This is a genomic window from Neokomagataea anthophila, assembly GCF_018122595.1.
In the GTDB taxonomy this organism is placed as follows: domain Bacteria; phylum Pseudomonadota; class Alphaproteobacteria; order Acetobacterales; family Acetobacteraceae; genus Gluconobacter; species Gluconobacter anthophilus.
This window is the reverse complement of record NZ_JAGRQH010000002.1, coordinates 401,518-459,188: the sequence shown is the minus strand read 5'-3', so window position 1 is coordinate 459,188 and position 57,671 is coordinate 401,518. Positions and strand designations below refer to the sequence as shown.

The 57,671-nt window shown below is 53.2% G+C and carries 53 protein-coding genes (1 of these 53 running past the window's edge); 26 read left to right on the top strand and 27 right to left on the bottom strand.

Going from position 1 to position 57,671, the window contains the following annotated elements; all coding sequences use genetic code 11:
• The first annotated feature begins 167 nt into the window (after positions 1–167).
• Complete coding sequence (locus KB213_RS04965) at positions 168–1,928, top strand: glycosyltransferase family protein (protein WP_211680882.1); 1,761 nt, start codon at positions 168–170, stop codon at positions 1,926–1,928.
• Positions 1,929–2,072: 144 nt separating this feature from the next.
• Entirely contained in the window at positions 2,073–3,032 is a 960-nt protein-coding gene (locus KB213_RS04960) for a glycosyltransferase (protein ID WP_211680881.1), read from the top strand.
• A 20-nt stretch (positions 3,033–3,052) separates the two neighbouring features.
• Here KB213_RS04960 and KB213_RS04955 read toward each other — a convergent pair whose 3' ends face one another.
• The 3 genes from KB213_RS04955 to KB213_RS04945 form a co-directional block, all read right to left on the bottom strand.
• A complete protein-coding gene (locus KB213_RS04955) occupies positions 3,053–4,801 on the bottom strand; it encodes an ATP-binding protein (RefSeq protein WP_211680880.1) in 1,749 nt (582 codons plus the stop codon).
• Positions 4,802–4,806: 5 nt separating this feature from the next.
• Positions 4,807–5,532 carry a response regulator gene (locus KB213_RS04950; RefSeq protein WP_211680879.1) on the bottom strand — a complete coding sequence of 242 codons (726 nt, stop codon included), beginning with the start codon at positions 5,530–5,532 and terminating at the stop codon, positions 4,807–4,809.
• Between the two features lie 81 nt (positions 5,533–5,613).
• A complete protein-coding gene (locus tag KB213_RS04945; RefSeq protein WP_408903721.1) occupies positions 5,614–6,594 on the bottom strand; it encodes a cysteine synthase A in 981 nt (326 codons plus the stop codon).
• Positions 6,595–6,762: 168 nt separating this feature from the next.
• Here KB213_RS04945 and KB213_RS04940 point away from each other — a divergent pair, with 168 nt between their 5' ends.
• Positions 6,763–7,155 (top strand): rhodanese-like domain-containing protein, encoded by a 393-nt coding sequence (locus KB213_RS04940; protein ID WP_211680877.1) that lies wholly within the window; start codon positions 6,763–6,765, stop codon positions 7,153–7,155.
• Here the strand turns inward: KB213_RS04940 and KB213_RS04935 are convergent.
• Positions 7,131–8,075 carry a DUF2272 domain-containing protein gene (locus KB213_RS04935; protein WP_408903715.1) on the bottom strand — a complete coding sequence of 315 codons (945 nt, stop codon included), beginning with the start codon at positions 8,073–8,075 and terminating at the stop codon, positions 7,131–7,133. The genes KB213_RS04940 and KB213_RS04935 overlap by 25 nt on opposite strands.
• A 118-nt stretch (positions 8,076–8,193) precedes the next feature.
• Entirely contained in the window at positions 8,194–9,300 is a 1,107-nt protein-coding gene (gene mtnA, locus KB213_RS04930; protein ID WP_211680876.1) for an S-methyl-5-thioribose-1-phosphate isomerase, read from the bottom strand.
• A gap of 194 nt (positions 9,301–9,494) precedes the next feature.
• Between mtnA and KB213_RS04925 the strand changes: the two genes are divergently transcribed.
• Positions 9,495–10,610: a glycosyltransferase family 4 protein gene (locus tag KB213_RS04925; protein WP_211680875.1), complete on the top strand. Its 1,116-nt coding sequence runs from the start codon at positions 9,495–9,497 to the stop codon at positions 10,608–10,610.
• Positions 10,611–10,630: 20 nt separating this feature from the next.
• On the opposite strand, the gene KB213_RS04920 is transcribed toward KB213_RS04925, so the two are convergent.
• On the bottom strand, positions 10,631–11,626 hold the full coding sequence (locus tag KB213_RS04920) for an aldo/keto reductase (RefSeq protein WP_211680874.1): 996 nt from the start codon (positions 11,624–11,626) through the stop codon (positions 10,631–10,633).
• Positions 11,627–11,727: 101 nt separating this feature from the next.
• On the opposite strand from KB213_RS04920, the gene KB213_RS04915 reads away from it, so the two are divergent.
• From KB213_RS04915 to KB213_RS04905, 3 genes are read left to right on the top strand one after another with little or no spacing between them, the layout of a single operon-like run.
• A complete protein-coding gene (locus KB213_RS04915) occupies positions 11,728–13,098 on the top strand; it encodes an O-antigen ligase family protein (RefSeq protein WP_211680873.1) in 1,371 nt (456 codons plus the stop codon).
• The gene (locus KB213_RS04910) at positions 13,044–14,045 is read left to right on the top strand and encodes a CobW family GTP-binding protein (protein ID WP_211680872.1); all 1,002 of its coding nucleotides are present in this window, start codon (positions 13,044–13,046) and stop codon (positions 14,043–14,045) included. Before KB213_RS04915 ends, KB213_RS04910 begins: the two co-directional genes overlap by 55 nt.
• Entirely contained in the window at positions 14,042–15,094 is a 1,053-nt protein-coding gene (locus tag KB213_RS04905) for a WD40 repeat domain-containing protein (protein ID WP_211680871.1), read from the top strand. Before KB213_RS04910 ends, KB213_RS04905 begins: the two co-directional genes overlap by 4 nt.
• A gap of 3 nt (positions 15,095–15,097) precedes the next feature.
• On the opposite strand, the gene KB213_RS04900 is transcribed toward KB213_RS04905, so the two are convergent.
• The gene (locus tag KB213_RS04900; RefSeq protein ID WP_211680870.1) at positions 15,098–15,379 is read right to left on the bottom strand and encodes a SelT/SelW/SelH family protein; all 282 of its coding nucleotides are present in this window, start codon (positions 15,377–15,379) and stop codon (positions 15,098–15,100) included.
• Between the two features lie 97 nt (positions 15,380–15,476).
• On the opposite strand from KB213_RS04900, the gene KB213_RS04895 reads away from it, so the two are divergent.
• Together KB213_RS04895 and KB213_RS04890 are read left to right on the top strand one after the other, a co-directional pair.
• On the top strand, positions 15,477–18,083 hold the full coding sequence (locus tag KB213_RS04895) for a glycosyltransferase family protein (protein WP_211680869.1): 2,607 nt from the start codon (positions 15,477–15,479) through the stop codon (positions 18,081–18,083).
• Positions 18,084–18,221: 138 nt separating this feature from the next.
• Positions 18,222–19,022 carry an acid phosphatase gene (locus KB213_RS04890; protein WP_249110233.1) on the top strand — a complete coding sequence of 267 codons (801 nt, stop codon included), beginning with the start codon at positions 18,222–18,224 and terminating at the stop codon, positions 19,020–19,022.
• Between the two features lie 92 nt (positions 19,023–19,114).
• Here KB213_RS04890 and KB213_RS04885 read toward each other — a convergent pair whose 3' ends face one another.
• The 5 genes from KB213_RS04885 to KB213_RS04865 all read right to left on the bottom strand — a co-directional run bounded on the left by KB213_RS04885 (position 19,115) and on the right by KB213_RS04865 (position 26,212).
• Positions 19,115–19,861: a DUF4198 domain-containing protein gene (locus tag KB213_RS04885; RefSeq protein ID WP_211680868.1), complete on the bottom strand. Its 747-nt coding sequence runs from the start codon at positions 19,859–19,861 to the stop codon at positions 19,115–19,117.
• A gap of 226 nt (positions 19,862–20,087) precedes the next feature.
• Complete coding sequence (locus tag KB213_RS04880) at positions 20,088–22,451, bottom strand: TonB-dependent receptor (protein WP_249110277.1); 2,364 nt, start codon at positions 22,449–22,451, stop codon at positions 20,088–20,090.
• A 166-nt stretch (positions 22,452–22,617) separates the two neighbouring features.
• The gene (locus KB213_RS04875) at positions 22,618–24,069 is read right to left on the bottom strand and encodes a chloride channel protein (RefSeq protein WP_211680866.1); all 1,452 of its coding nucleotides are present in this window, start codon (positions 24,067–24,069) and stop codon (positions 22,618–22,620) included.
• A 170-nt stretch (positions 24,070–24,239) separates the two neighbouring features.
• On the bottom strand, positions 24,240–25,130 hold the full coding sequence (locus KB213_RS04870) for a cation diffusion facilitator family transporter (RefSeq protein WP_211680865.1): 891 nt from the start codon (positions 25,128–25,130) through the stop codon (positions 24,240–24,242).
• Entirely contained in the window at positions 25,130–26,212 is a 1,083-nt protein-coding gene (locus KB213_RS04865; protein ID WP_211680864.1) for a cation diffusion facilitator family transporter, read from the bottom strand. Before KB213_RS04865 ends, KB213_RS04870 begins: the two co-directional genes overlap by 1 nt.
• A 146-nt stretch (positions 26,213–26,358) precedes the next feature.
• Here KB213_RS04865 and KB213_RS04860 point away from each other — a divergent pair, with 146 nt between their 5' ends.
• The 3 genes from KB213_RS04860 (at position 26,359) to KB213_RS04850 (ending at position 29,224) form a co-directional block, all read left to right on the top strand.
• On the top strand, positions 26,359–26,997 hold the full coding sequence (locus KB213_RS04860; protein WP_249110232.1) for a TIGR00645 family protein: 639 nt from the start codon (positions 26,359–26,361) through the stop codon (positions 26,995–26,997).
• Entirely contained in the window at positions 26,994–28,601 is a 1,608-nt protein-coding gene (locus KB213_RS04855; RefSeq protein WP_211680863.1) for an NAD(P)/FAD-dependent oxidoreductase, read from the top strand. The genes KB213_RS04860 and KB213_RS04855 overlap by 4 nt, the downstream gene beginning before the upstream one ends.
• A gap of 161 nt (positions 28,602–28,762) precedes the next feature.
• Positions 28,763–29,224, top strand: a complete 462-nt coding sequence (locus KB213_RS04850; RefSeq protein ID WP_211680862.1) for a GNAT family N-acetyltransferase — start codon at positions 28,763–28,765, stop codon at positions 29,222–29,224.
• A gap of 38 nt (positions 29,225–29,262) precedes the next feature.
• Here the strand turns inward: KB213_RS04850 and KB213_RS04845 are convergent, their stop codons facing one another.
• Entirely contained in the window at positions 29,263–30,552 is a 1,290-nt protein-coding gene (locus tag KB213_RS04845) for an MFS transporter (protein WP_211680861.1), read from the bottom strand.
• A gap of 293 nt (positions 30,553–30,845) precedes the next feature.
• Between KB213_RS04845 and KB213_RS04840 the strand changes: the two genes are divergently transcribed.
• Positions 30,846–31,853, top strand: coding sequence for an EAL domain-containing protein (locus KB213_RS04840; RefSeq protein ID WP_211680860.1), 1,008 nt, complete (start codon positions 30,846–30,848; stop codon positions 31,851–31,853).
• An 86-nt stretch (positions 31,854–31,939) separates the two neighbouring features.
• Positions 31,940–33,151, top strand: a complete 1,212-nt coding sequence (hemA, locus tag KB213_RS04835) for a 5-aminolevulinate synthase (RefSeq protein ID WP_211680977.1) — start codon at positions 31,940–31,942, stop codon at positions 33,149–33,151.
• A gap of 76 nt (positions 33,152–33,227) precedes the next feature.
• On the opposite strand, the gene KB213_RS04830 is transcribed toward hemA, so the two are convergent.
• The gene (locus tag KB213_RS04830; RefSeq protein ID WP_211680859.1) at positions 33,228–35,348 is read right to left on the bottom strand and encodes a TonB-dependent receptor; all 2,121 of its coding nucleotides are present in this window, start codon (positions 35,346–35,348) and stop codon (positions 33,228–33,230) included.
• Between the two features lie 428 nt (positions 35,349–35,776).
• Between KB213_RS04830 and thiC the strand changes: the two genes are divergently transcribed.
• The 4 genes from thiC (at position 35,777) to purF (ending at position 40,112) form a co-directional block, all read left to right on the top strand.
• Positions 35,777–37,639: a phosphomethylpyrimidine synthase ThiC gene (gene thiC / locus KB213_RS04825; RefSeq protein WP_249110231.1), complete on the top strand. Its 1,863-nt coding sequence runs from the start codon at positions 35,777–35,779 to the stop codon at positions 37,637–37,639.
• Positions 37,640–37,762: 123 nt separating this feature from the next.
• The gene (locus KB213_RS04820; protein WP_249110230.1) at positions 37,763–38,011 is read left to right on the top strand and encodes a hypothetical protein; all 249 of its coding nucleotides are present in this window, start codon (positions 37,763–37,765) and stop codon (positions 38,009–38,011) included.
• Positions 38,012–38,083: 72 nt separating this feature from the next.
• Positions 38,084–38,644: a CvpA family protein gene (locus KB213_RS04815; RefSeq protein WP_211680857.1), complete on the top strand. Its 561-nt coding sequence runs from the start codon at positions 38,084–38,086 to the stop codon at positions 38,642–38,644.
• Between the two features lie 28 nt (positions 38,645–38,672).
• On the top strand, positions 38,673–40,112 hold the full coding sequence (purF, locus tag KB213_RS04810; protein ID WP_211680856.1) for an amidophosphoribosyltransferase: 1,440 nt from the start codon (positions 38,673–38,675) through the stop codon (positions 40,110–40,112).
• 171 nt (positions 40,113–40,283) lie between these two features.
• Here purF and KB213_RS04805 read toward each other — a convergent pair whose 3' ends face one another.
• The 11 genes from KB213_RS04805 to KB213_RS04755 form a co-directional block, all read right to left on the bottom strand.
• Positions 40,284–42,440 (bottom strand): histidine kinase dimerization/phosphoacceptor domain -containing protein, encoded by a 2,157-nt coding sequence (locus KB213_RS04805; protein ID WP_346266668.1) that lies wholly within the window; start codon positions 42,438–42,440, stop codon positions 40,284–40,286.
• Positions 42,441–42,572: 132 nt separating this feature from the next.
• Positions 42,573–44,054, bottom strand: coding sequence for a S10 family serine carboxypeptidase-like protein (locus KB213_RS04800; protein WP_211680855.1), 1,482 nt, complete (start codon positions 44,052–44,054; stop codon positions 42,573–42,575).
• A 99-nt stretch (positions 44,055–44,153) separates the two neighbouring features.
• Positions 44,154–45,572: a class II fumarate hydratase gene (locus tag KB213_RS04795; RefSeq protein ID WP_211680854.1), complete on the bottom strand. Its 1,419-nt coding sequence runs from the start codon at positions 45,570–45,572 to the stop codon at positions 44,154–44,156.
• On the bottom strand, positions 45,569–45,868 hold the full coding sequence (locus KB213_RS04790) for a hypothetical protein (RefSeq protein WP_249110275.1): 300 nt from the start codon (positions 45,866–45,868) through the stop codon (positions 45,569–45,571). The genes KB213_RS04795 and KB213_RS04790 overlap by 4 nt, the downstream gene beginning before the upstream one ends.
• An 18-nt stretch (positions 45,869–45,886) precedes the next feature.
• Positions 45,887–46,624 carry a c-type cytochrome biogenesis protein CcmI gene (ccmI, locus tag KB213_RS04785; RefSeq protein ID WP_211680852.1) on the bottom strand — a complete coding sequence of 246 codons (738 nt, stop codon included), beginning with the start codon at positions 46,622–46,624 and terminating at the stop codon, positions 45,887–45,889.
• The gene (locus KB213_RS04780) at positions 46,621–47,097 is read right to left on the bottom strand and encodes a cytochrome c-type biogenesis protein (protein WP_211680851.1); all 477 of its coding nucleotides are present in this window, start codon (positions 47,095–47,097) and stop codon (positions 46,621–46,623) included. The genes ccmI and KB213_RS04780 overlap by 4 nt, the downstream gene beginning before the upstream one ends.
• Positions 47,094–47,672 carry a redoxin domain-containing protein gene (locus KB213_RS04775; RefSeq protein WP_211680850.1) on the bottom strand — a complete coding sequence of 193 codons (579 nt, stop codon included), beginning with the start codon at positions 47,670–47,672 and terminating at the stop codon, positions 47,094–47,096. The genes KB213_RS04780 and KB213_RS04775 overlap by 4 nt, the downstream gene beginning before the upstream one ends.
• Positions 47,669–49,654, bottom strand: a complete 1,986-nt coding sequence (locus tag KB213_RS04770) for a heme lyase CcmF/NrfE family subunit (protein ID WP_211680849.1) — start codon at positions 49,652–49,654, stop codon at positions 47,669–47,671. Before KB213_RS04770 ends, KB213_RS04775 begins: the two co-directional genes overlap by 4 nt.
• A gap of 6 nt (positions 49,655–49,660) precedes the next feature.
• On the bottom strand, positions 49,661–50,188 hold the full coding sequence (gene ccmE / locus KB213_RS04765) for a cytochrome c maturation protein CcmE (RefSeq protein WP_211680848.1): 528 nt from the start codon (positions 50,186–50,188) through the stop codon (positions 49,661–49,663).
• Complete coding sequence (locus tag KB213_RS04760) at positions 50,185–50,370, bottom strand: hypothetical protein (RefSeq protein WP_068172364.1); 186 nt, start codon at positions 50,368–50,370, stop codon at positions 50,185–50,187. Before KB213_RS04760 ends, ccmE begins: the two co-directional genes overlap by 4 nt.
• Positions 50,367–51,176 (bottom strand): heme ABC transporter permease, encoded by an 810-nt coding sequence (locus KB213_RS04755; protein ID WP_346266667.1) that lies wholly within the window; start codon positions 51,174–51,176, stop codon positions 50,367–50,369. The genes KB213_RS04760 and KB213_RS04755 overlap by 4 nt, the downstream gene beginning before the upstream one ends.
• Positions 51,177–51,337: 161 nt before the next feature.
• On the opposite strand from KB213_RS04755, the gene KB213_RS04750 reads away from it, so the two are divergent.
• Positions 51,338–51,757 (top strand): EVE domain-containing protein, encoded by a 420-nt coding sequence (locus KB213_RS04750; protein ID WP_211680974.1) that lies wholly within the window; start codon positions 51,338–51,340, stop codon positions 51,755–51,757.
• A gap of 42 nt (positions 51,758–51,799) precedes the next feature.
• Here KB213_RS04750 and KB213_RS04745 read toward each other — a convergent pair whose 3' ends face one another.
• Positions 51,800–52,348 (bottom strand): hypothetical protein, encoded by a 549-nt coding sequence (locus KB213_RS04745; protein WP_211680846.1) that lies wholly within the window; start codon positions 52,346–52,348, stop codon positions 51,800–51,802.
• Between the two features lie 115 nt (positions 52,349–52,463).
• Here KB213_RS04745 and KB213_RS04740 point away from each other — a divergent pair, with 115 nt between their 5' ends.
• Positions 52,464–53,300, top strand: a complete 837-nt coding sequence (locus KB213_RS04740) for an EcsC family protein (protein ID WP_211680845.1) — start codon at positions 52,464–52,466, stop codon at positions 53,298–53,300.
• A gap of 32 nt (positions 53,301–53,332) precedes the next feature.
• Here KB213_RS04740 and KB213_RS04735 read toward each other — a convergent pair whose 3' ends face one another.
• Positions 53,333–53,497 (bottom strand): hypothetical protein, encoded by a 165-nt coding sequence (locus KB213_RS04735; RefSeq protein WP_211680844.1) that lies wholly within the window; start codon positions 53,495–53,497, stop codon positions 53,333–53,335.
• A gap of 107 nt (positions 53,498–53,604) precedes the next feature.
• On the opposite strand from KB213_RS04735, the gene aat reads away from it, so the two are divergent.
• The 6 genes from aat to KB213_RS04705 form a co-directional block, all read left to right on the top strand.
• Positions 53,605–54,282: a leucyl/phenylalanyl-tRNA--protein transferase gene (gene aat, locus KB213_RS04730; protein WP_408903714.1), complete on the top strand. Its 678-nt coding sequence runs from the start codon at positions 53,605–53,607 to the stop codon at positions 54,280–54,282.
• Complete coding sequence (locus tag KB213_RS04725; protein WP_211680843.1) at positions 54,279–55,124, top strand: hypothetical protein; 846 nt, start codon at positions 54,279–54,281, stop codon at positions 55,122–55,124. The genes aat and KB213_RS04725 overlap by 4 nt, the downstream gene beginning before the upstream one ends.
• On the top strand, positions 55,121–55,720 hold the full coding sequence (locus KB213_RS04720) for a hypothetical protein (RefSeq protein WP_346266666.1): 600 nt from the start codon (positions 55,121–55,123) through the stop codon (positions 55,718–55,720). The genes KB213_RS04725 and KB213_RS04720 overlap by 4 nt, the downstream gene beginning before the upstream one ends.
• Before the next feature lie 204 nt (positions 55,721–55,924).
• On the top strand, positions 55,925–56,353 hold the full coding sequence (locus KB213_RS04715) for a hypothetical protein (RefSeq protein WP_211680842.1): 429 nt from the start codon (positions 55,925–55,927) through the stop codon (positions 56,351–56,353).
• Positions 56,354–56,410: 57 nt separating this feature from the next.
• A complete protein-coding gene (gene bcp / locus KB213_RS04710; RefSeq protein ID WP_211680841.1) occupies positions 56,411–56,887 on the top strand; it encodes a thioredoxin-dependent thiol peroxidase in 477 nt (158 codons plus the stop codon).
• A 103-nt stretch (positions 56,888–56,990) separates the two neighbouring features.
• A protein-coding gene (locus tag KB213_RS04705) for a YhdP family protein (protein ID WP_211680840.1) crosses the window boundary here: on the top strand, positions 56,991–57,671 show its start. Its footprint extends 2,562 nt past the window's final position; 681 of the gene's 3,243 nt are visible here — the first part of the coding sequence; the start codon lies at positions 56,991–56,993; the stop codon falls past the right edge of the window.

Below are 57,671 nucleotides of genomic sequence, written 5' to 3'. Positions count from 1 at the left end.
ATCCGGTAGCACGGACCAGCCTGTGCGGCAAAAGGGATCATGAACGTCTAGAGGTGTGGCATATAGGATATGACGTAAATGCAAGTGAGGTTCTGTACTGGCCCATAGCAAGAAGAGCTGTTAAAGGCGGCCGTAACTTATGCAAATGCTCGACTTTCAGGACAACCATGACTGACTTCTTCGTCGTTCAAGATCTTCTTTTGCCCGGTATGGATTTCTCGGCGCCTGTTGAACTGTACGCTCGCGGAAATGATCATGTGTCGTTCCGATTGGCAGAACGAAAAGCTGTGTTTCAGCCAGGTGGTCGTGCCTTTTTCGATACATATTATAACGGCATTTCTGTTGGTGCGTGGAAGCGCATGACGACGATTGATAATGTTTCGGTGCTTTTAAAAGGGCATGGGAATTTTATTTTGCGGGCGGGGATACACCGTTTAGGGCAAGCGTTCCGGTGGCTTACAGAGCAAGAGATTGAACTGGCCGACGATCAGGACACAATCGCGGAACTGCCATGGGCAGAGCTTGATGACGGTCTTCTGAAAATTCAGCTGGAAGCAGTCTCTGATGGTGAGTTGAGTGGAGGGTGCTTCGTAACGTCTTCCACTCCACAGCGTGACGTTAAATTGGGTGTGGTGATCACCCATTTTAACCGTCAATCTTTTGTGGTGCCCGCCATCCGCCGTATTCATCAGGAGCTTTTGCAGCGGCAAGACTATGCGGGAAAAATTGACCTGATTGTGGTGGACAATTCCAGTAATTTGACCGCAGAACAAACAGAGGGCGCCATTCATATCCCGAACCTTAATTTAGGTGGTTCTGGCGGTTTTACACGTGGTTTGCTGCATCTGGTCGATTGCAAAGATTATACGCATTGTTTGTTTATGGATGATGATGCGTCTTGTGAGATTGAATCAATCCGTCGTGCGTTCACGTTGCAGCAATTTGCACGGGATCCAAAACTTGCGATTTCTGGCGCGTTATTGCGGGAAATGGAGCCTTATCGTTTGTTCGAAAAGGGGGCTTCTTATGAGCAGGGATTGGTCCGTCCATTAAATACTGGGCGGGATATGCGCGATGTGGGAGAGCTGTTGCTTGCAGAGCGACAAGAACATTATAGCGCATATGGTGCATGGTGGTTTTTCTGCTTTGATTTGAAGCAGTTCCGTCATTATCCATACCCATTCTTTGTGCGCGGTGATGATGCACTTTTTGGTCTGCTGAATGATTTCAAAGTAGAGACGATGAATGGGATTTCTTGTTGGGGAGAAGACTTCCAACTGAAGGAAAATCCGTTAACGCGTTATTTGGGCTTACGCTCTACATTGGCTATTATGCTGATGACGTCAGACATGCCGAAGCAGCGTGTATTCCGCATTATGCTCTCGTGGTTTTTGTCGAGTATTCTGTCGTATAATTACAGTAGTGCGCAGGCGATTATTCAGGCAGTCCGTGATGTTTCCAAAGGGCCAGAGTTTTGGTTGGAAAACATGGATATGTCAGAAATTCGAGCTGAGTTTGGCCCGTTAAATGCAGAAGAAAAGCTAACTAAGGTGTGTTTGGCCGATTATGCCTTGGTTCATGGCGGTGTGCATGAATGTCGTTTGCGGCGTTATATTCGTCTGCTGTCGTTGAATGGTTTCTTATTGCCTGCGGCGTTGATTCGAAAAACAACAATGTTGGACCATAAGGCATTTCGAGGAACATTCCGTAAAATATTCCGTCATAGTAAAGTCATGTATTTTTATGAGGCAATGGATCTCGGGTATGTGGCTGAATATGACAAGAAGCGTTTCTTTAAATTGTCAGCATTATTTTTGAAAACATCACTTCGCTTTTTGAAGGATATGCCTCGTTTACGCCGTGATTATCAAAGTGGGATGTCTGATATGACAACGGAGAAATTTTGGAGAAAGATTTACTCTTTGTAATAGGGTGCAATCTGAATTTAGTAGAATAATTTCAGATGTAGGGATATGCCCACCCATCGGCAGTGGTGGGCATATTATTGTTGTATGAGCTTCGCCGTTTAAACATGACAATTGACTGGTCTAAGGTAGGGTTTTTTAAGTGTTATGTCGGTAGAGTATCCCAAAATTGCCGCCGTTATTGTGACGTGTAATCGTTTTGATAAGCTTAAAACGACGCTTTCTAAAACATTAGCTTTGCCGTTTTCATCAGTGGTGGTCATTGATAATGCATCACATGATGAGACGCCGAATTATCTTCAGTCCCTGAGCGATAAGCGCTTATGCTGTATTCGTCAGGAGAAAAATTTGGGAGGGGCTGGAGGCTTCGCTCTGGGGTTCCAAATTGCAGCGGACCATACAGATGCTGAGTGGCTTCTGTGTTTCGATGATGATTCTTACCCACAGCCCGATGTGTTTGAAAACTTCATAGCGTTGCCGCTGACGGAGGATGTCGGGGGCGTTGCTGCTGCTGTGTATTATCCGGACCAAACAATCTGCCCAATGAATAGGCCAGGCGTTAATATTTTTGGTTCGCCTTTTTCTGTTTGGGAAAAATTGAAAAAAAACCAAGGAGCTTTAGGTCTTCCTGATTCTGCTTATGCCTCATCCGAGTCAGTAGAGGTCAGTTTTTCATCTTTTGTTGGTTTTTTTGTTAGACGATCTTTGGTGAAAAGAAGTATTGGGTTACCGGATAAAGATCTCTTTATTTATAGAGATGACTCTATTTATACGCTCTCCTTAACCAAAAAAGGGTATAAGTTACTTTTCGCGCCTGATGTACGTTTTGTGCATGATTGTGGAACGCCATCAGCCGGACGGCGCGTTTATAATCCATTGTGGAAAGCGTATTATATTATCCGCAATGATATGCCATTTTTCAAAAAAATATCGGGCATGTATTTTTGTCTTTTACTGCCGATGCTGTTTTTTAAAAGCATTCGTTCGACGTTTTTTTATCGTAAGCCGTGGTCATTTTTGCATGTTGCATTAGTTGCAACGTGGGATGGCTTACGAAATGACTTCTCCAAATCTCATAAGGCCGTTCTGGAGTTGGCTGAGCGCTAATGTGAGCGCTCAGGTGGTTGTTATACGGCGAGTGTCACGATGGCACGTAATCCGCCTTCAGCACGGTTTTGTAAATACACGTCTCCACCTTGTCCGCGTAAAATAGTGCGGGCGATTGAAAGGCCTAGGCCTGTGCCGCCTGTCTCACAATTGCGGCTCGCATCTGTACGCACAAAAGGTTCAAAGACGCGTTCAAGGTCGTCTGGTTGTAGGCCCGGTCCATTATCTTCAATGAAAATTTTAACGTGTTGGTGTTGCTTTTTCTCAGCAGGTAGCAGGGTGACGTGCGCGCTCCCGCCATATTTGAGGGCGTTGAGGATTAAATTATTGAGCGCGCGTTTGAGTGCGACGGAGCGGGCGCGGATTTGCACTGGAACTTTGGGCAGAACAACGCGCAAGAGGTCCGCTTTATGTGGATGACTTTCGCTGGCTTCATCCATGATGGTTTCAAGAAGAGCGCGTAGGTCGAGCGACACGAGGGGTTCATTGGCTGAGCTATCGCGCCCGAATGCTAAAGTAGAGGCGACCATCGCTTCCATCTCATCAAGATCAGCCAAGACTTTGTTACGTAATTCATCGTCATCAATGAATTCGGCCCGGAGTTTGAGGCGGGTAATGGGGGTGCGTAAATCGTGGCCAATGGCGGTTAGCATGAGGGTGCGGTCGCTCACGAAGCGTTGAATGCGGCGGGCCATGGTGTTGAAGGCGATGGCTGCGCGTTGGAGCTCAGATGGGCCGTGTTCTGGTAGGGAAGCGGTACTGCTGTTCATGTCTCGGCCGAGAGCTTCTGCTGCGCTGGCTAATGTCTCAATAGGAGCAATCATACGCCGTATGAGCCAGACGATGAGTGCACTGCCGACGATGGACGTAATGAGAAAAGCAAGGACGGTTCCCGGTGTACCAAAGGGGTTTGGCAAGCCGAGTGTTAGACGTACGACGACCCATGTTTTGCCATCTGGTAAAAGTAAAGATGTTGAACGTGTGCGGAGGATGCTGCCGGCACGTGCTTCAACGGGATACAGTGATGGTGGCAGCAGTGCCCAACGTAGCAGCAGTGGAATTTCGTGCTGTGGCACATGCATGAGAGGCCGTGGAGTACGGTTTTCTTCGTTAGGAATGGATGACGAAAAAGGCTGTGGTGGCAGGATCATTCTTCCCATGTCGTCATGAAAGGGAAGATGAGCTTGTGGGTTGGGTTCACCGTTTTCGTGCGAGAGAAAAGTGTTGGGTGGGGGAGGCTCATGGTCCTGCATGGAGGGTCCAGGCATGGCGGGCCGCAGCATGGGGTCCATCATGCCATCAGGCATGGTATTGGGAGCGGGTGTAAAGCCGGGCATTGGGCCGAATTGGGGGACGCTACCCGGAGTAAAGGGGCCGTTATGTTCGGGTGTCGTGTCACTCGGCATTTCGACCGAGGGGCGATGATCCGAGAATTGTGATGATTGATTTGGAGGCGTAGGGAAATTGCGTCCTGGTAGTGGAATCGGGTGAGTTGGTAAGACGGGATCAGGCTTGTCGAGCAGTGCAACCGTCAGATTGTCGGGGAGGCTCAAGTCTTTGAGCAGTGCAGCCCGGTCTTCAGGGTCCGCTTCGGCGAAGGTGCAATAAATCGTAAATGTTTGAAGTTGGTAATTATGCAGTTCTGCTCGCTCAGTCGTGTCGAGCCGGTCCATCGCATGGATGAACAAGCTCGTTATTTCCACAACGGCCAGCCCGACAATCAGTAAAAGGCTGGTACGGGTCACAAGGGAGGTGGGGAGCAGACGCATAATGTTTAGGCGCGTTCAACTTCAGCGGCGAGGACATAACCACCGCCACGGACGGTTTTGATGACTTGTGCATTGCGGCCATCATCTTCGAGTTTACGGCGCAAGCGGCTGACGGCTACGTCAATCGCACGGTCAAATGGCCCAGCCTGACGACCGCGCAGCAGTTCCAGCAACATATCACGCGTGAGCACGCGGTTTGCGCGGTCTAGTAATGCCATGAGCAGATCATATTCACCGCCGGTGAGTGAAACTTCCGCGCCTTGTGGATTGAGTAGGCGGCGGCGTACGGGGTCCAACGTCCAGCCGGCGAAGAAGAGCTTACGGGTGTCAGCCGCTTGGCGCTGTTCGCTGGTTTCGGTCGTGCGGCGGAGAACAGCCCGAATACGGGCCAGAAGTTCGCGCGGATTGAAGGGTTTGGGTACGTAATCATCTGCGCCGAATTCAAGGCCGATAATACGGTCTGTTTCATCGCTCATAGCCGTAAGCATGATGATGGGAACGTTGTCTTGTGTGCGGAGCCAGCGAGCGAGTTCGAGGCCGCTTTCACCCGGCAGCATGAGGTCGAGCACAATGAGTTGGTAATGGCCGGCGGTCCATGCCTTGCGCGCTTCTCGGCCATCACGCGCCGCTGTGACACGGAAGTGGTTGCGCTCAAGAAATTTGGTGAGGAGTTCGCGGATTTCGCGGTCATCATCAATAACGAGCAGGTGCGGCAGTGTTTCCGTCGGCATGGTGGTCTCTCTTACAGGGCTCCTTGTGCCGTAGTGGCCTTCATCGTGGGGCGGGTCAGGAAACCACGCCCCGTTTCACCGTTAGGCCAGCCAGTGTGGGACGGGCAGGTTTTTGGCGCGAAGGAACTCGGGATTAAAGAGCTTCGATTGATAGCGTGAACCACCGTCGCACAGAATTGTAACAATCGTATGTCCGGGACCAAGTTTCCGCGCTGTACGGATGGCAGAGGCAATATTAATGCCGGAAGAACCGCCGAGTGAGAGGCCTTCCTCTGCTGTCAGGGCGAAAATATGCTCCAAAGCTTCGGTATCAGGGATACGTTCCGCATCATCTGGTGCGCTCCCGTCAAGATTCGCGGTCACGCGCGATTGCCCGATTCCTTCTGTGATGGAGCCGCCAGCGATGGAGAGATCATTGTCTTTGACCCATCCATAAAGGCCAGAGCCTTCCGGGTCAGCCAAGACAATGCGCGGTGCTGCTTTTTGTGCGGCTTTGGCTTGGTCCCGAAGGCCGAGGGCGATGCCCGCTAAAGTGCCCCCCGTGCCGCAAGCGCAAGTGAAGGCATCGACCCTGCCTTGGGTTTGCTCCCAGATTTCAACCGCGGTTGTCGTACGGTGGCCTTCACGGTTGGCCGTATTATCGAACTGGTTGGCCCAGAACGCTCCTGTTTCTTCCGCAAGGCGGCGGGAGAAATGTACATAATTGCCCGGATCACGGTAAGGTTTGGCAGGAACAAGGCGTAGGTCAGCGCCAATCATGCGCAGGAAGTCGAGCTTCTCGCGGCTTTGTGTTTCCGGCACGACAATGGTGGCCTTGCAGCCCAGTGCTTGTGCCACGAGAGTTAGGCCAATGCCGGTATTACCCGCTGTGCCTTCAACGATGGTCCCGCCTGGTTTGAGTAAGCCTTTGGCAAACGCATCCTGTATGATGGCAAGAGCTGCGCGGTCTTTGACAGAGCCGCCGGGATTCATGAACTCGGCCTTGCCGTAAATGTCACAGCCTGTTTCTTCAGAGGCGCGCCGTAGACGGATCAGCGGGGTTCCGCCAATGGCGTCAATCATGCCGGATGCCGCATGTGTCCAGCCGTGTGAGCGGTAGTGCTGGGAAGCTGTGTCGGTCATACTGTCACTCCTGACTGGGGTGGCGCTGACCACTAACGTGGTGCATGTGCCTGACCAATGGTATGTTTGATCTAATTAGAGCGTTTTTTGCAGAGATGAGGAAGAGGCATGAATATTCTGACAGCCAAACAGGCTTGGGCGCGTTTATCGGAAGAACCAACACCCGTTCTTATTGACGTGCGTACCCCGCAAGAGTGGCAATTCATTGGCCTGCCTGATGCAGAAAAACTGCCATGTCCTTTGGTGTGTTTGACATGGGCCCCTGACCAGGAAGAAGCATTCGTTGCGGGACTGACGCAAGCAGTGCCTGACCGCACTCAGCCGGTTTTGTTTTTGTGCCGCTCTGGTATGCGTTCACATCATGCCAGCACATTGGCGGAACATGCCGGGTATGAGCATGTGACGAATATCGCCGATGGTTTTGAGGATAAGCACGGGCCGGGAACGGGTTGGAAGGCTGCGGGCCTTCCGTCCGCTCATAAACCGCTATCAGGTTCCTGATCCGCGTCATAGCGGACTTCCAGCACGGCGCACCACGGGTAACGGCTATCGTAGCTGTGCCCGGTTTGGTCTGCGATTTGACCCGCGGTATCCGTGGGGACGTGTGTTAGTGCAACGGTATCATCCACATTGCCGCCGATGATGCTGAGTTCATGCCCAAAAGGCTGTGTGTTTTGATTGGTTGCGGTGACGATGCCGCAATGTGCAGGAAAGCCGTAGCTGGTTGGGAGCATGGAGAAGGTGACTGAGCGGCTATGCCCTCGGCCAACGCAAATTAGATCCCCAATTTTAGGCGCGTAGCTGCCCGGCGCATGTGCGCTGACGCCGTTAAATTGCCCACTTGCAGCGGCGTTGATGTAGGTGGAGTGGTTGGGTGAGTAGGGGAAGCGTTCATTCGCTCCTGCGACACGCATGACGTAAGAAATAAACGCAGCTGACCATGCGTAATGCGCGTCATTTTCGGGCGCAAAGCGTTGCCCTTCGGCATTGGTCTTGCCCGTCCAGCCGACTTCTGTTTCAGCGGGGTCTTGGCCGATCCACCAATACTCCCCGATACGCTGCCACAGCCCGGGGATACGTTCTGGTTTTAAGGCTGGGGAACTGGCGTCTGAGCGATTTTCTGGGTCATCATCGGCAACGGCAGAGCCGAACATCCGCCACTCTCGCATGGCGATTGCTGCGACGTCTTGGCGGTTAAATGGCTCAAAATTCCGGCTAGCGAAATCGGGCACATGGGGATCATAGCCGATAGGGCCGGTTGAGCCGTTGGCGTATTGGGCGGTTGGTGTTTGCGTTGGTGTCGCGTGTGGTGTGGTTTGTTCAGCACACGCGCTCAACACACAAAGGCTGATGAGGCTAAGTGACGCTGCGCGTGTAGGCAGTCGCGTTAAGACATAACGGAATATGGGTGACGATGTCACAGTGATCCTCCTGCGGCGTTGTGCACCCATACGCGACGGCGCGATGTGGTGGTGGGGGTGAGCCATATTGTGAACGGCAACACCCCTATAGCGTCAAGATGGCCTGTTGGTTTCCCGTTCAGGCTGGGTTGTTCTCGGCTGGGAAAAGGCCGCGCAGCCCGGCTTCTGAGGCATCACAGCAACCCCGTTCGGTGATGAGGCCAGTGACGAGGCGCGCGGGGGTGACGTCAAACGCCGGATTCGCACCGTTGCTTGCCGGTGGTGCTACGCGTACGCGGCCCGGTGTGCCGTCGGCCTCAAGGCCGGTGACGTACAGCACTTCGTCTGCGCTGCGTTCTTCAATCGGGATTTCTTTTACACCGTCCCGTACACGCCAATCGATGGTGGAAGAGGGGAGGGCTACCCAGAAAGGAACATTATTATCGTGTGCGGCGAGGGCTTTAAGGTAGGTGCCGATTTTGTTGGCAACGTCGCCCTGTGCGGTCACGCGGTCTGTCCCGACGATGACGAGGTCAACTTGGCCAGCCTGCATGTAGTGGCCGCCAGCATTATCGGCGATGACGGTATGCGCAACGCCATGGCTGCCGAGTTCGAAGGCCGTTAGGAGGCTACCTTGGTTGCGTGGGCGGGTTTCATCCACCCATACATGCACGGGAATGCCTTCATCATGGGCCATATAGATCGGGGCGAGGGCAGTGCCCCAATCCACTGTGGCAATCCAGCCAGCATTGCAGTGGGTCAGGACATTGACGGTACCTTGCTTGCCTTTTGCTTCCCATGCCTTGCGGATGAGTTCTAAACCGTGGCGGCCAATGGCTTCATTGACGGCAACGTCTTCATCGCACAGTGCATCGGCTTCAGCGTAACCAGCTTCGACGCGTTGTGCGACGGGAACAGTGCGGAGATGTTTGACCATGCGCTCAATGGCCCAGCGTAGATTGATGGCGGTGGGGCGTGTTTCCACCAGGCGGTGCGCGGCGGCTTCTAAAGCGGCATCGGAAGCATCGTTTTGCAGGGCAAAGATTAGTCCATAGGCAGCAACGGCCCCAATCAGGGGAGCACCACGTACCTGCATGCTGCGAATGGCATGGGCGACGGCGTCTTCATCACGCAGGGCAAGTGTTTCGACTTCCCAAGGGAAGCGGGTTTGATCGAAAATACGGATGCTGTTCCGGTCATCGGTTGGGCGCCAGAGGCTGCGGTAAGCGGTGCCGTTAATTTTCATGGTGATGTACTGTCCTCAAAGGGTGGGCAGAGAGGGGAGACGCAGTCTCCATAGAATGAATGTGTCAGATGTGGGGGAAATAGCCGTAGGACTCAAGGGGATTTACACCGCTACGATCCACGAAAAACGCTTACGGTCTGCTCTAGGTCAGTATAGGAAAGGGAGGCTGAAACCGCGCATGGGGTCTTGAAGGTATGTTTGGCAGTTTCCCGAGAGTTCTGACAATCCTGCCTCCGAAGGAGTGTTATGATGCGGGGGCTGCAGGGTCTATTGCCTTGTTGGTCAGTCGTTTGGCGGCCAAGGGGGATTGTATTCTTGGTCGTAAAATTGATGGAGAGCCATTACCGGGCGGGACGTTTATTAGCGTGCCAGAGTTGTTTCTGCCGTTTATGCCGCGCTGGCGTTATCTTTTGGGCTGTGTGCGTGCGGTCCGTACGGTGCAACCGGATGTTGTAGAGGTTCATAACCGTCCCGGCTTGGCTCGGATTTTGGCGCGCTTTGTGCCTGTACGTTTGATTTTACATAATGATCCGCAGACGATGCGTGGTTTGACGTCCGTAAAGTTGCGTGAGCGTACGGTGCGGGCCATGCAAGTTTGTGGCGTTTCAGAGTGGGTTGCGCGTCGGTATAGTGAAGGGCTGGCGGCAGGTATTGGGGCTGTTGAGGTCCAGCATAATGTGATTGATGCGGCGACTTTGCCTGCGGAGGTCTCGAAGTGCCCATTAGTCGTTTTCGCCGGGCGTGTTGTTGCGGATAAGGGTGTAGATGCGTTTGTCCGTGCTTGGCAGGCGGTGAGATTCTCCTTTCCAGAGTGGGACGCTGTGATTGTGGGGGCGGACCGCTTTGGCTCTAATACGCCAGAGACACCTTTTTTGGCCGCTCTGCGCCCGCAAGCGGCTGCTGCACAGGTGAGTATGTTGGGTTATAAGCCGCATGCTGAAGTCATGGCTTTAATGGCAGAGGCAAGTATCGTTGTTGTGCCGAGCCGCTGGGCGGAGCCGTTTGGCATGACCGCGCTAGAAGCTATGGCGTGTGGCTGCACAGTGATAGCGTCACGCAAGGGGGCGTTGCCGGATGTTGTTGGGGATACGGGTCTTTATGCAGACCCAGATGCAGATGGTATGTTCGAAGATGTTTTGACAGCGGCTTTGCAAGATGCCGCATTACGTGCGGGGTTAGGCCGTGCGGCGAAGGCGCGTGCTGTTTCTTGCTTTGGGCTGGAAGGGGCACGGAAAGAGCGTGATGCACTACGCCATGCAGCGCATCACAATGCCCCTTATCAGGCCGTATGGTCAGCGCAAAAGCGCTGACGCGAGAATTCGAGCAGTGACTAGCTGCGCTCTGGTGGGGCCATATAGGTTGGGTCGATAGCTTCTGGCACGTGGCGTGCGAGAATAGCATCAACCTTTTGTTTTTCGTCTTCTGTCAGAGACCAACCAAAGACATCATTAACGCCATTTACTTGTTCAGGCTTACGTGCGCCCCATAGGCCGATGACGGGACCGCGATCAAGAACCCAGCGCACAGAAAACGCTAAGAGAGATTTGTTGCGTTGTGCGGCCATCTCTTTGAATTCATCAACGGCTGCCAGATAGGAGAGGAAGCGTGGTTTGATGAATTTCGGGTCATTGGCGCGCAAATCATTCTCTGGAAATGCCGTCTCTGCGGACATTTTTCCGGAGAGTAGACCGCGGCAGAGCGGGCCGTAAGCAAGGACCACGGCATTATGCTCTTTTGCATAAGGCAGGATTGTTTTTTCCGTCGTGCGTTCGAAGAGGTTGAGCGGTGGTTGGATCGTGGCGATGGGCGCGACTTCGCGGAAGATGTCCATTTGCTCGGGGGAGAAATTGCTCACACCGAGCGCGCGGATTTTGCCTTCGTCACGGAGCTTTTGCAGTTCACGCGCGCTTTCATCGATGGGTGTTTTTGTGTCTGGCCAGTGAATTTGCTGGATGTCGATTGTGTCAACGCGCAGGCGGCGCAATGAGTCTTCGACTTCTTGGCGAATGCGTGCGGGGCGTGAGTCACGGAAGAGTTTGCGGTTCTCTTCTTCTGCCGTCCAGTTAATGCCGAGCTTTGTTGCAACGACGGCTTGGTGCGGCTTTTCAGCCAGTGCACGCCCAACGACTTCTTCCGAATGACCGAAGCCGTAAACGGGTGCGGTATCAATCAGGTTGATGCCGGCATCAAGTGCCGCATGGATGGTACGGACGGCGTTATCATCGTCCGGGCCACCCCACATCCAGCCGCCAATAGCCCAAGTGCCGAGCGCGACACGTGAGACAGGTTTTTCGAGGCCAGAGATCTGAAGAGTATCGGTTGCCATAATATCGCTTCCTTCTACGCTTTGAAACGGATGGTATCGTTTAAAGCGTATTCTTTCTAGGGCGGTTGCATGTTGATGGGAAAACAGTCATCGAGACAGTTATGTTGGAAAGCTCTGTTTCTTTGAGGTCGGTTGCTTGCTGGTTGGCGGTTTTGTTGCCGCTAACCCTGACGCATTTCCGAGCATTTGCTGAAATTGATTTTGATATTTTGGCAGTTTTGTTCCTCATATCATCAGTTAAGGCAGGTGGCGCGTTCAGCTGGGCGCGTCGGCCATGGTTTGTGATGGCTGTAGTGTGGTGGGGCTGGCAGGTGTGTTGCACTGTTCCGTCAGTATTGCAGGGCGTGCATGGCGCAACTGGCGCTTTGATACAGGCTTTGGTGGCTATACGCTTTCCTGTGGCTATTGCGGCGCTGGGAGAATGGATTTTACCGGATGTGGTGTGGCGCAGGCGTGTGCTGTGGGTCACTTTCGGGTGCGCCATTTATATTGCGGCGCAGATGGCCTTTCAGGCTGCTTTTGGCGTGAATTTTTTTGGTCAGCCTCGTTTCTTTGATGGCACCCTGACAGGGCCATATGCTCATCCGCGGGCAGCGGCACCTCTGTCACGGTTGATCTTGCCGCTTTTGATGGTGGTTTGTGCGTGTTGGGATCGACGGCGTTTGCCGCAGCGTTTTGTTTTGCAGGCGGGTGCATTGCTGGCGGCAGCTGCCATTATGGTCCTAGCGGGGCAGCGTATGCCGTTTGCTTTGGCGGTATTGGGGCTGGGGGTATGTGCGGTGTTATATCGCCCGATGCGCCTGATTGCTGTTTCTGGTCTTGTGGGTGTGCCGGGGTTGGTGATGTTGGCGCGTGTGGTTTCTCCGGCCAGTTTTCATCATTTGGTTACGTTAACACGGTGTCAGTTGGAGCATTTCGCAGCATCTCCTTACGGACAGATTTATAGTCGTGTGGTTGTTATGGCGTCTCAGCGTCCGTGGTTGGGATATGGGTATGATGGGTATCGTCACGATTGCGCGGGAGCGGCTTATTTAACGCCGCCGCATTGGTTGCATATTGTGCCATCAGCTGATCCGAGTTTTCAGGTCTGCGTTCAGCATCCGCATAACTTATACGCACAAGCGCTCATTAATAGCGGGATACCAGGGCTGTTTATTTTTAGTGGGCTCATCATGTGCCTCTTATGGGCGATATGGCCAGGTAAGCATGGCAGTGCTTTGCAGGTTGGCTTGTTTGCTGCTGTGCTTATTCAATATTGGCCGCTGACGTCGAGTTCAGATTTTTTAAACCTCCCTTTGGGAGGGTGGGGTTTCATGTTGGTTGGGTTAGCGCTGTCTTATAAGCGTTTCTCGTCTTGTGATGGGTTTCCCCGCACTCAAGACGTGCCTAATATCATAGCCAGAATATGGAGGATTTCATGTCCGAAGCGCATGACACATCACGTACCGGCTCGGTTCCAGTCACGGTTTTGACGGGTTTCTTGGGGGCGGGGAAAACGACTTTATTGAATCATATTCTGAGCGCCGAACACGGCCGGAAATATGCAGTTTTGGTGAATGAGTTCGGTGAACTCGGGGTTGATAATGACCTCGTGGTTGATGCGGATGAAGAAGTTTTTGAAACGAATAACGGTTGTATTTGCTGCACGGTGCGCGGTGATTTGATCCGCATTCTGGGTAGTTTGCTGCGCCGCCGTGGGCGGTTTGACGGTATTATTGTTGAGACGACAGGTCTGGCAGACCCGGCTCCTGTTGCGCAGACATTTTTTGTTGATGAAAACCTGCGTGATAAGGCGCATCTTGATGCGGTTGTCACCGTGGTTGATGCCTTTAATGTCATGCAGACTTTGGACGAAAGCCCGGAAGCGACGAACCAATTGGCGTTTGCGGATGTGATTATCCTGAATAAAACGGATTTGGCGGATGAGCCGCGCCGCCAAGAGATTGTGGCGCGTATTCGTAAAATTAATGCTGTGGCTGAGATCCACGAGGCTCAGCGTGGTAATGTGCAACTGACCGATGTGTTGGATCGTGGTGGCTTTGATTTGAAGCGCGCTCTGACGACCATGCCGGATTTTTTAGAGAATAATGAACACAGCCATGAAGAAGGTATTGTGAGCATTTCTCTCTCCACAAAAGAGCAGCTGGACCAGCAGCGTTTTAACGCATGGATTGGTGCTATTTTGCAGGAGCAGGGAGCGGATATTTTGCGCTCCAAAGGTATCTTGCATTTTGAAGGTTCTGATGAGCGTTTTGCGTTCCAAGCCGTACATATGATGGCGGATGGGGACTTTATTGGGCCCGTGCGTGAGGGTGAATCAACGGAATCACGCTTGGTATTCATAGGGCGTAATTTGAACCGTCCACGTTTGCGTCGTGGTTTTGCAAGCTGCACAGTGGAAGGCACTCCGGCTGTATGACAACGACGGAATTGCTGGTAGAGCGCGGTGCTGAGCGCCGTTTTGAAAGTCCTATTGTGCAGGTTGCGGCCGCGCGGGATGGTGAGAGTTTTGCGGCTCTGACGGCGGATGGTGATTTAATTCTCATTCCGCGTGATGAATTGCGCAATGCAGATGCGTGGACAGTGGTGCAGCCCCATGATGGTGGGCTGTGTTTGACAGCGGATTGTGTGGCGAATGCGTATCTAACGGGCGGCGAAGACGGACGTTTGGTGCGGACATTACCGGACGGCACGATGGAGATTTTGCACGAAGGACGCCGCTGGATTGAGTGTGTGGCCTCGACGCCGACGCATTTGGCATTTTCGTCCGGTAAGGTGATGGAACTGCGTAAGGCTGAGGGAACGCAAACGCTCAAGACCTTGGAGCATCCTTCAACCGTGACCGGCATTGTCTTTGATGCGAAGGGCAAGCGCTTGGCAGCGTCACACTATAATGGTGTGTCGATGTGGTTTGTGCAGGCGAAGGTCGATACTGTGCGTCCGTTGGAGTGGAAGGGGAGTCATATTGGGCTTGCCATCCATCCGGCTGCGGATGCGCTGGTGACGTCAATGCAGGAAAATGAGCTGCATGGCTGGCGTTTAGCCGATACGCATAACATGCGTATGAGCGGTTATCCGAAGCAGGTTCGTTCCATGAGCTTTACGCGCAATGGGCGTTGGCTGGCGACATCTGGTGCGGATGCGGTGGTGCTGTGGCCGTTCTTTGGCGGTGGCCCCATGGGGAAGGCTCCGACGGAAATCGCACGTTTGCCGGGGCTCTTCGTGTCAGCGGTTGCGGCTAATCCGAAAGAAAATATTGTTGCTGCTGGCTATGAAGACGGCACGGTTGTTCTCGCGGAAGTGAGTGATAACGGTGCGGATGATGGCCGTGTTTTGCCGCTATGTGCGGGGCAGGTGAAGGCACGCGGCGTTGTGAATGCTTTGGCCTTTACGCCGCAGGGCGGCGCAGTAATTTTTGGCACCGAAGATGGTGTTGTTGGTGTGGTTGATTTATCTGCTGCGCCGTAAGGTTTAGCGGTCTGTGTGGCCGAGGTCGCGCTCTGGCGCGATCACGTCCCGCACACGTTGTTTGAGCTCTTTGGGGCCGGGAAAGCCACCATCGCGTTTCCGCTCCCAAATGAGCGTATCATTGACATGAATTTCAAAAATGCCCCCCGTATCTGGGATAAGTGCGACTTCACCGAGGCTTTGGCTAAAGGTGGATAGGAGTTCTTGCGCCATCCAGCCGGAGCGTAAAAGCCAGTTACATTGTGTGCAGTAGCGTATGGTGATGCGGGGGGATGGGTGTTCCATGAGAGGTCTCGGTTAGAATTTGAAGTGATGTTTTTTAGGGGGTTAAGAGTTATAGGTTGAGGGAGGAAATGGTTTTTTTTGAAGCATAGGGTTCCGCATGTGTTTTTCACAGGTGGAATATGAAGTGATGATTTTTAAAAATATTCATAAGACAACGATAATTCATTACTTCATTCTAATTCTATGCCCGATCGCACTGTATGTGCCGGAATGGTTGGGGGTATTGTCCAGTGATCCACTGATGACGTCATCAACTTTATTGGTCAATGCCCCTAATTTTACACAAGGTGGTTTTTTGCCAGGAAATCCGGGGTGGATTGATGGCTGTGCGGGTGTTTTTGTTGAAGCGTTAGGGCGACTTGTTTCGCAGGATTGGTTGCACGGTATCATTCCATGGTGGAACCCTTATAGTGGCGTAGGAATGCCGCTTGCTGGGGAATACCAACCTGCAGCATTTTTTCTGCCTTTTATCTTGTATCTTGCGCTGCCGAATGGGCTTTTGATGATGAAATGTACCCTGCAAATTATTGCGGGGTTATCGACATATACATTGTTGAAGAAAATCCGCTTGGACGCGAGGGTCGCGCTGGTGGGCGGGTTATTATACGCTTTTAATGGAACGTATGCGTGGGCATCAGACGGTCCTTCTGAGCCGCTGGCATTTTTGCCATTAGCTTTGTATGGGGTGGAGCGTGCGCGTGAAGGGCGTTGGGGCTGGCTTGCGCTGGGGTTAGCATATTTAATGCTCTCGGGTTTCCCTGAGACAGCATATTTACTGGGCTTGCTGGTTTTGGGGTGGGCTATTTTAAGGTTTTTCCAGTCGAGTAATAAATATATTTATACGAAGGCCATTATTATTGGTGGTTTTGTTGCAGGATTTATATCCTCACCTCAGCTTTTAGCTTTCGCATCTTATTTGCCAAATGCAAATATTGGTTCACATTCATATTTCAATGATACACCATTACCGCATGAAGCGTGGTCAATGTTGTTTTTCCCTTATATTAATGGGACGTTTTTTTATGCCTCTCAATTTGATGCATGGTACGCATTAGGGGGGTACTGTGGGGTTGTTCTACCATTCTGCGCATTTTTGGGTCTTATGGGGCGTAAAGATCGTGCGCTTCGGTGGGTTCTATGCGCGTTTGTAGTTTTTATTTTTGGAAAACAAGCAAATATACAGCCATTCGTATGGTTTATTGACCATATTCCAGAGGCGGCTCATACAGTTTTTTATCGTTTGTGTGAGCCTGTCGTTGAAGCTTGTTTAATTGTTTTGAGCTGTTTTGCACTAGACGATGCTACACGTGGTGAGTGGCGTTCTCATAAAAATCTATTTTTGGTAGCTTTTGCCCTTATTTTGGGCTTTGGGTACGTTTTGTATTTAGATATGCCGATGTTGCATAAAATAAGACCCTTTTCAGAAGGGCCAATCTCTTCCCATAAATACATGTTATTTTCTATAATTATTTCTGTTGTTGAGTTATTTTTATTTTTTCTTTTCTATAAGAAAAGAAGTTCTGTGAAATATATTTTTTCAGTTCTATTATTTTCGAATATCATTCTTTTTGCCTTTCCACTTTTAAGTGCTCGTCCGGAGCGCTCACTGGATAAACCGTTTTTAGAGGCATTACGTGCTGAAACAAAAGGCTTTCAACGGTTTGCAACCTTAGGGCCGGTTGAGCCAAACTATGGTGTATATTTAAATATACCTTCGCTGAACTTTAATGCCATTCCAACGCCGAAAAATTGGATTATCCGATTGAAGAAAGACTTTGGTTCTGGCTTGGACCCTGTGACGTTTAATGGGTTTTTTCCATCTGATGAAAATGGCAACCCTTTCCTGTTGAAGCCTGCTTTATCTCACCCTGAAGTCTTTGAAGCCCTTGGCGTTTCAGCTCTTGTGGTTCCAGTGAATGGAATGATGGTTTCGCCGTATGCTCTGGCTGGTAGGGCGGGAGGTGGGCATGTTTTGAGCCCAGACAAATCGCAATTTATTGTGGATATTGCAGAGTGGCATGGTCTTTGGACGCAGAAAATACTGGTGCAGTTAGGAACATATGTTCATCAGTCAGATGGAGATTTAAAGGTTTCTTTTTGTTCGGATCAAAGCTGTGCTCACGGCGTGATTGCTTTGAAAGATGCGCAAGATAATGCCTTCACAGCGATGACTTTAGACCAGCCAATCCCGCCGGCTGCTAAAACACTTACTTTCTCCCTCGTAGGGGCAACGCGCTCTGTTATGCTGTGGGGGAGTTTTGCCAATGGCGTCATGTGGCCATCACTGCGGTTTGAACCTCTTAGTGTACACAAAAATCTTACATTTGTAACGCGGGGAGCCATAGGAGATCTTTACCGTTTTCAGCATCCTGCACCTTATTTTGAAGCAGATTCTTCCTGTTCTTTACAGGTGCAGACGCGAGATAAAGTGTCTGTATTGTGCTCTCAACCTGCGCGGCTGATCCGTCGGGAATTTATGATGCCGGGATGGCGCGCTTTTATTAATAATAAGCCGAGTTTTATTAACGAGACGGATGATATTTTTCAGGAAATCATGCTGCCCAAGGGTAAAAGTGATGTTCAATTCTATTTTGCACCGCCTTATGCAAAATTATCTTGGTTTTTTTGTCTGATAGGGGTTTTGGCCCTCATAGGGGAATTCATGCGGTCCTGCATATGGGGGAAGAGAAAACGTTTTACTTAAAATTTAAAGGTGCGTTCGTACTGCTGTGATTCTCTTCTGAAGAGGGGGTTTGTTATGTGTGTGTCCTAGGCAGTAATAGACGCAGGAGATGTGAAATCGTACACTAAGGTGCTTTAAATTTTAGGGTGAAATATTATCATGGGTATACGTTTTGCTGCGATGCGTCGTTTATGTGCGCTTCTGTTGGCTGGTACGGCGGTCACAGGGGTAGCGATGGCTGCACCACAGCCACTGCCAGACAGTGCGGCTCCGGATGCGCGTATTGTATTGCCGCCGCCGCCTGTTCCGGGCAGTGCTGCGCAGCAAGATGATGACCGCGTGTTTCATGCGACGCGTGCCCTGAAGGGGACTGCGCGCTGGGAACTGGCGACCCGTGATGCGGATTTGAACCCGGCGCATCTGGTGGCCGATTTCTCATGTGCTGTTGGGCATACGCTCGATCTGAGTAAAGCACCGCATTTGCAGGCTGTACTGGCACGTTTGGCTCCGGCGACTATGCATCGTACGTCTGAAGTGAAGGATATGTGGCACCGGACGCGTCCATTCGTGGGTACGGGCCTCCCAATCTGCACGTCTCCTGAAGGGTTGGGTCTGCATTCGTCCTATCCGTCGGGTCATACGACGGCTGGTTTTGGTATGGCCTTGTTGTTGGCACGTTTGATGCCCGAACATGCGACGGCAATTCTACAGCGTGGCCGTGTTTTCGGTGAGAGTCGTGTGGTGTGTGGTGTGCATTGGAAATCTGACGTGCAGGCAGGTTATTTGAATGCATCGACGGAAATGGACACGTTGTTATCTAACCCGGCTTTGCAGGATGATCTTGCGGGAGCGAAGGATGAGTTGGCGGCTCAATTGGCAACGTCAAGCGCAGCGCCAGATGCTGGTGAGTGTAAAGTTGAAGCCGATGCGGCGGCGCACTCGGTGCTGTCTACGCAGTAAGTTTTGATGATGGTCTGTAGGGTATGGTTTGGGTGCCCTACAGACCATGTGCGTTATTCACATGCCTCGCCCGTTGTGTTGGGGAGCTGAAATTAGGGCTCAGAGGATGCGTAATGCAGTGTTAAGGTACTGTTATAACGCATGAAGTCTACGTCAGGGTCGTTTGTGACGGGAGCTTCATAGGTGATTTGCAAGACATCCAACTGGTCAGCATGCAGTGTGGCATAGGTTCTGCCTTGATTGTCTGTTGGGGGTGTTATTTCAGATAGGGTGTTTAAGAAATTTTCATGAACGCAGACATTCGGCAAAGGATGTCCGTTGAGTAAAACTTGAATGGGTAAGTGGTCCCCGCGTTTATGCGCGAAGGGATCTTCCAAAGGTAGGATTTCAAGGGCAAGCCCGTGTGGGTGTACGTTAGCATCAGCGGAGGCTTGAAGGTTCACGCTTTCTTTTAGAGCATGCAACCCAATGGTGGCGCCGGAGAGTGTGGTTTTGCGTTGCCACGACCATGTTGGGTCGTGTGGGCGACGAGCATGAAAACCAAAATCAGCTTGTACAATAATTGCAGCGGTGTGGGCGGGGACATCAAGAGTGATGTGCCGTGTATCTGCATGCTGTGTGATGGTGGTCGGGTGACCTTGTGTATCATAGGCCCAGAGATGCTTTAGAAAAGCTGGATCATAGGCTTCATCTGAGGAGATCTCAGTCATGACCAAGGTAGGTTGGCTGATGCGTTCCAGCACGATGAAGGCGCTACTGGCGAGGGCAGGTGTGGCGCATAGGGCTGAGAGGCAGATTATCCAAAAATAGGGGGCGGGTTTGAAGCATGTGTTGCGCATGATCATGTTATCCCAAAAATATTGAGATCCACGGTGGTGATTGTTGTTGCCTAGCAGCGGTATTGTTTTGGTACGCGGTGCGTGGGCAGTAAAACCGTCAAGCTGCTGTAGAGGTCATCACTGTTGCCGCGAATATAGTGCATAAAAAAGGGCAGCGTTTTGACACGCTGCCCTTTTGTTTGGGCTTTTAGAGCGAAGCAAAGCCTTAGATCTAAAAGCACGATTTTTAGTGGCGGTATGTCAGCTCGAAAGTGACAGCACGGCCCGCTGCAATGCGCGCATAGTTTGGATAAATGCGGTCATAGTAGCGCTTATTGGTCAGGTTCTGCAGGTTCCCTTGCAGATCAAGTGTACGGGTGATCTGATAGTCGGCAACCATGTCGAGGCGCACGTAAGATGGGACCCATGTTTGGTTGTTCACGTTGGTGTAGCGCTTGCTCATATACGTGACGCCGCCACCGAACTTGAATTGCGGGAGGATACGGTAGGTGCTCCACAAGGCGATAGAGTTGCCCGGTGTGTAAGGGAAGCGTTTGCCGATATTGGCTTTCGTTGGGCCGCCATCCAGTACGGAGCTGTCGAGGTAGGTCCAGCCGCCGAACATGTCCCAACGCTGCGTCAGATGACCGGCTACACTGATTTCTGCACCACGAACGCGCTGAGTGCCGGCATTCATCATGCCGCCCATGCCGTTAGAAACCTGTGCATTGGTCATTTTGCCGTTGAACAGAGAGCCTGTTACGGAGAAGTGTCCGTGCAGAAGGTCTGCCTTAGCGCCGACTTCCGTATTCTTGCCGCGCTGAGGTGACAGTTTGCTATTGGTTGCATTTAGAGCGACCTGGCCATCTGACCCGGCTTCAACACCAACAGGGTTTGAGGCTGTTGCATAAGAGAAATAGACGCTGACAGGTTTGATCGGTTTATAAACAGCGCCAGCTTGGTAGTTGACGAAGCTTTGGTTGTTGCTCAGGCCAAGATTGCCCTGCTTAGCGTAGGTCATGAAGCGGTCAAAACGCACGCCGCCATTGATGTAGAGGCGGTCGTTGAACATGCTCATGGTGTCAAACGCGTAAGCTGAGCCACTCGTGGTGTTTGTGTTCAACTGCGGAACGCCCGGTTCACCGATGGAGTAAGAACCTGTCCAAGGGTTGTTGGGGTTCCAACTCGATAGGTTGAGTGCGGAGACACAGTTATAAGCAACGCTGCATGGGCCACCTGCGCGGATGTTGTTGCCCTTGGAATCCTGTACGTAAAAGGAGCGACGTTGTGTGCGTTCCCGTGAGAGTTCAATACCAGTGTTGATGGAGTGGTGAATAAAGCCGGTATCGAACTTGCCAGAGACCATGGCTTGTTCTTGCGCATTATCCGTGTGGTACAGGCCAGATTTCGCTTGCAGAGAGATGTTTGGGTTAGAGACGGCAGAACTCACCCATTGTGGGTTGGTCGCGAGGAAGTCGAGCTCTGTGCTTGTCCATTGTGTGGTGTTGCGGAACGTGAAGTTCTTGCCGAGGTCACGCTCAAAAATGATTTGGCCCATATTGGTCGTGCCGCGTTCAAAGTCACGGTCTTTGAGGCCAAGGAAGAGGTGACGTGGAATGTTCAGCGGCTCATGTGTGACTTTGTCATAGGGTGCTGAGTAGTCTGGCATGCCAAACGTATAAAGGTGGTAATAGCCCAAGGTCAGGCGTGTTGGCGTGCCGAGACCAAAGGAAACAGAAGGGGCGACACCCCATTTATGTCCACCAGCGGGTGAGCGGCCAGCTGTTTTGCCGTCATCGCCCATAGCATTCAAGCGGATGGCGGTTGAGGAACCGATTTGGCGGTTCACGTCGATGGTGCCACGTTTATATGCAGCTGTGCCGAAGCCAATCTGCCCGGAAGTAAGGTTGCCTAGTTGTGCTTTCTTGGTGGTGATGTTGATCTGCCCACCCAGACCGCCACGGCCACCATAGACGGAGCCTGGGCCTTTCAGGACTTCGATCTCGTCAACATCGAAGGTTTCACGTTGTGATGCGCCGCTGTCACGCAAGCCATCAATATACATGTTGCTGTAGGAGCCAAAGCCACGGATGACGGGGTAGTTCCCGCCCGGTACAGCATAGGCATCACCACCACGGAAGCTGACACCCGGTACGGTACGCATGGCGCTTTCGAAGGATGTCGCGTTAACCAGCTTCATTTGCTCATGCGTGATCACCGAGATCGAGCGCGGTGTGTTGAGCAGTGATGCAGTGAATTTTGGGTTGGGCGATGTGCCAGTTAATTGTGGGTGTGAGTGTCCCCATGCCGTAAAGCGGTCTTCCTCCCCTTGTGCTTCTACAGAAGCAACGGGAGTGGCAGGTGCCGGGGCCGCTGTGGTTGTTGTGGCCGTCGGGGTGACAGCAGGTGCCGTTGTAACGGGCGTTACATTTGCTTGCGGAGCCGGGGCTGTTTTGGTGTTGGCTGTCCGTGCAGTCTTTTTCGTTTTTGCTTTGTGGTGATGGTGCTGCTGCATGCTGTCTTGCGCTGCGGCAGAAGCAGGCTGCGCAATGGCGAGGCCGGAAATGAGCAGTGAGGATGTGCCGAGTAGCCAGAGCCGACGTGGTGACATCACGTTGATCTCTCCTTGGAATATTAAAAACAATTTCATGTGCAATAGTTTTTTTGTTTGAAAATGTAAATGAGAAACGTTCGCAAATATACTTTGTTACAATATATCGTGCTCGAATAATGTGAGGCATAAAAAAACCCGGCTGAGTGGCCGGGTTTTGAAAAGATTATGGAACGCGCTCGTCAGACGTCGCGGGGGGCTTGGGTTTTCGTCGAGTAATGCTGTGGTGTTTGCGGTCCACAGCTTCGAGAAAGCGGTCAGCCAGCGCGCCGTAAAGAGGGCGTGGGCAGACCATACGTGATACACCGAATGCAAGGAAGGATGTGGCAAGAAGGGCCAGTGTGACTTGTTGGTTATCACACATTTCCATGACGATGATGGTGGCTGTGAGGGGACACTGAGCCACGCCGCAGAAGTAAGCCACTGTTCCCAGTAGGACGACGGCTCCGGGGTTGGTGTGTGGTAAAAACTGCTCTACCCAACCCCCAATACCTGCGCCAACTGCTAAGCACGGCGCGAACATCCCGCCTGGGACGCCTGAGCAGTATGATACGACCATAGCAATGTATTTCAGCACGAAGAACGAGGCAGGGTAATGTTCTGTACCGGCGAAAATGGCGCGGGATTGAGCATACCCGGTGCCGTAGGTTTGTCCGTGTGACAGGATACCGATCACCGCTGTCACAAAGCCGCAAATGCCAGCAAAGAGAATGGGGTGTTTAGCAGCGAAAGGGCCAATGGGCTTTGGTAGGCCGCGTGAAATGCGGATGATGAGAGATGAGAAGCTACCACCTGCAAGGCCACCAAGGATTCCGCAGGTGAGAACCGCGATCCACGCTGTGCCAACGGGTACATCGACATCTGCATGGCCGAAATAGGTGTAATTTCCCAAAAGGGCGATTGCTGTGACACCTGAGAGCACAACAACCGTGAGGGTACGGCCTGAGGTGCGTTGTTCGAAAGAATGTGACAATTCTTCAATTGCGAAGACGATGCCAGCGAGGGGGGTATTAAAAGCAGCGGCCATACCAGCTGCGCCACCTGCGAGAATCATGCTGCGGCGGGCGGAAATACTGGATTGTCCAAGGACGCGTGAGAAGCTGTGCATGATGAAGGCACCGACTTGCACGCTAGGGCCTTCACGCCCGATGGAGGCGCCGCAGATAATGCCGAGGCATGTCATAAGAATTTTGCCGAGGGCAATGCGGAAGGACAAAATCCGATCAACGATCTGGAAGTCATCAATGTGTAAAGTGGCAATGGTTTGCGGAATGCCGGAGCCTTGCGCCCCCTGAAACACGGTCCGGGTGATCCACATGATCAGGGCAAAGCCAATGGGGGAGAGAATGAGCATAACCCATGGGTGCCATGCGAGGATCTGCTCACGTAGGTCAGCGGCACTGTCACCAAGTTTGGCGAAAAGAACAGCGACGATACCGATCAGAACCGCACCGGCCCAGTAAAGAGCTGTGCGTTTCCATTGTGTTTGTGTTTGGCGGGCAGAACGACGCAGGTGATGAATGCGGTCTTTGCGGCGCAAAGCATGCTTGGAGGAAACATGCCCCCCCGGCGTTGGTTTGGAGGAAGGGGCGGAGGCGTTGGGTGTATGATCGGCCAAGAGCACACTGTCCGGTTACAGGATTTTGCAGCAAAGGACGCACAGGGGTGAGATCCGCAATACGTCTCCCGCTCCTGCACCCTTTATAGGGATGGGGTCAAGGATACTGGAACGTGCAAGATGCCATTCTGTTGCGGAGTGATGTTATGATGCCGCAATTGTGTGCGTTTTTAGGACAGAACGAGCACGCCAGAATGTTTTGCCTTGTCGCTTGGCTCGACGTGGATGTGGATAGAGGCGCGGCCAAGTTCGTTACGGATGGCGGCTTCAACTCGGTCACAAATGTTATGGGCTTCGTCAACGGTCATATCGTTTTGTACGACGAGGTGGAATTCAACGAAGTGTAAGTCGCCAACCTTACGGATACGGACATCATGCGCTTCAATGGCACCTGTGGCGCTTTGGGAAATCGCTTGTCGGACATTATCCATGCAGTCCGATGCGGGAGCTTCATCCATGAGGTCGGACATTGAATGGCGCATCATCGAAAAACCGGCGCGCAAAACATTGATGGCGACGATGGCTGAGAGCAGTGCGTCGAGCCGGTCCCAATGTAAAACGGGGATGAGGGCAACGCCAATAACAAGTGCGACGGTAGCCCACACGTCAGACTGGACGTGTTCACCCGCTGCGAGGAGGGCTTGGGAGCTTTGTCGGCGGCCAACGCCGATGAGAATGCGCGCCCAGATGAAGTTAATCAGGCCGGCTAAGGCATTGAGTGCGACGCCGAAGAACGGGGCATCAACGGGGTGTGGGTGCATCCAGTCCAGGATGGAGATGAGTAAAATGCCGAGCGCGGTCAGAACAACGAGGACGCCTTCGATGACGGCTGAGAGATATTCAGCTTTGCCGTGGCCGTAAGGGTGGTTGTCGTCAGCGGGGCGTGTGGCAACGATGAGGGCAAAGAGTGTGCCGCAGGCCGCAATGACGTTGAGGATGGTTTCAATCGCGTCAGAGAGCAGTGCATCGGAGTTTGAAACCCAATACGCGGCATATTTAACAGCTAGAACGATGAGACTGACGCCAATAGAAAGGCGTGCAACGGTACGGCGGTCTGTCATTACGCTGGCTTTTGGCAGTTTTGGTGTGTGGGGGCGCAAGACGCGTGGGCATCTTCGATTTGGAACGTAGGGTGGCCGATGCTGAAGCGTTTGCGCAACTGCGTGCGGGCGGTATCAATCATGTGTGCATTGGTGATGGTGTGGTTGTCCGGGTCTCTTAAAATATGAACGGTGAGTGCGGTTTCTGTGGTGCTCATTGGCCAAACATGCAGGTGGTGAATGTCCTGCACGCCGGGAAGTGCGCGCAGCGCTGCTTCGACTTTGGCGATATCAATGCCTGCGGGGACGCCATCCAGAGAAAGGGTAACGGCGCCGCGTAGAAGCGACCATGTGCCGCCGATAATGAAGAGAGACACGAGCAAGCTGACAGCAGGGTCAATAACCGTATGTCCTGTCCATGCGATGGCAAGCCCTGCGAGCACGACCGCAAAGGCCATTACCGCGTCTGACGCCATGTGTAGGAACGCTCCGCGCACATTGAGGTCATCTTCTGCGCCGCGCATGAAGAGCAATGCGGTCCCGCCATTAACGAGAATACCAGCTAATGCGACCCAACTGACGACTTCGCCAGCAACAGTGGATGGCGTTAAGAGGCGCAGTATGGATTCCCATATGATGCCGCCGGTGACGAGGAGCAGGAAGACAGCGTTTGCGAGGGCGGAGAGAATGGTGGCGCGGCGCATGCCATAGGTGAACCGATTGCTCGGTGCGCGGCGTGCGAGAAGCTGTGCAAACCATGCGCTAGCGAGGCCGAGAACATCGGACAGGTTGTGTCCAGCATCAGCCAGCAGGGACATGGAGTGAACGCGCAGGCCCCAGACCGTTTCAACCAAAATATAGAGAATGTTTAGGCTGATACCGATGGCAAAGGCTTTGCCGAAGCTCGCCGGGGCGTGATGATGGTGCCCATGCCCATGCCCATGCCCATGCCCATGCCCATGCCCATGGTGATGGCTGTGGTCATGATCATGATCGTCATGGTCATCATGGTGGTGCGTGTGTGTATCGGCTGCCGTGGTGTGGGCATGCTGATGCGAATCGCTACCGCAGGACGTCGGGCTCTGTGGGGAGGTATCTGTCATTTTCGGAGAAGGCTGTGAGATGGAGTGCTGTTCATAGCGTAGTTTTGGGGTGGAGCCAAAGAGATGTCATGCAAGAGAGCGCATAATTTTGCTCAAGCTGCACAAGAGAGTGGCGAAAACACAGGCAAAATCGTAGTAGAGGGGCCATGACTGACATGCCACATAATCACACTCAAGAGGCCGCAGAGACGGTCTCTGTCTCATCTGCTGCGCCAGCTCCCAAGGCAAGCCGCTCTTTTGAAAAATACATCGAGCGTGGATTTTTCGCGACGCGCTGGATCGCGGCTCCGCTGTATTTCAGCCTGACGATTGGCTTGTTGTTGGTTGCGTTTAAGTTCTTCCAGCAACTGGTGGGGCTGATCTTGCATGTGCAGCATTTGGATTTTGATGATGTTTTTGTTGGGGTTCTGGATCTGATTGATCTGGTGCTGTTGGCGAATCTTCTGCTGATCGTGATGTTTTCTGGCTATGAAAACTTTGTGTCGCGGTTGGATATTCGCGAACATGCGGATTACCCGTCATGGATCGGGCATGTCACGTTTGGTGATATTAAGATCAAGCTGATGGCCTCTATTGTTGCGATGTCCGCCATTCATGTGCTGGCGGATTTTATCCGTGTGGATGAGACAACGACGCGTGCGCTGGAGTGGAGCGTCGGGATTCATTTGGCCTTTGTTGTGTCTGGCCTTTTGATGGCGTTGATGGATCGGATTATGGAAGGGACGCCAGATACGCAGGCGGCTGAACCAGAGCACGCTGCCAAGCATCACGGTGGGCGCCCATGATACGCCTGACTGAAATACGCCTGCCGTTGGAGCACCCGGAAGGGGATCTGGAGCAGGCCGCGCGGACAAAGCTGGGTTTGGCAGCACATCAGAAATGTCAGGTGACAGTGGCGCGGCGTGGGTATGATGCACGTAAGCGCGGTCATATTGTGCTGGTTTATAGCCTTGATTGTGACGTGGATGATGAGGCGCGGCTTTTGGCGGCGCATGAGGGCGACCAGCATGTACGCCCCCGCCCAAACACGGAATATCGTTTGCCGCAGGTTAAGGTGGGCCCTCAAACGCCACGTCCGGTTGTGATTGGGGCGGGGCCTTGTGGTCTTATGGCTGCGTTGACACTGGCTCAGGCAGGGTTGCGCCCGATTGTGCTGGAGCGCGGTAAGGATGTGCGTTCGCGGACGAAAGATACGTTTGCGTTGTGGCGGCAATCTGTTCTGACCACAGAAAGCAATGTTCAGTTCGGGGAAGGTGGGGCTGGTACCTTCTCGGATGGTAAGTTGTATTCTGGTGTGTCTGACCCTCGTAATTTGGGCCAGCGCGTATTGGAAGAGTTCGTACGCGCGGGGGCACCAGAAGAAATTCTGATGATTTCCAAGCCACATATTGGCACGTTCCGTCTGGTGACGATGGTGATGTTCATGCGTGAGGAGATTGAGCGCCTCGGGGGGGAATATCGCTTCAGCACGCGTGTTGATGATCTTGTTACGGAAGGAAACGGGGAAGAGCGCCGTTTGACGGGGCTCCGTTTATCGAATGGTGAGGTGCTCCCGGCGTCTCATGCTGTGCTGGCGGTTGGTCATTCAGCGCGTGATACGTTTGCGATGTTACATCGTCAGGGCATTGGCATGGATGCCAAGCCGTTTTCGATTGGGGTGCGTATTGAGCATCCGCAAGCCGTGATTGATGCAGCGCGCTTTGGGGCGCAGGCCGGGCATCAACTGTTAGGGGCTGCGGATTATAAGCTGGTACATCATGCGTCAAACGGACGTGGGGTTTACTCTTTCTGTATGTGTCCGGGCGGTCAGGTTGTAGCGGCGACTTCAGAGCCTGAGCAAGTCGTGACCAACGGCATGAGCCAGTATTCGCGTGCTGAGCGTAATGCGAATGCCGGGATGGTCGTTGAGGTGAAGCCGGAGCTTGATTACCCTAATGATGTTCTGGCTGGTGTTGCGTTCCAGCGGCATTGGGAAAAGGCTGCGTATCGTGCGGGTGGCGGTGGTTATCGCGCGCCAGCACAGCGTGTCGGTGACTTCTTAGACGGTAAAGCTTCGACGACGCTGGGGAGTGTTGTGCCGTCTTATACCCCGGGTGTTACGCCGACGGATTTGACGCTGTGTCTGCCAGATTTTGTCACGGATGCCATGCGTGAAGCGTTGCCGCGTTTTGAACGTAAGTTGCGCGGTTATTCTATGGCTGACGCGGTGATGACAGGTGTGGAGACGCGTACGTCTTCTCCGATCCGCGTGCGCCGTGGCAAAGATGGACAAAGTCCTACGCTCAAGGGGTTGTTCCCTGCGGGTGAAGGCGCGGGTTATGCGGGTGGCATTTTATCAGCAGGGATAGATGGTATTCGCGTGGCGGAGTGGGTGGCCGAGGCTTTGTAAGCCTGTGTGGCCCGATATTTTTCTTGGTTATAAAATGCCTTAGTTTTTGGGGCGTATTGTCCTCTGCTGCTCTGCCGCCTTTTAACGCGCGGCAGAGTGAGTGTTTTTAGAGGTTTTCTTCACGCATATTATCATGGGGAATGCTGAAGGAGAGCGGCGGTATGTTCATAATTCGAGAAGATGATCTGTCTGGGGAGCAGACGCGTGCTTTGATTGCACTGCATCTTGCAGGGATGCATGCGTCTTCGCCGCCAGGGAGTGTGTTTGCGCTCGATCTGTCGGGCTTGCAGGGAGCAGGGACTACGGTCTGGACGGCGTGGCGTGGGGATCACGTGGCCAGTATTGGCGCGTTGAAAATGGGTAAAGATGGTATTGCTGAGGTGAAGTCCATGCGTACGCATCCGGATTTTTTACGGATGGGGGCTTCAGCAGCTATTTTGGAGACGGTTATCGCAGCCGCGCGGGAGCGTGGTGCACAGCGGTTAAGTCTTGAAACGGGTCGTGGGCCAATGTTCGAGCCAGCTTTGCAGTTGTATCGGCGTCGAGGCTTCGTAAGTGGCGCTGCATTTGGGGATTATGTGCCCAGTGCGTTCAATCAGTTCCTGCATTTGGAGCTGGTTTGATTTTTTTTATACCTTCGAATGTTGAGAAAAAGAGGGGCTTAATGCCCCTCTTTTGGTTCGTCTTCATCCCCTTCCATGATGGCGCCGGGGAGGTGTTTCGGTTGAAGCAGGGCAATGCCTGCGGTCAGCACGGATGAGCCGATGACGAGCGATTCTGCGGCGATTGGCAGTGTGAGAGGCGTTGGGCCAAAGCCGGGGATGAGGCGGCTTGCAAGGCCTTGCCCTAAGGAGCCGAGAGCATAACCTAATCCCATGCCGAAGCTACGTGTCTCGGAAGGAAAACACTTGGACAGGTAGTGGGGGACGAGTGCGAAGATACCAGAGGCCGCTCCGCCCATGACAAAGGCAGCGAGTAGCAAGAGTGGCCATGAAACAGCGTTGAGGAACGGCCAGATGGCAAGAATGATGGTGCCGAGTGCACCGAGCATGACTTTAAGGTCACCAAACTTCTGTGCAAGCCAGCCGCAGAGCAGCTTCCCGCTGAGGGAACCAATGCAATATAAGGTGACGGGCCAGAAAATACTGTGCAGTACGGGTTGGTGTGCTGTGCGCAGAATGGTTGGGTAGAATGTGTAAATTGCAGCTTTTTGGAACTCAAGTACGGCCATAAAGGCGATGGCTTGTATGGCGGCAGCATCAAAGCGGAATTTGGGACGTGGACGTTTTGTGCTGGAATCATGTCCACTCAGGAGCTCCGCACGTTTGCGAAGCCAGACGGGGCTTTCTTTAACGCCGATGCGGATAAAGATGGCGAGGAGCGCCGGTAAAAGGCCGATGAAAAAGAGGGCACGCCAGCCGTAATGCGGTAAAATGAGCTCTTGTGCGGCATTGGCTGCAAAATAGCCGACTTCATAGCCAGACATCATGATGGCAGAGGCCATCGGGCGGGTTCGGGCTGGGACGCTTTCCATGAGCAGTGCAGCGGAAGCCGTCCATTCACCGCCAAAGCCAATGCCGAACATGAATTGTACGACAATCAGGAACAGGATGCTGTGTGCCAGCCCGGTCATGGCGGAGAAAACGGCAAACCATACAACGCCGAGCATAAAGGCAAAGCGGCGGCCGTAGCGATCAGAGAGCCAGCCCCAGCCGGTATTCCCAATAGCGCGCCCGATGGCTTGAGCCATCAGAACACCACCAAGGGCTGTTAAGGTGCAGCCGAGATCTTTTGCGATGTCCGGCAAAGTGAACTGAAGGCTTGTTTGATCAAACGCATCCAGAAACCATCCCAAGAATGAGGCCAGTGTGATTTGCCAGAATGGGAGCAGCTCTCGGAAGGGACTGCGGGCCGGTGTGTCGGGGCCGGTGCGTATGGCGGTAGCCGTCATGTGCAGGGTCCTTAGTCGAGCTTAGAAAGCGTTTTATGAAAGGGAATGAGCTGTCTAGTGAACGTCTGGGGGCGTTTAGACAAGCGTGAAACTGTGGGTAGAACGTGAAAACCTTATGGGCGTTTCACATGTATTGTTGGCAATTATAGTTTATTAAGTTGGGCATGCCGAATGAATAATGTGCGACGAACTGTGTCTCGTGGTGTTTTTTGTTGGTAAAATACGCAAATTCTTCGGGAATTAAGGAAATATTAGGGGTGTGGGCGCCAGTATCTCTAGAAATAGAGTAGGAGATGCCAGCGTTGAACACCTTCGAAGATGGCGTTGCCATGATGGCCTTAGAGCGGGCAGAGGCATCAAAGTCACGAGTGGAAGTGTCGGAAAGCGCTTCACGGTTGTCGGTGTCCCGAGATGATAAGCGGGCATTTTGTGGTGAGGATGCCCAGTTTAATACGGCAACATTTGCGAGCACGCTGCGCAGTCGACGCGCACGACAAAAAGGTGCGGCGCCAGCTTTGCGGTGGCAGTCCCGTTTCACGTCGGATCATGCACATAATCTACGGTTATTGGGGGCATCAGTTGATATGAATGCTCTTGGCCTGTCTGTCCCCAGGCATGTTGCGCGTAAGGTGCGGGGCAAAAGGGCTGAGAGCACTGCCCAGAAAATTGATCGGGATTTGCTGTCTTTGGCGTGTCTACAGGCGGTGCAATGGGGTGAAGAACGGCGTCTTCTGGTGAGTATGACGGATGTTGAAGCGCCGGATGCTGCGTTTAATGCCCGGCTGGGTGAGGTGCTGGAAGAAACGGGCTTTGACGCAGCATTATTAGATTTGATTTTTTCGGAAGCAGGGTTGCAGCATTATGATGCCGAGGTCTGCTTTACTTTGGCGGCTTTGCGTGACCGGGGTGTTGGTGTCTATGTCTCAGGCTTTGGTGAAGGGCCCTCGAGCTTGACTTTATTAAAGGAGCGCGCGTCTGGCGGTCTTTTGGACGGTGTACAGTTTGATTGCTCCGTACTGTTGAGTGCGGGGAATGTTTGTAAAAAACTGGATGAGACGTCCGTTCTAGATCCGGTGAGTGTCGCGTTTTATAGGGCGTCTTTGTTGGCCGTACGGTCTCTTGGTTTGCGGATCAGGGTGTGTGGTGTGGAGTTGCAGGAGCAACTGTCGTTCGCGCGCGATGTTGGGGCTGATGAGATTTCAGGTGGTCTTTTGGCTGCGCCGGAAACGATGATGCAGTCTTTGATGCCGAGGTCTCGGAAGGGACGATATCGTGTAAAAAGGTCAGTTGAACCAGTATAATGTCTTCTTTTGCTGTGGCTCTTGGGTGGGGGTACTTGGCGTGAGGTAGGAGGTCTCTTACATAGGGCCGAGCAGGAGAAAACGTGATGAATTATGATCAGATGTTCCAAGCAGCACTCGATGGACTACATGCCGATGGTAGCTATCGTTATTTTGCTGATTTAGAACGTCGGGCCGGGCGCTTTCCAAAGGCTTTTCATCATGGTTTAGGCCAAGAAGTCACAGTGTGGTGCTCTAATGATTATTTGGGGATGGGCCAGAATAAAGCAGTTTTAGACGCTATGCATGCCGCCTTGGATGAGACGGGTGCAGGTGCAGGCGGAACGCGCAATATTTCTGGCACGAACCATTATCACGTTGAACTTGAAAAAGAGTTGGCGGCTTTGCATGGCAAAGAGGCGGCGCTACTATTTAATTCGGGTTATCTGTCCAATTGGGTAACGCTCGGCACGATTGCTGGGCGTTTAAAAGATTGTGTGGTGCTGTCGGATGCTTTGAATCATGCTTCCATGATCGAAGGTATTCGTCATTCTCGTGCTGAGAAGCAGATTTTTCGTCATAATGACGTGGAAGATCTGGAGCGCCGTTTGCAAGCGCTGCCTGCTGATGTGCCCAAGATTATTGCCTTTGAGTCGGTATATTCAATGGATGGGGATATTGCCCCAATTGAAGCTTTTTGTGACCTCGCGGACCGTTATGGTGCGATGACATATCTCGATGAGGTGCATGCTGTCGGTATGTATGGTGAGCAGGGTGGGGGGATCGCTGAAAAGCTTGGCCTGTCTCATCGTCTGACGATCATTGAAGGAACGTTAGGTAAGGGTTTTGGGGTTGTGGGCGGCTATATTGCTGCGTCTGCGCCCTTATGTGACTTTGTACGTTCTTTTGGGTCAGGGTTTATTTTCTCAACGGCTTTGCCACCGATGATTGCAGCTGGTGCATTGGCGAGTGTGCGTTACTTGCGAGACAATGCGGCAGAGCGAGAGGGGCAACAGCATGCTGTGGCTCATTTGCGTGATGCGCTGGATGCGAAGAATATTCCTCATGTTGGTAACCCGAGCCATATTGTGCCGGTTATGGTCGGTGACGCGCAGTTGTGCCGTGAACTGTCCGATGCATTGTTACGGCGGTTTGGTCATTATATTCAGCCTATCAATTATCCGACTGTGCCACGTGGAACAGAGCGCCTGCGGATTACTCCGGGGCCGCTGCATGATGATGGTATGATCGATGAATTGGTTGAAGCATTGGATACGTTGTGGCGTGAGTATCAATTGCGCCGTACAAATGGATTGTAATGTTTATATAGTGACTGTTTGATTGGAATATTAAAGTGCTTCATTTTTGATAAATGAAGCACTTTAATGTTATATACTAGAGATGACCATCAACGGTAAAGCCAAATGCGCGGGGTTGACCAACTTGTGCTTGAAGACCAGACCACAATTTTTGTCCGCTATAAATAATATGGTCATTTGTTAGGTTTTTTATGTATAGGCGTACAGTGTAGTATCGGGATGTGTACCCGACATTTGCATTGAGAATATTGTAGTTCCCAGAAGGTACGCTCTGTCCGCTTGCTATTTGCGGTGCGTAGCGCCCTACATGGTTGAAGTTTGTTCCGATGAACAAGCCGTTCCTGAAGGTTTTTTCAAGCCCGACATTGAAGGTCGCAGTGGGAGCGTTGCTGAATTTTGTGCCTTCAACGTTTTTATACTGAGCAGGTGCATCTGTAATTTTGGTGGCAAGTAAGCCCAATCCACCAAAAGCGCGGAAGCTGCGTGTGAAATTATAGAGGGCTTCGGCTTCAAGGCCTAAACTATGCCCATGTGGAATATTGACGAATGTATAGTTTAGGAGATCTTGGTAAGAGTGGTAATCATTGTAGAATAAATTGGTATTAAGGTTGAGCTTTTTGTTGAGGATTTCTGTGTGTCCTCCTAGCTCATAAGTGGTAACAGTTTCTTTGTTATACTGGTAGTAAGATCCCGTATACCAGTTAATGGCTCCACCTCCAGGGTTATAGCCGCGTCGAACCGTAAAGCTGGCGCTGGTAACGGGAGTAAATGTATAGCTTAAACCGCCTTTAGGTAAGAACATTGTCGTGCCAATGTCGCTTTGTACTTTGCCCCATGAAAGAGACACATTGCGTTTCTGCTCTTCGCGTTCCACGCGTGCGCCAGCAATCAGGTTGAGACCACCAATAAGGTGAAGAGTGCCATCAGCATAAGCGGCGTAGGTCCGTTCGTTGTCGGGGCCGTTTACACCTAAATCGGACTTAATATCTTGGTCGCGGTTGAAGTAATATAAACCACCCACTGCGTTAAGTCGTGATGCTGTCGGTGCGTAAATGAAGCGGTCTTCAACGGTATTGTTTTGTTCTTTAAGTGTAAAATGAGCGAGGCTATTTTTGCTGGCAAGAGCATTGGATTGTCGGAAGATGGCATCGTACCAAATGTGGCCGTAGGTGATTTGGTTCGAAAGGGCGCTGGATATTTGGTAATTCGCTCGAAGGCTGGCTTCATTTATGCTCGAGTCTGTAACGCGGGTATTCATGTTGGTGTTGTCAAAGCGGTATTGGAATAGGTCCGGTGCTGTGGCGGTGTAGAGATATTCGCCATGTTGTTCACGGTGCCAACCCATGAGAGTGACGTTGAGTTGAGGGAGGGCTTTAGGTGTCCATAAAAGCTTTCCGCGGACTGAGGTTTGGTTAATTTCTCTTGGGTTAAAGGGCCACTTGGTGCCGGGGTAATGGATATAACTGTTGCCGCGCACGCCATCGGCAGTAATGCGGAAGGCAAGTTCGTCTTTAATAATGGGGCCTGAGAGCATTCCGGCAAATGTGCCTTTGCTACCAGCGCTTTCGTAACCGCCACGGATTGCGGCTTGCCAGAATTGAGTGGGGGCTTTGCTGGCAAGTGTGATGGCACCGCCTATAGCGTTGCGGCCTTGTGTCGTTGCTTGAGGGCCGCGCAGGATGCTGACTTGTTCCATATCCCATGTGCCTGCATCGGCATAACGCTGGCCAGCGTATGTCTCGGGAAGACCGTCAATAATGACGGCGGTACGTGGGCGGCTTCCAGACATAATAGTGAAGACGCCGCCGCCAGCACCAGAGCCTGTTAAGCCACGTATTGTTGGGATGTCTGCGGCATTGCCAATCATGTTCGGGACACGATTTACAACATCATAGAGTGATCGATATTCGTTAGAATCGAGCTTTTTAAGCACAGTGATTGCGCTGTTTGTATTTTGTAAGTGATCAATCTTTTGCCCAACGACGACAATGGATTCTGTTGATCCGGTAACGGTGGGTGTATTTTTATCGGTGGTAGATTTGGAGGGTGTTTGAGCTGTTATCGCTTTAGGAACAGTTGTGTCAGCAGCATATGCATTTGGGGGGGCGAAGAAAGAAATGTTTGCGCAGATGATGGTGAGCGCTGTGCAAACGAGGAAGTGCTTTCTGTGAGAGGTGGTGTTGTGAGCGATGAACATTGCTGTTTCCGTTAGGATTATGTAAAAAATTTTACAAACTTATAAATGATAATAATTCTCATTTGCGATAGTGCGTATTTTGATATTTTTTATGTTGAGGTAAATTGGTGATATAAATGTCACGGTTATGTCAGTCTGACCGTAATGCTGCACAGTGTTGTGAGAGGCGCGATAAAGAATGCATGATTGACAAAATGAAGTAGAACGCTGATTCTTATCTGCACCAGGGGGAGCTTCACCGACGAAGCTGAGAGGTCATTGGTTTTCTTATGTGTGTGAGAAAACGGTGTGACGACCCTGCCGGGCGCCATGGTGTCGTCCGGGGAACCTGATCCGGTTAGGACCGGCGGAGGGAATGGTTATGCAGGGCGCTTGGACTCTTATGGTCTGTCGTTTCGTGTCTTCCCCCGTTGGGGTGTGGAGGACGTATGGGCGACAATATACAAAATTTGAACGGGCATGCTGTAAAAGCACAACGTACAGTTGGGCAGGTGACAACGGGGCCAATTGAAGGTTCTGTTAAGAAGTGGTCTGCTGCTCCGGGACATGATGATATTGTGGTCCCGTATCGCGAAATTGCTCTGCATCCTTCGGCAAAGGAAGAGCCAGTACGGGTATATGATACGTCTGGCCCCTATACGGACACGAATGTTGAGATTGATGTTGCCAAGGGGCTGAGTAAGCCGCGTGCGCCGTGGGTTGCAAAGCGTGGTTTTCGCAAGGTTGATGTGCGCCGCCGCGTGAAGCCAGAAGATAATGGTTACGTGAGTGAAGCTCAGGCGGTACCGTCTTGCCCGGCCGAACATGAGGTTTTTGACGGGCAGGATGCGCAGTACGTCACGCAATATGAGTTTGCGCGTGCGGGCATTGTGACGGAAGAGATGATCTACATTGCGCATCGTGAGAATGCGTGCCGTGCGGAAATGGCCGAAGGTGCGCAAGAGCGTCGTGCAGATGGTGAAGATTTCGGAGCTGAGATCCCAGCTTTTATCACGCCGGAGTTTGTGCGTGATGAAGTGGCGCGTGGGCGTGCGGTGATTCCTGCAAATATTAACCACCCTGAGATTGAGCCGGTGATTATCGGACGTAATTTCTTGGTGAAGGTGAACGCGAATATCGGTAATTCTGCTGTGACGTCATCAGCGGCAGAAGAGGTTGAGAAGCTGGTGTGGGCCATTCGTTGGGGTGGTGACACGGTGATGGATCTCTCCACGGGGCGCAATATTCATAATATTCGTGATTGGATCATGCGTAACTCTCCTGTGCCGATTGGTACGGTGCCGCTCTACCAAGCGCTGGAAAAGGTCGGTGGCGTACCAGAGAAGCTGACATGGGAAGTGTTCCGTGACACCTTGATTGAGCAGGCGGAGCAGGGGGTCGATTACTTCACGATTCATGCTGGTGTGCGTTTGCAGTATATCCCTCTGACGGCAAAGCGGACGACGGGCATTGTGTCTCGTGGTGGTTCTATTATGGCTTCATGGTGCTTGGCGCATCACCGTGAGAGCTTCCTCTATGAGCATTTTGAGGAAATCTGCGATATTATGCGCCGGTATGACATTACCTTCTCATTGGGTGATGGGTTGCGTCCGGGGTCGATTGCGGATGCGAATGATGCTGCGCAGTTTGCTGAGCTTGAAACGCTGGGTGAGTTGACCAAGATTGCGTGGGCCAAGGGCTGTCAGGTCATGATTGAAGGGCCTGGTCATGTGCCGATGCACAAGATTAAGGTGAACATGACCAAGCAGTTGGCTGAATGTGGCGAAGCGCCGTTTTATACGCTTGGCCCGCTAACGACGGATATTGCGCCGGGTTATGATCATATTACGTCCGGTATTGGTGCGGCGATGATTGGTTGGTTTGGCACGGCGATGTTGTGCTATGTTACGCCAAAGGAACATCTTGGCCTTCCGGACCGATCTGACGTGAAGACGGGTGTAATTACTTATCGTATCGCGGCTCATGCGGCGGATTTGGCGAAGGGACACCCGGCGGCACAATTGCGTGACGATGCAATTTCACGCGCACGCTTTGAGTTCCGCTGGGAAGATCAATTCAACTTGGCGTTAGACCCGGATACGGCGCGTAGTTTCCATGATGAGACGCTGCCGAAAGAAGCGCATAAGACGGCACATTTTTGTTCCATGTGCGGTCCGAAGTTTTGCTCAATGAAAATTAGTCATGACATTCGGCGCGAGTCGGAGCGTAAGGCTGGTATGGAAAAAATGAGTGAAACATTTCAAGGGCATGGCGCTCAAATTTACGTTCCGCAGGCAGAAGTCGTTAAATAAGGGTAATAAATGGTAATTCCGCAGCGTTAATCTTGCGCCGAGTGGAAAATTATACGCATCATCGGGGGGATGCCACGTAGAGACCTAAATCCCCCCTTTGAGCCGAATAAAAGTGTTAACCGTTTGGCACGAAAAACAGGCGGCTGTGCGGCGCAATGTGTTGTACAGGTTATGCAGAATAATCGAACAGGTCTGGCGCGCGAGGGGGCATCATTGGTGTATCTTCTCGAAAAAATTTGGCAGCAGCGCGGGGTTGATATGCGTGATGTTTGGGCTGAATTAGAGGCGCGTTTAGAGTTGGCAGAAGATTTGCGTGAGCAAGGTATTCGGCCACGCAAAAATGGCCGTTATCGTTCGACAAAGCTGCCTTAATGGTTCTTTATTGTTTGTGATGAGAACAAAAAGAGACTCTACCGTATTTTTCAGGTACATCTCTGCGTCATTATGCAGAGTTTTTCTGATCTGGCCCATGGTTCTCTTGATGCGTTAACCCGCTTTGATGATGTGGTGCTTGCGCTCATTATTTTGTCGGGCCTCGGGGGATTCGTACGGGGTTTTGCCACCGAAATATCGGGTCTATTTTCTTGGGTCATGGCCATCGCGGTGACGAATCGCTTGCACATGATGTTTGAGCCTTATTTGGCGCCGTATGTGCATGATGTGTGGTTGTTGCAGATTTTTAGCGGCATTCTTGTTTTTCTGGTGACTCTTCTATTCTTGGCGATGGTGGGGCGTAAGATTGCGGGTATCGCTCGTGTTGGGCTGTTGAGTGGTGTCGATCGTGTTTTGGGGTTGGGGTACGGTCTTTTCCGTGGGTATTTGGTGATCGTCACACTTTGTTTGATAGGGGGGGCTTTTTTTGAAACGACCGCTTCTTATCTGATGCAGAGAAGTCTCACTGCGCCCTATATTGTTGCAGGAGAGACGCGTCTGGTGGGATATCTGCCCTTGTCGTGGCGTTCGCATCTTGCATCCTTAGCAACAAGCGGCCATGACGCCCGGTGAGACCGTCTAGTGGAAAGGCTACGCTGCGATGAACCTGAACGAAACCTCCAACCGCCCTTATGAAGAATGTGGCGTGTTTGGCGTTTGGGGCGTTCCGGACGCTGCGGCGTTGACTGCCCTTGGCTTGCATGCGTTGCAGCACCGTGGGCAAGAAGCGGCGGGCATTGTGTCCTTCGATGGAGAACGCTTTCACCAGCATAAGGGGCTTGGCCTAGTTGGTGATGTGTTTGGCGATAGCCGCGTTATCGCGTCATTGCCGGGGCCGGTGGCCATTGGCCATAACCGTTACGCAACGACGGGTGGCACGCATGTTCGTAACGTACAGCCACTTTATGCTGATTATGAGTTCGGTGGTTTATCCGTTGCGCATAATGGTAACCTGACGAACTCCGCGACCCTGAAGCAGGCCTTGGTTAAGCGCGGTTGTATTTTTCAATCAATGACAGACACAGAAGTGTTTATTCATTTGATTGCGATTTCGCTTTATTCAAATGTTTTGGATCGTTTCCTTGATGCTGTGAAGCAGGTTAAGGGGGCGTATTCTCTCATTACCTTGACGCCGAATGATGGGTTGATTGGTATGCGGGATCCGCTCGGTGTGCGTCCGCTGGTGTTGGGCCGTCTGCCGGGTCATGAGGCGGGGAATGGCGGCTGGGTTCTGTCATCGGAAACTTGTGCTCTGGATATTATCGGCGCGGATTATGTGCGCGATATTGAGCCAGGCGAAGTCGTGGTGATTGATGAGCACGGCATTCGCTCGCTTCATCCATTTGGTGACCAAGGGGCACGTTTCTGTGTGTTTGAGCATATTTACTTTGCTCGCCCAGACTCTGTGTTGGAAAATGTTCCGGTTTATGAAGCGCGTAAAAAGATCGGCGCTGAATTGGCTCTGGAAAGTGGTGTTGAGGCAGATGTTGTGGTGCCTGTGCCGGATTCCGGGGTTCCATCCGCCATTGGTTATGCTGCGCAAAGCAATATTCCTTTTGAGCTTGGGATCATTCGTAACCATTACGTTGGCCGTACCTTTATTGAGCCTACGGATCAGATCCGTAATTTGGGCGTAAAGATGAAGCACTCTGCTAACCGGGCTGTTCTGGCTGGTAAGCGTGTGATTTTGGTGGATGACTCCATCGTGCGTGGTACGACGTCTCGCAAGATTGTGGATATGGTGCGTGCGGCGGGTGCATCAGAAGTGCATATGCGGATTACGTCACCGCCGACCAAGCACCCTTGTTTCTATGGGATTGATACGCCTGAAGAGAGCAAGCTGATGGCGGCGAACCATACGGTTGAAGAAATGGCTAAAGCGATTGGTGTAGAGAGCCTCGCCTTTGTTAGCTTTGATGGTTTGTATCGTGCATTGGGCCATACAGGCCGCGATGAGGGTGCAACGCGGTACTGTGACGCATGCTTTACAGGGGATTACCCCATTTCATTGGTGGATAAAGAAGGTAACCTTGTAGGGTAAGAACGGGGCCGTTTACTAATGGTTCAAGGAACTATGTGACGGCCTGATCTCGTCGTGCTGTGTGGCAGATATTGCCTAGGGGTGGGTAGTTTCTCGGTCGGGCGCGCCTTTGGTCGCCCGTCAGCCCAATAGGGTGTCTTTTCTACCTCTGCACTAAGGCTTTATGGCCTGTCAGCGGGGAGTGGTGAGTGGTAAGCTCAGTGTTGCTGAGAGGCCTGGTTGTAGGTCTGTGTAGTCTATCGTGCCATTGAGCGTGTGCACGATGTTACGGATCATACGGCGACCAAAGCCTTCTTCTGTAGGGGAGTTTGTGTTCTCGCCTTGGTCAGCAACTTGTAGCGTCAGGCGTTGGCCATGCTGTGACAGTGTGATGTGTAATGGGCCAGCTTTTCCTGCATAAGCGTATTTTGTAGCGTTGATCAGCAGTTCTGTAGCGATCAGACCAATATTGATGGCGCGATCGACTTCTATGGTCATAGACGTTAAAGACGTTTGCAGATCATGCCGCCACTCGGCTCCGCATGATGTGAGGACGTCTTCGATCAGTTCGTCTAAATAACGGGCGAGGTCAACAACGCCGAGATGTTTGTCTTGATACAGTCGACGATGCACGAGGTTGATGGCAGCAATACGGTTTTGGGCTTCGGTCAGGGCGGTAGCTGTTTCCGGGGTTGATGCTGAGCGGCTTTGGAGATGTAAAAATGAGGAAACCATCTGGAGAGAGTTTTGAACACGGTGGTTGACCTCACGAATAAACAGATCTTTCTCTTCGAGTAGGGATTCACGCTCCAGTAAAGTGGCTTCTAAGCGCGTATTGAGCGCGGTGAGCATGCGTTTGTGGTGCTCTGTCAATAAAATTTGGCGTAGGCGACTGGCTGCCTGCGTGTGTTCGACTGACCAAGGTGCTGCCTTTCCTGTGACGGTTTGGCGCCATGTCTCAAAAGAGTGGCGGGGTCGTAGGACGGAGTTTTGATCTGGTAATTGTTTGTGTGGGTTCCCGGCCCATTCGATGGTCTGCACGACTTCAACACGTCCCCATAAAAGTGTGAGGGTGGGGGCAAATGGGAGGGTAATTGTGGTGAGGCCAGCCATTTGGTCAGACCATGCGGCGGCCGGCGGGTAAGCGTCTTGAAAATGGGCATGGGTGTATAGCCCTGAGGGGCTATGTTTTGTGAGCCATGACTGAACGTCACGCAAGGTATCATCAGGGGGAAGTGTCCCTTGGCGTGTAATGGTTTCTGCGCTGATAATAGCGAAGCCATCGCAGGGAATGAGCTTCATGAAAGAGTAGAGCTTGGTTCGCAGCGTGGCGTCGAGTGTTTCAAGCGTATTCAGTTCTGAAGCAATATGATCGATAATATTTTTGATGCGTAGGCGTTCTTGAAACGTGGTGAGTTCTTCTTTGGCGTGTAATTGCCGGGACATGATGCCAGAGAACGTGCGGCAAAAGCTGCGGAGGTCACGTGTTAAGAAATGTGGTGTCGCATGATGACACGTAATCAGGCCCCATAATGCTCCGTCGATGATGAGGGAAACGGAGGCAGATGCCGTAACCTGCATATTGATCAGATATTGTAAGTGCACGGGTGAGATGGCCCGGACTTGCACTGGGCTGAGGTCAAGCGTGGCGAGTTCGGGGAGTGAGGGCCTTAGTGGTGTGGCGCTTGTATGGGCGTCGGGAATAGAGCGTACGCGGTTTTTAAGATAAAGAGCGCGGGCTTGTTTTGGAATATCACTTGCTGGAAAATGATGATGCATAAGAGATGGAAAGACGTCATTTCGGCTTTCAGCAACGACGCGCCCATCGCCATTTTCGAGGAATTGAAAAATTAAAACACGGTCAAAGCCTGTAATTTTTCTGAAGGCATCAGCGCCTTGTCGGCAGAGTGTTGCAACGTTGGGACTGCGCTCAAAACGTTCTGATATTGAATCTATTTCACTAAGAATATGTGCTGTGAATGGGAAATGCGTTGTGGCTGGTTCTAATTCGACAACGATATAATGTTCTATTTGGTGCACAATGATGGTGAAATGCTCTCCACTATCCCCTTGAACCGAAAGATTGCTTGTGGAGGACGGAGAGAAAAAGACTTCAGGGGGTTGGGATAAAAGGCCTGAGAGCTCTTGACCTAGCCACTGGGGAGTAAGGCGCTTTTCGATGTCACCCGCACCGGAAATTACTTGAAGAGTTTGAGCCTTGGCAACGAGTAACAAGCCATAATTTTGTATGGCTCCGGGACGATGAATAGGTTCTTTATCACATGTTGTGAGGGCTTCAGAAGAGAAAGCCGAGTGTGTTGTTTGGTGCAATGTGTGCGGTATGGCCACGAGGCATTTGGTTCCGAAGCGGGAGTTCCATTAATGTCAGTAAGTGTGCAGTATCTTTGTTCAAGAGAAAAGTGGGAGAATTTTAGTATTTCTCCCACTTGTTTAGATAGTGTGATTTGAAAAAGATATCTTTTAATGTGCGTCGGTATTCATCCAGCTTTGCACATCAGCCGCAAAAGCGTGGCGGCTTTCTGGGCGCAGATACAGCATATGCCCACCTTGATAGAGGTGAAGAGAGACACGGTCAGAGCCGACCGTCAGGTGATCTTTCATCCAATGGGCTGTGCCGAAGGGGCAAGCAAGATCATAATAACCATTGGCGACGAAGATGCGTAAGGATGGGTTGAGGGCGAGCAATCGGTTCAAAACTGGGATTTGGTGAATGGGGCTTGGGCCACCTGCGCTCCATTTCCAGCTCGCATTGACGGAGAGAGACAGCAAGTCATAGGTCAGTGGAGTGTGGAAGCCGAGTGCGCTGGCTGCATAGCCTGAGAAGGCATTGCCGTATGCTCGTCCAAAGCCAAACAGCGTAGGGTCTGGGCTTTCATCTAAGCCATCTGCCGCCGGGTCTGCGATGGTTTGGGTGTAGTCATACAAGCCATGCAAACGACCATCGATGGACATGACATCATGAGAGCCAATGGCAGGGATGCCGTGTTGGCGTGCAATGACGCTTTCTGGCAGGCCCGTACGGGTGGCGACATCGTGGTAAAAAGCGGTGTCATTATCCGTAATCTTGCCAGCGACTTTGGTGAGGTAGGTCGTCATAGCCCACTGGTAGGCAGTATCAGCCGTTTGAGGGGTGGTGCTGGGGCTTTGATGTGCGGAGATGAGTGTGGGCAGCATGAGGGCTGCGGAGAGGGGGTTATCTTCTGTATCTAGCAGCGGCATTTCGATGGCGGGGGAGAGCATGACGAGCCCATCGAGCAGTGTATTTTGCTCAAGTTGAAGTGCATTTGCCACTTGGATAGCGCGAATACCGCCATAGCTTTCGCCGACGAGATAGTGGGGAGATTCTTGGCGGTTGTTATTAGCAATCCAAAGCTGGATAACTTTTGCAAAAGCGCTGGCATCTTGCTTCACACCATAAAATTCACCAGAAGCTTTTGCTGGGTCGGTCGGGCGTGAGTAGCCGGTGCCGATGGCATCAATGAAGACCATGTCGGTTGTTGGCAGCCAGCTATCGGGGTTTTCACCGAGTGTTGCGTGTGCGCCATCTGTTGGGTCTTTGCTGGGCATGGTGAGGGCAACGGGGCCAGCCGCGCCGAGGTGCAGATAGGCGGTGCCACCACCTGGCCCACCGTTGAAGAAGAAAGAAACGGGGCGTTTGGCCGCAGTGGCACCGTCTTTCGTGTAGGCCACGTAAAAGACGCGGGCTGAAGGTGCGCCGTTTGCATCACGCAGGGTTAAGGTGCCCGCATGTGCGGTGTACGCGATAGAGCCGTAATGATGTTTGGTAGTGCTGTCCGCTGGGAGTAGCGCAGCAATACCCGTAAAATGATCGTCTGGCTGTGCGGAGGGGGCAGTTTTGGGTGCAGTATCAGCTGCAGAGAGTGTGCCGGCAGTGCTGAAGAGAGCACAGCTGAGGAGGGCCGCACGGAATGAGAAGCGCATCAGAGCAAAATCCTGAGGTGGTTATTCATAAAGTTATAATATTACGAATAACCACTCTCATTGCGAAAGCGCTATGGATTCAAGGTAAAGTTTTTGTAATCAACCCTTGGGGGTTATCCGGATATTCGGCGCCAGCATGTGTCTAGGGTCGGCCACGCGGTCATACTCTTCTCCGGTCATCACGCCGAGTGCTAGGGCAGATTCACGTGGGCTATTCCCGGTTTCAACGGCATGATGCGCGACCTTAGAAGCCGCATCATAGCCAATGGCTGGCGACAGTGCTGTCACGAGAACCAAAGAGCGGTCTAGGTCTTGTTTCAGGCGTGTTTCGTTGGCGCGGATGCCTTCAACCAAGAAGCGGCGGAAGTTTTCAGAACCATCATTGAGCAAGGTGATGCTTTGCATGACGTTGTGAATGATGAGCGGCTTATAGACATTCATATCCATCATGCCGCTCGCCCCGCCCATGCCAACGGCGACGTCATTGCTCATGACTTGCAGCGTGAGCATTGCTAAGGCTTCGGCTTGGGTCGGGTTGATTTTGCCGGGCATGATGGAAGAGCCGGGCTCGTTTTCTGGTAAGTGCAGTTCGCTTAAGCCAGCGCGTGGGCCGCAAGCGAGGAGGCGAATATCATTCGCAATCTTGAACAAGGCGCCTGCTGTTGTGCGGAGACAGCCAGAGAGATGCACGAGGGCGTCATGTGCACCTTGGAGAGCAAATTTGTTCTCGGCAGCGGTGAAATTGATGCCCGTTTGTTCGGCCAAGGCTGCGCAGGCGCGTTGGTCAAAGCCGGGGTCTGTGTTCACGCCGGTCCCGAGGGCTGTTCCACCGAGGGCGAGGGGAAGCAAGCCATCACGCGCGGCTGTGAGGCGTGCGATGTTGTCCGTGAGCATGCCTGCATAGCCGTGCCATTCTTGGCCCAATGTGATGGGAACGGCATCTTGCAGATGGGTGCGGCCTACTTTGACAAGGTCTTTCCACTCTTCAGCCTTAGCGGCGATCGCATCTCGCAGGCGTGTCAGAGCAGGGATGAGGCGATGTTCTACTCCAAGGACAGCGGCAACATGCATGGCGGTGGGGAAGTTACAATTGGTGGATTGCCCCATATTGACGTGGTCATTGGGGTGCAGAGGTGTTTTGCTGCCTAAAGGTGCACCTGCGATTTGGCTGGCGCGGTTGGCGATAACCTCATTGACGTTCATGTTGAACTGTGTGCCCGATCCGGTCATCCAGACGCGCAATGGGAACATGGCGTCGTGCTGGCCAGCAACGATTTCATCACAGACGACATGGATGAGCTTGGCGCTTTCCGCATCTAGTCGGCCGCTTTGTGCATTGGCCGTCGCGCAGGCTTGTTTGACCAAAGCATAAGCTTCGATCATTTCAGGCGGCATGAGATCTCGGCCGATGCTGAAATATTGCAATGAACGCTGTGTTTGTGCGCCCCAGAGAACGTTTTCTGGCACGTCTACTGGGCCCATGCCGTCCGTCTCGGTACGGTATCCAACTGTCGTCATCGTTTTATCTTCCCTTCACCTTTGAACCAGCGATCAACACCAAAGCGGACATGGGCATAAAAGAAACCAACGCCGATGCCTATGAGCGCGAAAAGAACGGTCCATAATGAAAAGGGGCGTACAAGCAAAGAGACACCGGGCAGTAATACACAACCGCCAACAATGCTGCTGATCACTTCAGTCTTACGCGGGCCAAAATGCCGCTCTGCACCGCAGGATGTGCAATAATCTGCGGTACTGCGCAGGGGAGCGCGGCACAGCGGGCAAGGTATGACAGCAGTGCTGTTAGGTCGCATCACGGGGCGGTTGTATCCTTACTGTTGTTCACCAAGGTCATGTTCACCTTCAGCGACCCGTGCTTCTGCTGCCATGCGCCAAGAGGCATCATGTGGGGCTGCGGCAAGGGCGCGTCGATAGAGGGTGAGTGTATCACGATTGATGTGACCGTCACGTTTTACCATGGCTTCAGCAAGGCTGAGGGCTAATTCTGGTGAAAATTGTGCCTGTAGTGCAGCTTGCCAATCGGCAATTGCGGCGCTGGTGAGGCCAGAGCGGAGTTCGACTTGCCCCAGGAGTGTGTGGCCCGGAACGTAAGACGGGCTTTCTGGCGGGAAGGTTGCGACAGAGGCTTGCAGTTTTTGGATCAGCGCCATTGTGTGCGGGTCTGGTGCAATTCCGCGGGAGGCAAGGGGTTGAGGCGGTAAGGCTGGGTGGCCATTGGAGATATAGAGGATGCCCGCGCAGGTCGGAATGCTGATTCCAAGGAGCAGGAACGGGAGAAGCCGCCGTTTTTGTATGGTTGAGGCGGTAGTGCTGTCTTCGGTGCTGCTATCCGCAGTAAGAAGGCGGCGCTGGATTTCAAGCTGTGCGGCTGAATAATCTGACCCGGTGACGAGGCCGAGGCGCTTGTCACGATCAAGCTCGGCCAACTGCCCACGATACAGCGCCAGTGCGGATTGGCGCGCCCCGATCCGGAGTTGTGCCCAACGCAGGCCGACCATAACAGGGAGCAAAGTGATGAGGGTGATGAGCAGAAAGCTGATCCAACTCATGATTTATTCTCCCGGGTAAGCATGGCGAGGCGTGCGCGTTCGTCTTCGGTTAAGTCATTGCTGGGTGTTGCGTTATTGCGATGGCGGAACTGCCACCATGCCAGCCCGATGCCGCTGAGAAGGGCAAGGCCCGGCATGATCCAAAGGAGGGCGGTGGTGATGGAGAATGGCGGGGAGAGGCGAATGAATGTGCCGTAGCGGTCTGTCATCCACATCATGATTTGTTGGTCTGTTTTGCCGGACTGGACCTGCTCACGCACAACACGGCGGAGGTCACGCGCTAAGGGGGCGCTGCTGTCTTCGATGCTCTCATTTTGGCACACAAGGCAGCGGAGCTGTGCGCCAATCGTTTCTGCGCGTTTTTCTTGTGTCGGATTTTGGAGCATCTCGCTTGGGCTATCAACCGCAAAGGCGGCCCCTGCGAGGCTGATGCTGAAGGTGAGCGCGCAAAGGAGGGAGAGATATTGTTTCATCGGTAAGGCGCCAGAAGAGGGCGGATTTCCGCGTCAAAAAGTTGGGGAGTGAGGCCGGAAGCATTGTGCCACAAAATGCGCCCCCCCGGCGCTATGAGGAAGCTTTCAGGCACGCCGGTGACGCCCCAATCAATCGCGGTGCGGCCGTTATGATCGGTGGCGACGCGGGCATAGGGGGAGCCATCGCGCTGGATGAAGGCGGCGGCGTCCTCGGGCTTATCTTTATACGCGATGCCCCAGATGGGAATCTCTTGAGCGATGATACGTAACCCCGGCATTTCGGCCACGCAGGGAATGCACCATGAGGCGAAGAAATTGAGCAAAACGGGTGTGTGCTGGCTTTGGAGCTCTGATGCGGTGAAGCCTGTTGTTGCGCTTGGGCCAGTTCCGGAGGCGGGTAAACCGGGGAGAGAGAAGTTAGGAATTGGGTGCCCAAGCTGGGGGGTGTTGACTGCGCGGGGGTCAAAGCCGCCATTTTGCATGCCGTGGAGCATCCGCCAAAACCCGAAGCCTAAGGCGCTGGCTCCCATAATGGGGAGAGCGGTGATGAGTTTGCGTCGTGATGGTGTGCTCATGATGCTTTCTCCGTAAGGGCTGAGGCACGGCGTGGTGCGCCGATGCGTAAGCGACGGTCAGACAGAGATAGGCCGCCACCAATAGCCATAATCAGTGCGCCGAGCCACATCCATGGGGCGAGAGTGTTGTTGTGCAAACGCAAAACATAGGTTGTGTTTGCACCTGCGCCTTGCTGGTCACCGATGACGCCGTAGAGATCGCGCAGGAAGTTCGTGTGAATGGACACTTCGGTGGTGGTTTGATGCTGGGATGTGAAGTCCCGCTTTTCAGGGTGTAAAACGGTGATGACATGCCCGTTATGGCTGACGGTGATGTCGGCTCGTAGGGCATTATAATTCGGGCCGCGTAGGTGGCGGATGTTTGTTAAGGTCCAGTCATCACCAGCGAGGTGGGTTGTATGCCCGATGGGAACTTCAACAATGGCGTGCTGTGCGCTGGACATGCCGCTCAGGCCGAGAACTGTGATGCCTGCGCCAATATGAGCCAGTGTTGCGCCCCAAGAAGACCGTGGAAGAGAGCGGGCGCGTGAGAGCACGGAGCGGAGAGTGTCACCGCGCAGACCGAGGCGGCGTATCATATCTGCGATGGATGCGGCGATGACCCAAACAGACAAAACGCCACAGGCAATGGGAAGAACGCCTGAGAAATGCCACCAGCAGAGCGCTAACCCGACGAGGGTGAGAGGAATGGCCGTGCGCAGATGATGAAAGCTGCGGGAGATGTGGGCGCGCTTCCACGGTAATGCGGTGCCGAGGCCCATGGCGAGCAAGAGCGGGAGGGTTAGCGGGATAGTGGCCGCATCAAAAAACGGTTTACCGACGGAGATGGTCCGCCCTGCAAGGAGCTGCATAAAGGGCGGGTACATCGTGCCTGTGACGACAACGGCACATATGGAGCAGAGCAGAATATTATTGAGCACCAAGGCACCCTCACGGGAGACAGGGGCAAACAAGCCGCCCGCCGTGAGGGAGGGCGCGCGCCATGCGAACAGGCTGAGTGAGCCACCAATAACAATGGCTAAAAGGGCGAGAATAAACACGCCGCGGGCGGGGTCATTGGCAAAGGCATGCACGGAATTCAGGATGCCGGACCGGACAAGGAACGTGCCGGAGAGTGAGAAAGAGAAGGTGGCGATGGCCAGCAGGACCGTCCAGATTTTTAGTCCTTCGCGCTTTTCCACCACAATGGCGGAGTGCACGAGGGCTGTTCCCGTGAGCCATGGGATCAGGGAAGCGTTTTCCACCGGGTCCCAGAACCAATATCCGCCCCAGCCGAGGACGTAATAAGACCACCATGAGCCGAGTGCGATGCCACAGGTGAGGAAGGCCCAAGCAGCAACGGCCCAAGGGCGCACCCAGCGCCCCCATGCCGCGTCCACACGGCCTTCAATAAGGGCGGCAACAGCAAAGGCGAAGGGCACGGCAAAGCCGACATAACCCGTGTAGAGAATAGGCGGATGAAAGGCGAGGCCGGGGTCTTGCAGCAAGGGGTTCATGCCTTGCCCGTCCATAGGCGCGGGGTATAGCCGCTCAAAGGGGTCTGAGGTCAGCAGGCAGAAAAGCTGAAAACCAGCAGAGACGCCGCCGAGAATGGCAAGGACACGGCCGCGTAAAATATCGGGGAGGTTGCGCCCAAAGAGAGACACAGCACCACCGCACAGGGCCAAAATTAAGGTCCAGAGGAGGACGGAGCCTTCGTGGTTTCCCCAAACGCCGGTGACTTTATACAAAAGGGGTTTGGCAATAGCCGAGTTTGCTGCGACGTTTTGGACGGAAAAATCATCGTTTACGGCGCATAAAATTAGGCTGAGAAAAGAGAGGCTGAGCGCGATGAGTTGGCCAACGGCTAAGGCTGGTGCCAGTGCGACCAAGCGTTGATGCTTGGCGCTACGAGCCGCCCAGAGCGGTATAACGCATTGAAAAACCGCTAAGACGCAGCCAAGGGCGAGGGCAAAATGCCCTTCTTCAGGTCCAAAAAACATGGGTCGTTAACCTCCCGTTTTTGTATTTTTGTGGGAGGAATCCTCGGAGGAGGTCATCGTGTTCCAACTTGCCGCATCTGGCGCTTTGCCAAAGCGTGGATCCCATTTCCCGGTGCGGCGCAGTTCTTCAGCCACTTCTTTTGGCATATAGGTTTCATCATGCTTGGCGAGGACTTCGCTGGCAGTGAAGGCTCCACCAGGCTCCACGGTGCCAAGGGCGACCACACTTTGCCCCTCACGGAAAAGGTCAGGCAGGATGCCTGCATAGCTCACGGTGATGGCGGCCTGGCCATCGGTAATCTGGAATTCATTGACGGGTGTATTGCGTACCACAATCCGGTGCAGTGATCCGGCTACGACCATACCACCAAGCCGGATGGTGCGGTCTGGGCTTGGTGGGTGCGCTCGAACCTGTGATGGTGCCATGAAAAACACGATATTGGAGGAGAAAGCGCGGAGCGTTAGGCCAGCAGCAAGCCCCAAGCAGGCAAGGCAACTGATGACCAGCCAGAGGCGGCGTGTTTTGCGTGTCACGATGCTTCCTCCTGTGTGGTAGTGCGTGTGGCGGCGGGGGAGCGTCGGTGGTCAAGCTGGGCCAGACGTGCGCGGGCACGGCGTAAGCGCAACGTGGCCGATACGCCAAGGAAAAGCGCGGTGCCTAAGACCAAGCCGTAAGATGCGACGATATAGTCCCAGTGGTGCGGCAGGGTTATCATAGGGGTGGGGCCTCTGGCAGTTCGGTGGCGTGCGCTGGTGCGGTATGAGGAGTGGAGATGGATGCTGTACGATTGCGCGAGCGGGTGAGAATTTGCCGGGTGCGGCTCTCGAAAATGCCAGAGCTAATGCGTGCGATAATGACCGCCCCAGTGCCGAAGCTAAAGCCGATCGTGGTGATGAGCAGAGGCCACAGCATGCTCATGGACATGGTGGGCGCACCGGTGAGGGTGATGCTGTCCGGCTGATGTAGGGTGTTCCACCATTGGACGCTGAATTTGATAATCGGCAGATCAATGGCGCCAGCAAGGGCGAGGATACCTGCCGCGCGTTGTCCACGGGCGGGGTCATCAAACGCACGAATGAGCGTGATATGCCCGAGATAGAGGAAGAACAGCACAAGCATGGAGGTCAGGCGTGCATCCCAAACCCACCATGCTCCCCACATGGGTTTGCCCCATAATGAGCCAGTGATGAGACAAAGTGCTGTTGCGCACGCGCCGACGGGACCGATCTCAAGGGCGGCAAGGTCGGCTAATGGGTGCCGCCAGACGAGGGATAGCAATCCGCAGACAGCAAGGCTGAGATAACAGGATGAGGCCAGCCACGCTGTCGGGACGTGAATATACATAATCCGGACAGTATCGCCCTGCTGCCAATCGGCTGGAGCGTAAATAAGCCCCCAGATCACGCCGACGGTCAAAAAGATGAGTGCGAGGGCTGTGAAGATCGGAAGGACAATACGGGCCAAGCGTAAGAATTGGCCGGGATTGGCATAGCGATGCAGTAAGCTGGGCGTTGTTCGCACTGTTTCTCTCATCTCCGTTGCGCTAGGGCTTGTTCCAGATAGTCGTTACCGGTTTTTGCGGGAAGAGGTGTGCTGTCTCTTTCTTCCTATGACTGTTATCACAAAATCCGTGATCGGCGGTGGCAGGTTATGTCAGAGGCTTCATGAAGGAGAACGATGCAGTGGCTTATTGGTTGATTAAGTCTGAGCCTGAAGCGTTTTCATGGGCACAACAAGTTGAGAATGATATTGAGCCATGGACGGGGGTGCGTAACTACCAAGCGCGTAATAATCTCTCTGCGATGCGCTGTGGTGACTTGGCGTTATTTTATCACTCTGTGAGTGAAAAGCAGATTGTTGGTGTCGTTGAGGTGGTGAAAGAAGCTTATGCGGACCCTACGACGGATGATGCGCGTTGGGTCTGTGTGGACGTGCAGGCCAAAGGCGCTTTCTCAGAGCCGGTGACGCTCGCGGCGATTAAAGCCGACCCTGCTTTGGTGGATATGGCGCTGCTGAAGCAGTCTCGTTTGTCCGTCGCGCCGGTGACGGATGATGAGTTTGCGTATTTGACCCGTTTGGGGGTTTGGCACGGCAACAAGTAAGGCATCACTGGAACGAGGCTAGTCTCGTTCCAGTGTGTTTAGTTAGTGAATGTCGGACGAATCACCATTTACGAGAAGGTCTGTAGAACCTTTGGTGGTCTGGCCGGTATAGCTGCTGGGTGTACGGTCGCTCTGATAAGGGGCGATAACAGGCGCATTAAACTTTACGGGTATGCCGAAGATGCTGAAATGAGACGGCAGAGTGTTGGGGCCATTTGTGCGCTGCTGTGCATTGCCGCCGGGGAGCCCTAATGGAGCGTGGGTGCGGGCTTGTGCGCTGAAATTGCTCAGCGTTGCCTCTGTGTCTTCAACGGCTGTGTAGCCATGCGGTGGGGGTGGGGCGCCGCCATCCGGCAGGGCTACTTGTTGGGCTGGTGTCAGAGGTTTCGCTGGGCTGTTATCCAGCATATGGGCGGTACTAGGCGGGATTTGTGGTAGGGTGCTCGTATCGCCAGCATGGTGAGTGTGTGCAGCGTGAGCAAGGCATGGTGCCAGTGGGGCAATGCTCAACAGAAGGGCGGCTGTGCGGAGCCTCGCTAGAGCAGCAGTCCGTACATTTGAGGGAACGTCCCTGTAAAAAGCGATGGTCATGCTGCCGTCCTTTGTTGCGGGATTATTGAGCTTGATTGCCAAGTTTCCCAATACTGTATGAAACCTGCTATCCACTAAACGGTTTCCCGTCCAATAAACAGGAGTTTTGACCGTCATGACTGTAACGAATGGCGCACAGCTTCCGTCTAGCGAATTCGTCTCGCGGGCGCTGGATGGTGAGGCATTAGCCCAATTACAAGCTGTATTGGCGCGGGTTGAGCAAGGGCGTGGGACTCTTGTGCGCTTGGCTGACTTGATGGGCGGTGCCGTGGGGCAGGTGACGCGTCTTGGTATGCGTGGCCTAGGGATGGCCCCTGCTGTTCAGCAGCGAATCGAACAAGCCGCTGAGAAAGCGTTGCGGCATGCTTTTGATGTCGCGATTGTTGGGATGGCTAAGGAGGGTGAAGTCACGTCCTCTGTATGGCGTGAGAATGCGAGCCAAGCCGTGGTTGCTGTCTCTGGTGCGCTGGGCGGCTTTGGCGGTGTGTTCGGGTTAGCTCCTGATATTGGCGTGACTACGCTCACGATCATGCGTGAGATTGCGCGGATTGCTCGTGAAGAAGGTGAAGACTTAACATCAGAAGACACGCGCCATGCGTGTTTGGAAGTGTTCGCGTTACGGAGCTTCCCATCACGCAATAGCGGTGAGGAGGGGGAGCTTGGCTTCTTCTCGGCACGTGCTTTGCTGCGGGGCCGTCCCATCGTCATGCTGATGTCTGAAGTCGCGGCGCATTATGGCATTGGGCTGTCACGCAAATTTGCGTTGCAAATGGTGCCTGTGGCGGGGGCTTTATGTGGCGCGTCTTTGAATGCGGCGTTCTTGTCACATTATCGTGCATTGGCACGGGCGCATTTTACTATTCGCCGTCTTGAGCGAACGCATGGCCGTGCTGTGCACGAAGCTGCGGTTGATCTGCACGCGGCAGGCCCCGATTCTTCAGAGGCGTTTTAGGGCACTCTGCTTTCAGCCGAATATTCTATGGTTTAGGATTTTCGGCTGAGTGTTCTGATCTCAAAGAACGCGGAGATGAAGAAACCTGCTAACATGAATTTTCCGAGCAGGAACATAAGGGGTGCGGCGTCCGGTTGGAGGACGCTCATAATGGCGGTGATCAGTGCGCCGGATAGATACACAAAGGCGAGCGACATCGCACAAGCTCCATAGTTGTGATGTGGGGAGGGTGGAAACCACGCATGATGCGTATCATATGCCGTGTTCATGGTGCTAGCGCACGATTTCAGGAGTATGGCGACGCATGATTGAAACGCTGTTGGAGCGTTTGACGCCGGATATGCTGCTGCAAGCTTATGCTGCGGGTGTGTTTCCCATGGCTCCAGACCGGGAAAGTCTTGAGTTGTCGTGGTACAGCCCGGAGGAGCGTGGCGTTATCCCGTTGGATGGGATGACGATACCGCGGCGATTGATGCGAACCGTTCGTTCCGGGGCTTTTACCGTAACGGCAGACCGTGATTTTCAAGCGGTGATCAGGGCCTGTGCGGAGCCTGCACCCGGCCGTGAAGAAACATGGATTAGCGAACGTTTGCAGCATCTTTATGAAGCGCTCTTCGCTTTGGGGCATGCCCATTCAGTTGAAGTATGGGACGGTGAGGCGCTGGTTGGTGGTTTGTACGGTGTGTCTCTCGGCGGTGTGTTTTGTGGTGAGAGTATGTTCTCACGTGTGCGTGATGTTTCGAAGATTGCGTTGGTGCATTTGGTTGCCGGGTTAAGGCATGGCGGATTTTGCTTGTTGGATACGCAGTATACAACGCCGCATTTGATGCGTTTGGGTGGGGTTGGTATTTCTGGGCAGCGTTATCGTGCGCTGTTGGAAAAAGCCTTGCCGGTTGAGGCTGTTTGGCCTGAGAATTTTTCATTGGCTGCGCTGCGGTCAGAGATCGAGAGACTTCATTCTTCGGAAGGGATACGTTCATGAAAGCAGCTCTAGACCGATTGAAACGAACGGCACCGCAGGCATTGCGTCGTGGTGTGTGTGCGGCTGTTATTGGGGGGTTAGGCGCGGGGCAAGCCCTTGCTGCGACGGATGGAGATCATCCGCGCTTGGCACCGATGCGTGATGTGACGGTGGTATACCGCCTCTCGCCACAGACGGTAGGCGCGGTGGGGGCCGGTAAGGATGTGAAAGTTGCCTTTTCAGGCTCGGGCGACTTGGTGCGTATTGATTCTGCTGATGGACAAGGTGTGACGATTTTGGATCGTCCGCATAATGTCGTGACGTTGATTATGCTGGAGCAGCGTCTTTATACGCAACTGCACGCGAAGCAGGGGCTGCATAATCCGTTTTTGCTTGATCTTTCGATGACCTATACGCGCACGGGCCACGATGTGATTGCAGGGGTGCCGTGTGTGAGCTGGGACGTATCGAACACGCATGGCAAGGCGCAAGCATGCGTGACGGATGATGGCGTTATCCTTTCAGAAAATGGTGTGGATGCGGATGGTGCGGAAGGGTCTATTCGTGCTGTCTCTGTAACGTATAAGGACCTTCCAAGCGCGACCTTTGCGCCGCCGGACGGTTTCCATCGTTTGTCTGCTAAGCCCCATGCACCGGGCACGTCATCCGCGGTGGCACCGCCGCCTTCTGCGCCTTTGGTGGATGGTAATGGCACAGTGGTGCCGAATGTAGAGGGTGGGGAGCCGCCGGTGTCGAATGATTCTGTCACGGATGGGACGGTTTCTCAGCCGGATCAGCCACCAAGTCTTTCGGGGAGTGCGCCTGAGGGTGGGCCTTCGCCGAGTGTGGGGGGCGGGCAGTGACATTGTCGGTGAAGTCTTGGTTGGTTTGTGGTGTTTTGTGGTGTGGTCTGGTTGGGCAGGTCGTAGCGCAAGATGCAGGGACAGAAGGGCAAAGTGTTAGCCCGCTTTCTGCACCGTATGTGACGCCCAGTGTTGATGCGGATATTGATTATGTCATGAACGGCCCTAATGGGGCCAAGCTGCACCAGCGGATGCGTTGGAGTGCGGCTTTGTGGCGTCAGCGTGTTGAGTTGGAAGGTTCGGCCACGGTGATGCTGACCGATTATCGGAATCATCGCTTGATGGTGTTGAACACGGCAGATCATAGCGCGACGGTTGTACCGGCTCCCGGCAGTTCGTTTACGCCGCCGGGCGTGTCTGCGCCGGGTGTATGGCACCAGATTGGGCCAGCAACGATTGCGGGCCAAGCGTGTACCGTGTGGGAAAGTGGCGATAACGTGAAGCAGCCGACGGATTTCTGTTACACGACAGATGGTTTGTTGTTGGGCGCGACGCAGGGGGGGCGCTTAGTCGTTCAGGCGCACAGCGTGGAGCGTAAAGCGCAGGATACGGCCCTTTTTGATCCGCCGTTAGGGTATCATCGACAAGATAAATAATGCTGCGTGCAGGGTGCTTGGTGCGGTATGGAAGGGTGTTACAATTTCTTCCGTTCTTGCCATGATCTGTGTCTTTTTCCGCCATGATCGGAGTGCAGTCTCCTCAAAATTAGGAGGGGCATCAGCAGAGTGATGTCCGGTCGGGCCAAGCGGCGCCAGTATTGCTGGCGGTGGTTTGTGCTCAGGATAACAAGGAGAATGGCCATGCGTCGTTTTGCACGTGCTGCAGTGGCTGCTGTTTCTGTTTTGGCTCTGTCGGGTGTTGTCGCTCCGGGAATGGTTGTGACACAGGCTCATGCACATGGTGGCTGGGGTGGTGGTCCTTCTGGCTGGGGTGGGCGTGGCCCCGGTTGGGGCGGTGGTCCGCCAATGGGTGGTGGAGGCTGGCACCATCATAACAACACGGGTGCGGTGATTGGCGGCATTCTGGGTGGGCTGGCGGTTGGTGCTGTGGGTGGGGCGATACTGAGCCATCAGGGGCCGCCTCCCGTGATGTATGGCCCGCCGGCTCCTCCGGTCGTTTATGCGCCGCCGCCGATGGTTTATGGTCCTCCGCCGCCGCCTGTTGTGTACGCACCGCCCCCAACAGTTGTATATGGTGCGCCGCCGGTCGTGATGTATCGGGGTTATTGATGATTTTTGGGGCGCCTTTTCCTTGCTTGGGAAGGGGCGCTCAGGCAATGGTAGTGTATGACTGATACTGTGCTGAAACCGGGTGATCTTGCACCTTCTGTCTCTTTGTCTTTAGCTGATGGACGTGTGTTGAAAAACGCTGACCTCGCTGGGCAGCCTTATCTTTTGTATTTTTACCCGAAAGCCGACACGCCGGGCTGTACGACGCAGGCTTGTGCGATCCGCGACAGTAAAGACAGCCTAGCGTCTTTGGGTGTTACCATTATTGGGGTCAGCCCAGATCCAATCGCGAAAATTCAGAAATTCGATACGAAATATACGCTTGGTTTTCCGTTGGCTTCTGATGAAGACCACGCTGTGGCTGAGGCCTATGGCACATGGGTGGAGAAATCCATGTATGGGCGTAAGTATATGGGGATGGAGCGTAGCTCTTTCTTGGTGGATAGCGCAGGGGTGATCCGCTTTATCTGGCGCAAAGTGAAGCCAGCGGACCATGTGCGCTTGGTGACCGAGGCTTTGGCGCAGCTTTCGTAAGCGCTTATCGTGTTTGAGTGTCTGGCGTTTTGGTTTGAAGGGTTCTCGCTAGGCTGTTTCTGACGTTGAACCTAGGGAACCGGGGTGCCCGGATTTTTTGAACATGTCCTCCCGTCACAGACATGCGGCGCACTCGTATTATCACGATCTTATAGAGCATGGTCGCCGCTTTCGTGGTGGTGTGCATTTGCCGCGTCATTGGCATGTGGCACGCTGGGTCTGTCTCGCGCTGATTTTGCCATGTGCGGTATGTGCAGTGGTGGGAGCCGTGCTGGCGTGGCGGTTAGCGCATGGTCCGCTTGAGGTCACACGACTTTCTCATCTTTTGGGCCCTGTTCCTGTTGTGGGGGGGCGTGTTTCAGGGCATCCGGCAGGGCAATTGGCGTGGGAGCGGTTATTTCTTCAGTGGCAGCCTGCGCGTGATGGTGTGCCAGCAGGCATTATGCTGGAAGCACATGGCCTGACTGTACGGGGGTTGGATGGGCGTATCGCGGAAAGTGCGGGTGAGGTTGATACGGTTCTCTCTCTGGCCCCGCTCTTGCATGGGGTCATTGCGCCTCGGCGGCTGCGGTTACAGCAAACGCATATTGCCCTGCGCTCCATGCCGGGTGGAGCCTTGGAACTGGATTTGCCACAGCAGGGGCATTCAGGCCGAGGGGTTCCGACACAGTTAGATCGCCTTGGGGTGTTGGATATTCATGATGTTACCGTATCTGTTGCGGGTTTATTGCCCGGGCAGATGGTGGCGTTGGGGCCAGTTGAGGCGCATGGCATTTGCCGTGCC

Coding starts and splice junctions, on each gene's coding strand:
- KB213_RS04895 (WP_211680869.1), top strand. CDS start 15,477: ATGTGTTTTTCACAGGTGGAATATGAAGTGATGATTTTTAAAAATATT.
- KB213_RS04915 (WP_211680873.1), top strand. CDS start 11,728: ATGTTGGAAAGCTCTGTTTCTTTGAGGTCGGTTGCTTGCTGGTTGGCG.
- thiC (WP_249110231.1), top strand. CDS start 35,777: ATGGGCGACAATATACAAAATTTGAACGGGCATGCTGTAAAAGCACAA.
- KB213_RS04725 (WP_211680843.1), top strand. CDS start 54,279: ATGAAAGCAGCTCTAGACCGATTGAAACGAACGGCACCGCAGGCATTG.
- KB213_RS04840 (WP_211680860.1), top strand. CDS start 30,846: ATGCCAGCGTTGAACACCTTCGAAGATGGCGTTGCCATGATGGCCTTA.
- KB213_RS04740 (WP_211680845.1), top strand. CDS start 52,464: ATGACTGTAACGAATGGCGCACAGCTTCCGTCTAGCGAATTCGTCTCG.
- KB213_RS04955 (WP_211680880.1), bottom strand. CDS start 4,801: ATGCGTCTGCTCCCCACCTCCCTTGTGACCCGTACCAGCCTTTTACTG.
- KB213_RS04905 (WP_211680871.1), top strand. CDS start 14,042: ATGACAACGACGGAATTGCTGGTAGAGCGCGGTGCTGAGCGCCGTTTT.
- KB213_RS04855 (WP_211680863.1), top strand. CDS start 26,994: ATGATACGCCTGACTGAAATACGCCTGCCGTTGGAGCACCCGGAAGGG.
- KB213_RS04780 (WP_211680851.1), bottom strand. CDS start 47,097: ATGAAACAATATCTCTCCCTCCTTTGCGCGCTCACCTTCAGCATCAGC.
- mtnA (WP_211680876.1), bottom strand. CDS start 9,300: ATGAAAATTAACGGCACCGCTTACCGCAGCCTCTGGCGCCCAACCGAT.
- hemA (WP_211680977.1), top strand. CDS start 31,940: ATGAATTATGATCAGATGTTCCAAGCAGCACTCGATGGACTACATGCC.
- KB213_RS04845 (WP_211680861.1), bottom strand. CDS start 30,552: ATGACGGCTACCGCCATACGCACCGGCCCCGACACACCGGCCCGCAGT.
- KB213_RS04715 (WP_211680842.1), top strand. CDS start 55,925: ATGCGTCGTTTTGCACGTGCTGCAGTGGCTGCTGTTTCTGTTTTGGCT.
- KB213_RS04945 (WP_408903721.1), bottom strand. CDS start 6,594: ATGATTGACGCCATTGGCGGAACCCCGCTGATCCGTCTACGGCGCGCC.
- bcp (WP_211680841.1), top strand. CDS start 56,411: ATGACTGATACTGTGCTGAAACCGGGTGATCTTGCACCTTCTGTCTCT.
- KB213_RS04830 (WP_211680859.1), bottom strand. CDS start 35,348: ATGTTCATCGCTCACAACACCACCTCTCACAGAAAGCACTTCCTCGTT.
- KB213_RS04870 (WP_211680865.1), bottom strand. CDS start 25,130: ATGACAGACCGCCGTACCGTTGCACGCCTTTCTATTGGCGTCAGTCTC.
- KB213_RS04815 (WP_211680857.1), top strand. CDS start 38,084: ATGCAGAGTTTTTCTGATCTGGCCCATGGTTCTCTTGATGCGTTAACC.
- KB213_RS04900 (WP_211680870.1), bottom strand. CDS start 15,379: ATGGAACACCCATCCCCCCGCATCACCATACGCTACTGCACACAATGT.
- KB213_RS04890 (WP_249110233.1), top strand. CDS start 18,222: ATGGGTATACGTTTTGCTGCGATGCGTCGTTTATGTGCGCTTCTGTTG.
- KB213_RS04775 (WP_211680850.1), bottom strand. CDS start 47,672: ATGAGCACACCATCACGACGCAAACTCATCACCGCTCTCCCCATTATG.
- KB213_RS04925 (WP_211680875.1), top strand. CDS start 9,495: ATGTTTGGCAGTTTCCCGAGAGTTCTGACAATCCTGCCTCCGAAGGAG.
- KB213_RS04965 (WP_211680882.1), top strand. CDS start 168: ATGACTGACTTCTTCGTCGTTCAAGATCTTCTTTTGCCCGGTATGGAT.
- KB213_RS04850 (WP_211680862.1), top strand. CDS start 28,763: ATGTTCATAATTCGAGAAGATGATCTGTCTGGGGAGCAGACGCGTGCT.
- KB213_RS04745 (WP_211680846.1), bottom strand. CDS start 52,348: ATGACCATCGCTTTTTACAGGGACGTTCCCTCAAATGTACGGACTGCT.
- KB213_RS04910 (WP_211680872.1), top strand. CDS start 13,044: ATGTCCGAAGCGCATGACACATCACGTACCGGCTCGGTTCCAGTCACG.
- KB213_RS04735 (WP_211680844.1), bottom strand. CDS start 53,497: ATGTCGCTCGCCTTTGTGTATCTATCCGGCGCACTGATCACCGCCATT.
- ccmI (WP_211680852.1), bottom strand. CDS start 46,624: ATGAGTTGGATCAGCTTTCTGCTCATCACCCTCATCACTTTGCTCCCT.
- KB213_RS04790 (WP_249110275.1), bottom strand. CDS start 45,868: ATGCGACCTAACAGCACTGCTGTCATACCTTGCCCGCTGTGCCGCGCT.
- KB213_RS04885 (WP_211680868.1), bottom strand. CDS start 19,861: ATGCGCAACACATGCTTCAAACCCGCCCCCTATTTTTGGATAATCTGC.
- KB213_RS04880 (WP_249110277.1), bottom strand. CDS start 22,451: ATGTCACCACGTCGGCTCTGGCTACTCGGCACATCCTCACTGCTCATT.
- KB213_RS04940 (WP_211680877.1), top strand. CDS start 6,763: ATGAATATTCTGACAGCCAAACAGGCTTGGGCGCGTTTATCGGAAGAA.
- aat (WP_408903714.1), top strand. CDS start 53,605: ATGATTGAAACGCTGTTGGAGCGTTTGACGCCGGATATGCTGCTGCAA.
- KB213_RS04920 (WP_211680874.1), bottom strand. CDS start 11,626: ATGGCAACCGATACTCTTCAGATCTCTGGCCTCGAAAAACCTGTCTCA.
- KB213_RS04860 (WP_249110232.1), top strand. CDS start 26,359: ATGACTGACATGCCACATAATCACACTCAAGAGGCCGCAGAGACGGTC.
- KB213_RS04800 (WP_211680855.1), bottom strand. CDS start 44,054: ATGCGCTTCTCATTCCGTGCGGCCCTCCTCAGCTGTGCTCTCTTCAGC.
- purF (WP_211680856.1), top strand. CDS start 38,673: ATGAACCTGAACGAAACCTCCAACCGCCCTTATGAAGAATGTGGCGTG.
- KB213_RS04795 (WP_211680854.1), bottom strand. CDS start 45,572: ATGACGACAGTTGGATACCGTACCGAGACGGACGGCATGGGCCCAGTA.
- KB213_RS04865 (WP_211680864.1), bottom strand. CDS start 26,212: ATGACAGATACCTCCCCACAGAGCCCGACGTCCTGCGGTAGCGATTCG.
- KB213_RS04760 (WP_068172364.1), bottom strand. CDS start 50,370: ATGATAACCCTGCCGCACCACTGGGACTATATCGTCGCATCTTACGGC.
- KB213_RS04950 (WP_211680879.1), bottom strand. CDS start 5,532: ATGCCGACGGAAACACTGCCGCACCTGCTCGTTATTGATGATGACCGC.
- KB213_RS04770 (WP_211680849.1), bottom strand. CDS start 49,654: ATGTTTTTTGGACCTGAAGAAGGGCATTTTGCCCTCGCCCTTGGCTGC.
- KB213_RS04960 (WP_211680881.1), top strand. CDS start 2,073: ATGTCGGTAGAGTATCCCAAAATTGCCGCCGTTATTGTGACGTGTAAT.